The 51,233-nt window shown below is 59.8% G+C and carries 51 protein-coding genes and 1 pseudogene; 39 read left to right on the top strand and 13 right to left on the bottom strand.

Annotation, left to right across the window (positions count from 1 at the left end):
• Nucleotides 1-679: 679 nt before the first annotated feature.
• On the bottom strand, nucleotides 680-3,688 hold the full coding sequence (locus AB4097_RS15745) for a bifunctional diguanylate cyclase/phosphodiesterase (protein WP_442041179.1): 3,009 nt from the start codon (nucleotides 3,686-3,688) through the stop codon (nucleotides 680-682).
• 936 nt (nucleotides 3,689-4,624) lie between these two features.
• Here AB4097_RS15745 and AB4097_RS15740 point away from each other — a divergent pair.
• The 5 genes from AB4097_RS15740 (at nucleotide 4,625) to AB4097_RS15720 (ending at nucleotide 10,306) form a co-directional block, all read left to right on the top strand.
• Nucleotides 4,625-5,311, top strand: a complete 687-nt coding sequence (locus AB4097_RS15740; RefSeq protein ID WP_442041176.1) for a response regulator transcription factor — start codon at nucleotides 4,625-4,627, stop codon at nucleotides 5,309-5,311.
• A 555-nt stretch (nucleotides 5,312-5,866) separates the two neighbouring features.
• Nucleotides 5,867-8,662: a hybrid sensor histidine kinase/response regulator gene (locus AB4097_RS15735; RefSeq protein WP_442041174.1), complete on the top strand. Its 2,796-nt coding sequence runs from the start codon at nucleotides 5,867-5,869 to the stop codon at nucleotides 8,660-8,662.
• A 2-nt stretch (nucleotides 8,663-8,664) separates the two neighbouring features.
• Nucleotides 8,665-9,153, top strand: coding sequence for a chemotaxis protein CheW (locus AB4097_RS15730; RefSeq protein ID WP_442041185.1), 489 nt, complete (start codon nucleotides 8,665-8,667; stop codon nucleotides 9,151-9,153).
• A 49-nt stretch (nucleotides 9,154-9,202) separates the two neighbouring features.
• Nucleotides 9,203-9,586 carry a response regulator gene (locus tag AB4097_RS15725; RefSeq protein WP_442041172.1) on the top strand — a complete coding sequence of 128 codons (384 nt, stop codon included), beginning with the start codon at nucleotides 9,203-9,205 and terminating at the stop codon, nucleotides 9,584-9,586.
• An 18-nt stretch (nucleotides 9,587-9,604) separates the two neighbouring features.
• Nucleotides 9,605-10,306: a protein phosphatase CheZ gene (locus AB4097_RS15720; RefSeq protein ID WP_442041170.1), complete on the top strand. Its 702-nt coding sequence runs from the start codon at nucleotides 9,605-9,607 to the stop codon at nucleotides 10,304-10,306.
• Nucleotides 10,307-10,362: 56 nt separating this feature from the next.
• On the opposite strand, the gene AB4097_RS15715 is transcribed toward AB4097_RS15720, so the two are convergent.
• The 4 genes and pseudogenes from AB4097_RS15715 to AB4097_RS15700 all read right to left on the bottom strand — a co-directional run.
• Nucleotides 10,363-13,155, bottom strand: a complete 2,793-nt coding sequence (locus AB4097_RS15715) for a heparinase II/III domain-containing protein (RefSeq protein ID WP_442041168.1) — start codon at nucleotides 13,153-13,155, stop codon at nucleotides 10,363-10,365.
• A 147-nt stretch (nucleotides 13,156-13,302) separates the two neighbouring features.
• Nucleotides 13,303-13,923: a response regulator FixJ gene (gene fixJ / locus AB4097_RS15710; RefSeq protein WP_442041166.1), complete on the bottom strand. Its 621-nt coding sequence runs from the start codon at nucleotides 13,921-13,923 to the stop codon at nucleotides 13,303-13,305.
• Nucleotides 13,889-15,454, bottom strand: a complete 1,566-nt coding sequence (locus tag AB4097_RS15705) for a PAS domain-containing sensor histidine kinase (RefSeq protein WP_442041183.1) — start codon at nucleotides 15,452-15,454, stop codon at nucleotides 13,889-13,891. Before AB4097_RS15705 ends, fixJ begins: the two co-directional genes overlap by 35 nt.
• 3 nt (nucleotides 15,455-15,457) lie before the next feature.
• Nucleotides 15,458-16,636: pseudogene (locus AB4097_RS15700) on the bottom strand (PAS domain-containing protein); the annotation flags it as partial.
• A 381-nt stretch (nucleotides 16,637-17,017) separates the two neighbouring features.
• Here AB4097_RS15700 and flgB point away from each other — a divergent pair.
• The 16 genes from flgB to AB4097_RS15620 all read left to right on the top strand — a co-directional run bounded on the left by flgB (nucleotide 17,018) and on the right by AB4097_RS15620 (nucleotide 29,952).
• Nucleotides 17,018-17,404 carry a flagellar basal body rod protein FlgB gene (gene flgB, locus AB4097_RS15695; protein ID WP_442041164.1) on the top strand — a complete coding sequence of 129 codons (387 nt, stop codon included), beginning with the start codon at nucleotides 17,018-17,020 and terminating at the stop codon, nucleotides 17,402-17,404.
• Nucleotides 17,404-17,820: a flagellar basal body rod protein FlgC gene (gene flgC / locus AB4097_RS15690; RefSeq protein WP_442041162.1), complete on the top strand. Its 417-nt coding sequence runs from the start codon at nucleotides 17,404-17,406 to the stop codon at nucleotides 17,818-17,820. Before flgB ends, flgC begins: the two co-directional genes overlap by 1 nt.
• A gap of 1 nt (nucleotide 17,821) precedes the next feature.
• Nucleotides 17,822-18,151, top strand: a complete 330-nt coding sequence (locus AB4097_RS15685; protein ID WP_442041160.1) for a flagellar hook-basal body complex protein FliE — start codon at nucleotides 17,822-17,824, stop codon at nucleotides 18,149-18,151.
• An 11-nt stretch (nucleotides 18,152-18,162) separates the two neighbouring features.
• Nucleotides 18,163-18,951 carry a flagellar basal-body rod protein FlgG gene (gene flgG / locus AB4097_RS15680; protein ID WP_442041158.1) on the top strand — a complete coding sequence of 263 codons (789 nt, stop codon included), beginning with the start codon at nucleotides 18,163-18,165 and terminating at the stop codon, nucleotides 18,949-18,951.
• Nucleotides 18,952-18,975: 24 nt separating this feature from the next.
• Nucleotides 18,976-19,437 (top strand): flagellar basal body P-ring formation chaperone FlgA, encoded by a 462-nt coding sequence (gene flgA / locus AB4097_RS15675; protein ID WP_442041156.1) that lies wholly within the window; start codon nucleotides 18,976-18,978, stop codon nucleotides 19,435-19,437.
• Nucleotides 19,437-20,537, top strand: a complete 1,101-nt coding sequence (gene flgI, locus AB4097_RS15670; protein WP_442041154.1) for a flagellar basal body P-ring protein FlgI — start codon at nucleotides 19,437-19,439, stop codon at nucleotides 20,535-20,537. Before flgA ends, flgI begins: the two co-directional genes overlap by 1 nt.
• Nucleotides 20,534-21,049, top strand: a complete 516-nt coding sequence (locus AB4097_RS15665) for a MotE family protein (RefSeq protein WP_442041152.1) — start codon at nucleotides 20,534-20,536, stop codon at nucleotides 21,047-21,049. Before flgI ends, AB4097_RS15665 begins: the two co-directional genes overlap by 4 nt.
• On the top strand, nucleotides 21,046-21,744 hold the full coding sequence (gene flgH, locus AB4097_RS15660; RefSeq protein ID WP_442041150.1) for a flagellar basal body L-ring protein FlgH: 699 nt from the start codon (nucleotides 21,046-21,048) through the stop codon (nucleotides 21,742-21,744). Before AB4097_RS15665 ends, flgH begins: the two co-directional genes overlap by 4 nt.
• A gap of 24 nt (nucleotides 21,745-21,768) precedes the next feature.
• Nucleotides 21,769-22,278, top strand: coding sequence for a flagellar basal body-associated FliL family protein (locus tag AB4097_RS15655; protein WP_442041148.1), 510 nt, complete (start codon nucleotides 21,769-21,771; stop codon nucleotides 22,276-22,278).
• Nucleotides 22,279-22,351: 73 nt separating this feature from the next.
• Nucleotides 22,352-23,089, top strand: coding sequence for a flagellar type III secretion system pore protein FliP (gene fliP, locus AB4097_RS15650; RefSeq protein WP_442041146.1), 738 nt, complete (start codon nucleotides 22,352-22,354; stop codon nucleotides 23,087-23,089).
• A gap of 118 nt (nucleotides 23,090-23,207) precedes the next feature.
• The gene (gene fliF, locus AB4097_RS15645) at nucleotides 23,208-24,845 is read left to right on the top strand and encodes a flagellar basal-body MS-ring/collar protein FliF (RefSeq protein WP_442041144.1); all 1,638 of its coding nucleotides are present in this window, start codon (nucleotides 23,208-23,210) and stop codon (nucleotides 24,843-24,845) included.
• Nucleotides 24,845-25,492: a hypothetical protein gene (locus tag AB4097_RS15640; RefSeq protein WP_442041142.1), complete on the top strand. Its 648-nt coding sequence runs from the start codon at nucleotides 24,845-24,847 to the stop codon at nucleotides 25,490-25,492. The genes fliF and AB4097_RS15640 overlap by 1 nt, the downstream gene beginning before the upstream one ends.
• Nucleotides 25,493-25,498: 6 nt before the next feature.
• On the top strand, nucleotides 25,499-26,710 hold the full coding sequence (locus tag AB4097_RS15635; RefSeq protein WP_442041140.1) for a MotB family protein: 1,212 nt from the start codon (nucleotides 25,499-25,501) through the stop codon (nucleotides 26,708-26,710).
• 5 nt (nucleotides 26,711-26,715) lie between these two features.
• Nucleotides 26,716-27,972 (top strand): chemotaxis protein MotC, encoded by a 1,257-nt coding sequence (locus AB4097_RS15630; RefSeq protein WP_442041138.1) that lies wholly within the window; start codon nucleotides 26,716-26,718, stop codon nucleotides 27,970-27,972.
• Nucleotides 27,973-28,133: 161 nt separating this feature from the next.
• Nucleotides 28,134-29,384, top strand: a complete 1,251-nt coding sequence (gene fliK, locus AB4097_RS15625; RefSeq protein WP_442041136.1) for a flagellar hook-length control protein FliK — start codon at nucleotides 28,134-28,136, stop codon at nucleotides 29,382-29,384.
• Nucleotides 29,329-29,952, top strand: coding sequence for a transglycosylase SLT domain-containing protein (locus tag AB4097_RS15620; RefSeq protein WP_442041134.1), 624 nt, complete (start codon nucleotides 29,329-29,331; stop codon nucleotides 29,950-29,952). The genes fliK and AB4097_RS15620 overlap by 56 nt, the downstream gene beginning before the upstream one ends.
• 37 nt (nucleotides 29,953-29,989) lie before the next feature.
• Here AB4097_RS15620 and AB4097_RS15615 read toward each other — a convergent pair whose 3' ends face one another.
• The 8 genes from AB4097_RS15615 to motA all read right to left on the bottom strand — a co-directional run bounded on the left by AB4097_RS15615 (nucleotide 29,990) and on the right by motA (nucleotide 35,914).
• Entirely contained in the window at nucleotides 29,990-30,679 is a 690-nt protein-coding gene (locus AB4097_RS15615; protein WP_442041132.1) for a hypothetical protein, read from the bottom strand.
• Nucleotides 30,680-30,699: 20 nt separating this feature from the next.
• Nucleotides 30,700-31,203, bottom strand: a complete 504-nt coding sequence (locus tag AB4097_RS15610) for a hypothetical protein (RefSeq protein WP_442041130.1) — start codon at nucleotides 31,201-31,203, stop codon at nucleotides 30,700-30,702.
• Complete coding sequence (flhB, locus tag AB4097_RS15605; protein WP_442041128.1) at nucleotides 31,200-32,264, bottom strand: flagellar biosynthesis protein FlhB; 1,065 nt, start codon at nucleotides 32,262-32,264, stop codon at nucleotides 31,200-31,202. The genes AB4097_RS15610 and flhB overlap by 4 nt, the downstream gene beginning before the upstream one ends.
• A gap of 124 nt (nucleotides 32,265-32,388) precedes the next feature.
• Nucleotides 32,389-33,417 carry a flagellar motor switch protein FliG gene (locus AB4097_RS15600; protein WP_442041126.1) on the bottom strand — a complete coding sequence of 343 codons (1,029 nt, stop codon included), beginning with the start codon at nucleotides 33,415-33,417 and terminating at the stop codon, nucleotides 32,389-32,391.
• A gap of 14 nt (nucleotides 33,418-33,431) precedes the next feature.
• Nucleotides 33,432-33,794 carry a flagellar motor switch protein FliN gene (gene fliN / locus AB4097_RS15595; protein ID WP_442041124.1) on the bottom strand — a complete coding sequence of 121 codons (363 nt, stop codon included), beginning with the start codon at nucleotides 33,792-33,794 and terminating at the stop codon, nucleotides 33,432-33,434.
• Between the two features lie 11 nt (nucleotides 33,795-33,805).
• A complete protein-coding gene (locus AB4097_RS15590) occupies nucleotides 33,806-34,120 on the bottom strand; it encodes a hypothetical protein (protein ID WP_442041122.1) in 315 nt (104 codons plus the stop codon).
• Nucleotides 34,101-35,033 carry a flagellar motor switch protein FliM gene (locus AB4097_RS15585; protein WP_442041181.1) on the bottom strand — a complete coding sequence of 311 codons (933 nt, stop codon included), beginning with the start codon at nucleotides 35,031-35,033 and terminating at the stop codon, nucleotides 34,101-34,103. The genes AB4097_RS15590 and AB4097_RS15585 overlap by 20 nt, the downstream gene beginning before the upstream one ends.
• On the bottom strand, nucleotides 35,033-35,914 hold the full coding sequence (gene motA, locus AB4097_RS15580; protein WP_114943983.1) for a flagellar motor stator protein MotA: 882 nt from the start codon (nucleotides 35,912-35,914) through the stop codon (nucleotides 35,033-35,035). Before motA ends, AB4097_RS15585 begins: the two co-directional genes overlap by 1 nt.
• 203 nt (nucleotides 35,915-36,117) lie before the next feature.
• Between motA and flgF the strand changes: the two genes are divergently transcribed.
• From flgF to AB4097_RS15490, 18 genes are all read left to right on the top strand, one after another.
• Nucleotides 36,118-36,843, top strand: coding sequence for a flagellar basal-body rod protein FlgF (flgF, locus tag AB4097_RS15575; RefSeq protein ID WP_442041119.1), 726 nt, complete (start codon nucleotides 36,118-36,120; stop codon nucleotides 36,841-36,843).
• A gap of 8 nt (nucleotides 36,844-36,851) precedes the next feature.
• A complete protein-coding gene (fliI, locus tag AB4097_RS15570; RefSeq protein ID WP_442041117.1) occupies nucleotides 36,852-38,171 on the top strand; it encodes a flagellar protein export ATPase FliI in 1,320 nt (439 codons plus the stop codon).
• A gap of 96 nt (nucleotides 38,172-38,267) precedes the next feature.
• The gene (locus AB4097_RS15565; protein ID WP_442041115.1) at nucleotides 38,268-39,467 is read left to right on the top strand and encodes a flagellar hook protein FlgE; all 1,200 of its coding nucleotides are present in this window, start codon (nucleotides 38,268-38,270) and stop codon (nucleotides 39,465-39,467) included.
• A gap of 32 nt (nucleotides 39,468-39,499) precedes the next feature.
• Entirely contained in the window at nucleotides 39,500-40,966 is a 1,467-nt protein-coding gene (gene flgK, locus AB4097_RS15560) for a flagellar hook-associated protein FlgK (protein WP_442041113.1), read from the top strand.
• Between the two features lie 3 nt (nucleotides 40,967-40,969).
• A complete protein-coding gene (locus tag AB4097_RS15555) occupies nucleotides 40,970-42,028 on the top strand; it encodes a flagellar hook-associated family protein (RefSeq protein WP_442041111.1) in 1,059 nt (352 codons plus the stop codon).
• 15 nt (nucleotides 42,029-42,043) lie between these two features.
• The gene (gene flaF / locus AB4097_RS15550; RefSeq protein ID WP_442041109.1) at nucleotides 42,044-42,391 is read left to right on the top strand and encodes a flagellar biosynthesis regulator FlaF; all 348 of its coding nucleotides are present in this window, start codon (nucleotides 42,044-42,046) and stop codon (nucleotides 42,389-42,391) included.
• Nucleotides 42,388-42,807, top strand: a complete 420-nt coding sequence (flbT, locus tag AB4097_RS15545) for a flagellar biosynthesis repressor FlbT (RefSeq protein WP_442041107.1) — start codon at nucleotides 42,388-42,390, stop codon at nucleotides 42,805-42,807. The genes flaF and flbT overlap by 4 nt, the downstream gene beginning before the upstream one ends.
• Nucleotides 42,808-42,822: 15 nt before the next feature.
• The gene (flgD, locus tag AB4097_RS15540; RefSeq protein ID WP_442041105.1) at nucleotides 42,823-43,221 is read left to right on the top strand and encodes a flagellar hook assembly protein FlgD; all 399 of its coding nucleotides are present in this window, start codon (nucleotides 42,823-42,825) and stop codon (nucleotides 43,219-43,221) included.
• Between the two features lie 2 nt (nucleotides 43,222-43,223).
• Complete coding sequence (locus AB4097_RS15535; protein WP_009493088.1) at nucleotides 43,224-43,490, top strand: flagellar biosynthetic protein FliQ; 267 nt, start codon at nucleotides 43,224-43,226, stop codon at nucleotides 43,488-43,490.
• A 233-nt stretch (nucleotides 43,491-43,723) separates the two neighbouring features.
• Nucleotides 43,724-45,799: a flagellar biosynthesis protein FlhA gene (gene flhA, locus AB4097_RS15530; protein WP_442041102.1), complete on the top strand. Its 2,076-nt coding sequence runs from the start codon at nucleotides 43,724-43,726 to the stop codon at nucleotides 45,797-45,799.
• Nucleotides 45,796-46,551 carry a flagellar biosynthesis protein FliR gene (gene fliR, locus AB4097_RS15525; RefSeq protein WP_442041100.1) on the top strand — a complete coding sequence of 252 codons (756 nt, stop codon included), beginning with the start codon at nucleotides 45,796-45,798 and terminating at the stop codon, nucleotides 46,549-46,551. The genes flhA and fliR overlap by 4 nt, the downstream gene beginning before the upstream one ends.
• Nucleotides 46,552-46,556: 5 nt before the next feature.
• Nucleotides 46,557-46,955: a hypothetical protein gene (locus tag AB4097_RS15520; RefSeq protein ID WP_442041098.1), complete on the top strand. Its 399-nt coding sequence runs from the start codon at nucleotides 46,557-46,559 to the stop codon at nucleotides 46,953-46,955.
• Between the two features lie 49 nt (nucleotides 46,956-47,004).
• Nucleotides 47,005-47,502 carry a rod-binding protein gene (locus AB4097_RS15515; RefSeq protein WP_442041096.1) on the top strand — a complete coding sequence of 166 codons (498 nt, stop codon included), beginning with the start codon at nucleotides 47,005-47,007 and terminating at the stop codon, nucleotides 47,500-47,502.
• Between the two features lie 59 nt (nucleotides 47,503-47,561).
• Nucleotides 47,562-47,906, top strand: a complete 345-nt coding sequence (locus AB4097_RS15510; RefSeq protein ID WP_442041094.1) for a hypothetical protein — start codon at nucleotides 47,562-47,564, stop codon at nucleotides 47,904-47,906.
• Entirely contained in the window at nucleotides 47,903-48,352 is a 450-nt protein-coding gene (locus AB4097_RS15505) for a hypothetical protein (protein WP_442041092.1), read from the top strand. The genes AB4097_RS15510 and AB4097_RS15505 overlap by 4 nt, the downstream gene beginning before the upstream one ends.
• A 50-nt stretch (nucleotides 48,353-48,402) precedes the next feature.
• A complete protein-coding gene (locus AB4097_RS15500) occupies nucleotides 48,403-48,786 on the top strand; it encodes a response regulator (protein ID WP_442041090.1) in 384 nt (127 codons plus the stop codon).
• Between the two features lie 5 nt (nucleotides 48,787-48,791).
• The gene (locus AB4097_RS15495; RefSeq protein ID WP_442041088.1) at nucleotides 48,792-49,907 is read left to right on the top strand and encodes a protein-glutamate methylesterase/protein-glutamine glutaminase; all 1,116 of its coding nucleotides are present in this window, start codon (nucleotides 48,792-48,794) and stop codon (nucleotides 49,905-49,907) included.
• Nucleotides 49,904-50,758, top strand: coding sequence for a CheR family methyltransferase (locus AB4097_RS15490; protein ID WP_442041086.1), 855 nt, complete (start codon nucleotides 49,904-49,906; stop codon nucleotides 50,756-50,758). The genes AB4097_RS15495 and AB4097_RS15490 overlap by 4 nt, the downstream gene beginning before the upstream one ends.
• The last annotated feature ends 475 nt before the right edge of the window (nucleotides 50,759-51,233 follow it).

The following is a 51,233-nucleotide window of genomic DNA, read 5'->3' as shown; positions in this document are numbered from 1 at the left end:
CGGCGGATCATTTCCGCTCGACCCAGCCGGGTCGTGCGGGCATTCTGGTGCGGGTTGTTCATCTCTCAGGTCCGTCAGGGGTTCGTGTCGCAACGACCACCTTCAGGCCCTCAGACGGGATGAACAACCTCCTCAGATCTCACATCTAGAGCATGAGAGCCTAATCCCGTATCGCGCCAACTCTTGTCCATGGCTCTCCGGGAAATTTAGCCGGTCCTGACGATTTCCAGGAGGGATTGAGCCAAATGGTCATAGTCAAAAGGCTTTTCCCAGCGAGGAATGCCTGCGTAAGCTGAGGGAACTGATGCTGGAGCAAAACCCGTCGTGAATACGAACGGGACACCTTGCTCGAGGAGGGTATCTGCAATCGGGAATGCGGTGGATCCACGCAGATTGATGTCGAGGATCGCAGCATGGATCTTCTCCTCGGCGAGCCCTTTGACGGTATCGCTCCTTTACGAGACTTATACGAATGGCCTCAATGATAACAGAAGTGAAGGGGTGCGCATTCCAAATAGACTCTCCTGGCAAGATGCTCGTTGTGAAGGGTTCTAACATGAGGGGTGCTGGCTTCATTCGCCATGGTAGCATTGTGGCTCATGAGAACGGCCCGTGGCAGAGAAGCATGCCTTGGCTTCACTGCGCCGCCCATCTCAGGCGACGGACAGGAATCGCTTCATTACATAAAGATTTGCTCGCTTGGCGGCTTTTCGTGCCGCGCCAGGCGCGGCTTGATGAGCATCGCGTTCCAGCGTTTCAGAAGGTCCGGGATATTCGAGGCAGCCATCGGCTTCGCATAAAGATAGCCTTGAGCATGGTCGCAGCCCAATTCACGCAATCGTCGCGCTTGACCATGTGTTTCCACGCCTTCAGCCGTTACTTGAAGCTTCAGGCTTCGGCCAAGGCTGATGACGGCCGTGATAATCGCCTCGTCGTCTGAATCCTGCTCCAGGTCTCGCACGAAGCTGCGGTCGATCTTGATGTGATCTACTGGAAACTGCTTCAGATGAGTCAATGAGGCATAGCCGGTGCCGAAATCATCGAGTGCAATCTGGACGCCGTTGTTTCGGAACTGTGCAAGGGCAGAGGAAACGTGATCGGAATTTCTTCCGAGGAGAACAGTTTCCGTCACCTCCACCTCGAAGGAGGTTGGTGGAACCTTAAGCCAGTCGAAGGTTCTCAGCATGTTATCGACGAGATTTGAACGGCCAAACTCGGCCGCAGACAAATTGAGCGCGATGCGGCCGAACGGAAGATCCTGATCGATCCATTGACGCACGTCGGCGGCAACCTTCGAGGTCAGGATCTTGCCAATGGAAACCGCAATCTCATGGTCGTCGAAGACCGCTCCGAAGAAGTTCGGCGTCAGAAGGCCTTTCGTGGGATCCTGCCAGCGCGCCAGTGCCTCGAGGCCCACAATCTCACCTGTCGCGAGACTTACCTTCGGCTGATAGAATGGGATGATCTCGTCATTGGCGATTGCCTCACGCATGCCGCGCCCGAGGGAGACGCGCTGCTCGATGACTCTGCGCATTTCAGGCGAATAGGTAATGACCCGGTTACGTCCCTGGGATTTTGCCTGGTACATCGCAATATCCGCATCCTTGACTAGTTCAGCGGGCGTCCCGTCATGGTCCGGAAAAGCCGCGATGCCGATGCTGACCCGACTGACGAGTGACCGCTTCTGATAGGTGAATGGCTGGCGCAGCATCTCCGCGATCAAGGTGCCTAGACGTGTGGCATTCTCGAGCCTCAGCGGATCGATGACGAGCACGGCAAATTCGTCACCGCCGATCCGGGCTACGGTGTCGCAGCTGCGGACCATCGCAGACAGGCGGCGCGCCGTCTCCTGCAGCAAGGCATCCCCCGCATCGTGGCCCAGGGTGTCGTTGATGTCCTTGAAGTCATCGAGATCGATCAACAGTAGACTTACGCATGTGTCGTTCTGCTTGGCTGCTGTAAGGGCTGCCTCAAGCCGTCGCTGGAAGAGATTCCGGTTGGGAAGGCTTGTCAGCGCATCGTGATTGGCTGAACGCCATATCTCTTCCTCCGCTTCCTTCTGCTCGCTGATGTCGAAGGTCACGCCAAAGATCCGATCAGGCCCCGCCCTTTCTGCACGTGCTCGCAGCCAGCGGATCGCGCCGCTCGGCATGACATAACGACATTCGATGGAGTCTGAGCCGCTAACTTGGATCCTTTGCAGAAAATCTTCTACCTTCTGGCGATCATCGGGATGAAGCCCTGTCAAAAAGGTCTTGTCAGTTCCAGATTGGATTCCGAGAAGTGCGAGCGCATTCTCGGACCGTGTCGTGGTCCCCGTCTGCGGATTGAACTCCCACGCGATCATTTGGGCCGCTTTCAATGCAAGTTGAAGGCGCTCCTCACTCTCGGTCAAGGCCTGTTCAGACTGCTTGCGCTCATGAATGTCCAGGGCAATGCCGAACCATTGTTCGACCTTGCCCTGCTCATTCTTGAGGGGCTCCCCTCTGACGATGAACCAGCGGTGCATCCCATCTGACGCGCGCCGTAGTGGCATCTCCATTTCGAAGGGGACGCCCCTCCTCATGGAGCTCTCCCACAGCTCCAGAGTTCTTTCACGGTGCAGAGGATGGATGACCGAGCGCCACTCCGTACATCCTATGACGGATCCTAACCCTGTATACTCATACCAAACGTCGCTGCAGTAAGTGAATTCGCCATTCGCATCGCTGAACCAAACGATCTGTGGCGACGTGAAAGAGAGCGGCATAGCCTCGACGAGGGTACGGAGACGCCTTTCGCTTTCGCGCAGGTGCTGCTCCACCCTTCGAAACTCAGTCATGTCGCGAGAGACGCATAGGCACCCTTGAGGGAGTCCGTCCCGTCCCATGATGGACGTCACGATGACATCCCACCACTTCTGTAGGCCTGTCGCCGTTGCGCAGGATGCTTGAAAACGTCCGGTTCCTCCGGCTCTGGCCTTCTCCAACGCTTCGGATGCGTCCTTCGCGGCAATGCTGTCCCACAACGATGTCCAGGCGCGGCCTTCCATCGAGCCGAAGTCTGCCACCTCCATTGCGCGCAGGCCAGCCTGGCTTATGAAGCGGAGGCGCCCCTGCAGGTCGAAGGCCATGATACAATCGTGTGAACTTGCCAGCAGGCGTCGCGTGAACTCCTCTCCGTCCGCTGCTGTCCTCGTGGCGAGCTTCAGCTCGAGTTGCGTCATCACGGTCTCAGCGAGAGACGTCAGAGCCTCCTCCTGCTTCTTGCTCAGGCCAGATGGGCGCGCGTTGCGATCCAGCACGCACAGCATTCCAAGTGGCAAGCCGCCTTTCGTCCTTAAAGGCGCTCCGGCATAGAACGCCGGTACCATGCCGCTATCCGCGGCGGTTCTGCGGCCGAACCGGGGATCGGCAGCAATATCGGGAACGATGAATACACCTGGTTCGTGAATGGCATGGTTGCAAATAGAGAATTCGCGAGGCGTCTCGGCGATTTCAATCCCAATCTTGGATTTGAACCATTGCCTATGCTCGTCGAGAAAAGAAATGAATGCAATCGGCGTATCGCAAAGCTGAGCCGCGATCTTGGCGATGTTGTCGAACGCGACCTCCGGCGCCGTGTCCAGGATGTCGTATTTCTGGAGCGCAGCAAGGCGGTCGACCTCCTCCCAGGGAGGCAGATTGCTGGGGCCAGGATAGTCCATCATTTGAAAATCTGTCCGCTCGGAGCGTCTGGGTTGTTTGGGGCATGTCGGAATTTAACCGACGCAACGGAACTGCATCATGCATCGAGAGTCACTCGATCCGTTGTTCACACAACATCCGGGCTCGTAACCGGTAAAATGGCAAAGCGTCATGCCGCCCGATAAACAGGGCGCGCCATAGTGCTGAGCGATCTATTGTCCGCAATCATCTGAACTATAGTCGGCTCAAGGAATAACGTTCTCCTTGGACTAGGGTCAAGAAGCAGCAAAGTCTCTCGGGAATTTACGGTTAACGATCTTTAGCTGTTCAGAGAACATGGATTCATTGAAGCCACTCCCACGGGGGGCTTTTCAAGCCACCGCACGTGAACGTATGCCTCACGCAATCTTCATGCGGCATAAAGCCATGGCTGGTTCATCGGCTGCTCAAGCGTTGTTCTGTAAAACCAGTGCGGCTCATCAGGGGCGTGGAAGTGGGACGAGCGTCGGTAACCCCAGCCCGCTGCCCCGGAAATCACACCCATCCGCCCGCGATTTTGAGGCGCAGGTGCGTGCACGAATAAGTGGTTCTGCGTACGCCAGAACTACGGGAACTACCTAGTTATAAACTTGCAAAATCTCTCCTGGGTATGAATATCTCGCAACCTTGGAACGCAAGCCGCAGAAAAACACCTGCCTTATCAGTTCGTTGCTTCCGTCGCGAGGGTACCATCCAACCGTTCGGCGATAGATGAAGGAGTTTAAGGGTCGCTTAAGGTTGGTTAAGGGGCATTAACCATAACCTAGAGAGCGCTCCCATTATTTACGTATTGTCTGCGCAGGCGCCAAATTATAGCTTCTCGACATGGCCGCAGAACACAAATGAGTTGAGTAAATAATTTCAGGCGGCATGTAAAAATACGTAAGACGCGCTTAATTATTAAGGCGGGGCAGAATAATATGTATATCGTCGTCGATGACCGGCAGATGGTTACGTCCGGATATGTTGCGAGCTTCAAGCGCGAAGGCATATCCTCTCTTGGCTTATATGCCGATGAATTTACCGATTGGCTGGAATCTGCGTCCGATGCGGATCTCGAGGCGGTTCAAGGCTTCGTCCTGGGCAGCTTCGAAGAGCGGGTTCACTCTGCTGAAAGCATCCGCCGCTATTCCAAGGCACCGATCATCGCGTTGAGCGATGTTCGCTCCCTCGAAGAGACGCTGGAACTCTTCACGGCAAAATTCGACGACGTCGTTCGTAAGCCCGTCCACGTTCGGGAAATCCTGGCCCGCTCGGAAGCCATCTGGAGACGGGTCAACGCAAGCGCCGGAAAGAGGGCGCAGAACGATACGGATCGCCTCAAGGTCTTCTTCGATGGCCGCGATCCTGAAATCGATGGGCTGCCGCTGTCACTTCCGCGTCGCGAGCGGCACATTCTCGAGTATCTGGTCCGCAAGCGAGGACATCGCCTGACCAAGAAGCAGATCTTCGACGCGGTTTACGGCATCTACAGCGACGATGTGGAAGACAGCGTAGTCGAAGGGCACATCAGCAAACTTCGTAAGAAGCTTCGGCAGCGCCTTGGTTACGATCCTATCGACGCAAAGCGGTACATCGGGTACTCCTACATTGGCGCGGCCTCCTAAGCTGGCGTTCCAGCGCTCGCCGGATACGGTGCGAGCCTTCAGATCTGAGACAAGCATCGAAACAGCGGCCGCGGTCACTGCTGAAGCATCATCCTTCACGGTGACCGTTCGTCTTTAGCGACCAAAATAAATCCAACTCTCTTCAACCCGTTAACTTTATTGCAGGAAACGGGCCGGTATTCTTCCTCAACGTCATGATTGAAGCTGTCAGGATGGGGTCAGCACTCCGGAACGACGCTCGCGGCCGACAAAGGCAGCCGAGCGAATCCAGGTCGCCTCTTCAGAAAAGATCGGCAAAGAGTCTGGCGTCGTGAAAGGCGTATCGGGGCAGGGCATGACAAGAAGAATAATGCCGATCTCAGTTCGGAAGCATTCGCGTTCGGACGGGATGTTTCTAGGCGGCTGAGTACGGATCAAAGTAGCTCCCCCGCCTTCCCAAGCATGGACATGACGTTCAGTGCTTTGTTGCCGGCGTGAAGGCCGCGCGATTCTCCATCTGATATGGCTTGATGATCAATGCCGATCAGTTCGCGTAGTAAGAGTTGAGACACGGCAATGGACGACCTTCTTCTTGAGTTTCTCACCGAGACCAACGAGCATCTCGAGACGGTCGATGTGGAGATGGTCCGCTTCGAACAGGACCCCAACAACGAAGCGATTCTCAGTAACATCTTCCGCCTGGTTCATACGATCAAGGGGACCTGCGGTTTCCTCGGCTTGCCTCGCCTCGAGGCTCTAGCACACGCGGCCGAGACCCTTATGGGCAAGTTTCGCGACGGCATGCCGGTTACGACACCTGCGGTTTCGCTGATCCTAGCAACTCTCGACCGGATCAAGGAAATCCTGGGTGAGCTGGAGCGCCAGGGTGCTGAGCCGGAAGGATCGGACAACGATCTGATCGAGCAGTTGGAAAGGATGGCCTTACAAGAGGCGTCTCCTGCCGAAGCTGCTCCTCAGCCGGCATCACCACAGGCATCGGGGCAATTGGTCTATCAGGTCCTCGAACGGGAGCTGCGACCAGGAGAAGTCTCGCTGGACGAGCTCGAACGGGCTTTTCAGGAGGCACCCGGCCCCGAAAAGGCATCGACATCTGGAAGCTTGACATATCAAGTGCTCGAACGGGCACTGAAGCCAGGCGAAGTGTCTCTCGACGAACTTGAGCGCGCCTTTCGGGAGGCGCCGGGACCAGCTCCGCTCGTCATCGAGAAGCCAGCCGCGCCTTCCGCGAAGACAGAGGCATCGGCTCCGCCTCCGCCAGCTGCCAAGAAGAATACCGACACGTCGGATTCGAACGAGGGCGGCGAGGGAATTGCCGGGAAGGTGCAAACCATCCGCGTCAATGTCGATACGCTCGAGCACCTGATGACCATGGTGTCGGAACTCGTTCTGACCCGTAATCAACTGCTCGAAATCGCTCGCAGGAGTTCCGAGGATCACGGCTACAAAGTGCCATTGCAGCGCCTCTCCCAAGTCACAGCCGAGCTGCAGGACGGTGTCATGAAGACCCGCATGCAGCCCATCGGCAACGCATGGCAGAAGCTTCCGCGTGTCGTCCGGGATCTCTCCAACGAGTTGTCGAAGAAGATCGAACTCGTGATGCAGGGAGCCGATACCGAGCTCGACCGGCAAGTCCTGGAGGTCATTAAGGATCCCCTGACGCACATGGTCCGCAACTCCGCCGACCATGGCATCGAGAGCCCGGCAGACCGTAAGGCCGCCGGAAAGACCGAGAAGGGAACGATCCGTCTCAATGCGTATCACGAGGGTGGGTCGATCACCATCGAGATCGCCGATGACGGCAAGGGGCTGAACTTTGCGGCAATCCGCAAGAAGGCCGTCGAACGGGGCATTGCAGGCGACGCCGAAGTGGAGCGGATGAGCGACGCCCAAGTGGCCAAGTTCATCTTCCATCCCGGCTTTTCGACCGCCGCGAAGGTCACGTCGGTATCGGGTCGTGGCGTCGGCATGGATGTCGTCAAGACGAATATCGAGCTCATCGGCGGAACTGTCGACATTCGTTCCGAACAGGGGCGGGGAACGACATTCACGATCAAGATCCCGCTGACGCTCGCCATCGTCGCGGCGCTCATCGTGGCCTCCAAGGACCAGCGCTTCGCCATTCCGCAGGTCGCCGTGTCCGAGCTCGTCAGGGTCTCTCCAACGTCGGAGCATTCCATTGAACGCATTAATGGCACTCCCATCCTTCGCCTGCGCGACCGGCTTCTGCCGATCGTCCCGCTTTCGAAAGTCATGAGCCTTTCCGGCGATGAAGATGCGAACCATGGCTTCGTGGTCGTGACGCAGGTTGCCCATCAGCGCTTTGGCATTCTGGTGGACGGCGTCTTCCATACGGAGGAGATCGTCGTGAAGCCGATGTCGTCCAAGCTGAGGCATATTCAGCTCTTCTCCGGCAACACGATTCTCGGTGACGGTGCCGTGGTGCTCATCATCGATCCCAATGGGCTTGCCAGGATGGTCGGTTCCGGTGCCGACACCAACGAGTTCCAGAGTGACGCGGGTCTTGAACAGACAGTCGCGGCGGCGGAGGAATTGACGAGTCTTCTCGTCTTCCGTGGCGGGGGCGAAAGCCTCAAGGCAGTGCCCTTGTCTCTGGTGACGCGCCTTGAGGAAATCGATGCGTCCACGATCGAATGGTCGAGCGGGCGTCCGGTCGTCCAGTATCGCGGACGCCTGATGCCGCTGGTCTCCTGCGACGAGGAACTCGCCATCAAGCGACAGGGCATGCAATCCCTGCTGGTGTTCTCCGACGGCGAAGTCTCGATGGGACTGGCTGTCGCCGAAATCGTGGACATCGTCGAAGACAGGCTCGATGTGGAGCTGCTCGCAGAACGCTCGGATCTGGTCGGATCCGCAGTCGTTCGCGGTCGCACTACGGAGATCGTCAACATTGCCCACTATCTCCCAATGGTGCTCGAGACATGGTCTCGCAAGGATCGGCGCAACGGGCCGGACAGGTCTCTGCTCCTGGTCGACAGTTCGACCTTCTTTCGTGACATGCTCGTCCCTGTCCTCAAGGCCTCGGGCTACCGTGTTCAGACGGCCTCGACGGCTCAGGAGGCCGTCCGCCTCCTATCCAACGGATTGCAGGTCGACGTGGTCGTCACTGATCTGGAACTCACGGGACACTCGGGCTTCGCGCTCGTCGCGTCCTTGAGGGCAGACCCGAATCACAGCGCAACGCCTGTCATCGGCATGACGGTCAAGCCCGACCCGCAGCAAATTGCCCTGGCAAGAAAGCTGCGCATCGCAGAAATCGTTTCGAAGATCGACCGGCGAGGGCTGCTCTCCGCATTGGCCGAGCTCAACGTATCGCTTGAAGAGGCTGCATGACCATGAAACCGATCGAAACGATCACGCCCGCCATGACCAAGGGAGCTTCCAAGCAGATGGAGTTCGTAACGGTCTCGGTTGCGGGGCAGCTGCTTGGCCTGCCGATCAGTCGGGTTCACGATGTTTTCGTCGTCAGCGAGATGACGACCGTGCCACTGGCGCCTGGAGAAATTGCAGGCCTTCTGAATCTGCGTGGCCGGGTGGTCACCGCGGTCTCGCTGCGCCGGCGTTTGGGCCTTGGTGATTCCGGCGGGACAGAACGGCGCATGGCGGTTGGGCTTGAAAACCATGGCGAGGCCTATGGCCTGCTCGTGGACGAGGTCGGAGAGGTTCTCAAGCTCAACCCGGATGAGATGCAGCCCAACCCGGTTCACATGGATCGAGGCTGGGTCGGCCTGTCGCAAGGGGTGCATCAGCTGCACGACAAGCTGCTGATCGTCCTGGACGTGGATGCCGTCCTGTCATTCGAAACCGAGCGGGAAGCTGCGTAAGCTGTTCGAGATTCAAGCCCGCTTCCGGGCTTTCTAAGGACCTAGTATCGTGAGCCTTGATCTTTCCACGCCTGTTCTCGTCGTCGATGATTATCAGACGATGGTTCGCATTCTTCGCAATCTCCTCAAGCAGATCGGCTTCAACGATGTGGACGATGCCTCCGACGGCCAAGCGGCTCTGGATAAGCTGCGCGCCAGAAAATACGGCCTCGTGATCTCAGACTGGAATATGGCCCCGATGACGGGTTATGAGCTGCTGCAGCAGGTACGTGCCGACGCTGAGCTGAACTCCCTGCCGTTCATCATGGTCACAGCCGAGTCAAAGACGGAGAACGTCGTTGCGGCTAAGAAGGCAGGCGTCAACAACTACATCGTCAAGCCGTTCAATGCCGAAACGCTGCGGACGAAGATCAGCGCTGTCTTCAACGGGTAAATGATTGCGAGCAGGGTCATGAATCCACGTAAAAGCTATCGCATCGAAGCCAGCATGGACGCGCTGCCTTACGATGAAGGAGTTCAGGAGCGGCATTCCGAGATCATGAGCATGCTCGGCACGATCAAGGAATCCATCGTGCCCGCGCGCGAGATCTCAGCATCCTTGCTCGAAGAGCACCGGCGCGACATGCAGGAGGCTCTCCGCCTGAAGGTGGAACTCGACTCCATCTATGAGGCCATCGAGCGCACCAAGAGAGAGATCGCGACGCTTCGATATGCGGGCGCTCAAGGTCAAGAGATCACGAGGGTGACCGATGAGCTCGGAGCCATCGTTCTCGGGACCGAAACGGCAACCCACACGATCCTGGCCTCGGCGGAGAAGATCGATGATTTGTCCAGCAACCTGTCATCACGCCTGACCGGAGGGGATCAGGAGATCGCCCGTGAGATCCTGGATCACGTGATCAGCATCTTCGAGGCCTGCAATTTCCAGGACATTACAGGCCAGCGGATCAGCAAGGTCGTCAACGCGATGAAGTTCGTCGAGGAGCGGGTTCATCATATGATCGATATCTGGGGCGGACTTGAAAGCTTCAAGGATATCGAGCCCGTCGACGAAGCGGGCCGAAAGGGAGATGCAGCGCTCCTGAACGGCCCCGCGCTTGCAACCGACAAGGGCGTGACCTCCCAGGATGATATTGACGCACTCTTCGGTTGATGCGTCCGCAATCGTCGCCCTGAGCCCCCGGCCTCTCAGCGGCCGGGGCCAATGTCTCAGGAGGTCGCTGCGTCCTGCTGTGCAAGCTGACTTTCACGTCCCGGCATCCGCAGCACGGCCTTTAGCTCCGGCGTCGCCAAAAGATCCATGATCCGGCGGAAGCCCAGGTCATTGATGGCGAGAATCACTCCCCCGCAGACATCGCCCGAACCGGAGAACCTGTAGGTCAAGACATTGGCCGGCCGCAGGCCCCCCCGCGGATGGGAGACAAAGCCCTGCAATTCCCCACGGCGGCCATTGCAACCGTTCTGGATCGTCATGCCGTTGTATTCGCCTGCCACTGCATGAGGAACAATACGCAACCGGTTCTTGCCGTGGAAGCCGATGGCAAGATTCGAGCTTGTCAAAGCCACCGCGACGTTCTCATCGAAGTGAAGGTGCCCATCGATTGAGATGGGTGAACCATGGCCTCGAAAACAATCGAAAACGGCAATCGCGTTGAGATTGTCAAGGCACAGGAAGACGCGAGCGTGCTCATAGCTCGGGCCATAGGTGTTCGTGCCGATGCGAATAATATTCGCATGGTTCAACGACATTCTTTCCTCGATCAAACCGAGACCGGATGACTGATCGTGTCGGTCCGGACTGGCGATGTTATGTGCCCGAGACGATGTCAGATAATGTCGGATCGAGCCCGTGTCATGGATGATCGATCCCCCGGGATCCGTGACCCATCGGGTGCCGCGGGCGGTATACACGAAGGATGAGCAGTTGTGATGGCCATTCTCACGGCGCTGTTCGCCAAAGGAAGCACACAGGTAGCTCCAGTGCGGTTTACGCTCATAATCCCGGAAGACGACGATGCCGTCGCCTTCAGACACAAACATTCGTGGGCCTGCCGGATAGGACAACTCTTCCGCCAGTTCCGAGTCCGCCAAGAGAGATCGGCCATAACCGGAGATCATCCGGCGCAGCCAGGATGCATGATGATAGCCACGTGGCGCGTCGCCCAAGGGCGGAAGCATTCCACTTGGATCGGTCATTCCAACGAGGACTTTGAGGGCAGCCCTCAGGCGCACGGTCAGGCGCTCTCGAAACTCTTTGGCCTCGGGTTCATCTTCGAGACTGTGTGTTAGAAGCAATCCGATGGAGACAATTTCAAGCCGGTCATGAAGAGATTGCTCGATGGACGAGCCATCCGATCCGATCAATTGATCGAACGCGGATCGAATCTGGGCGAGGGCTATCGACTTCCAGTATGCAGCCAATGGGAAGTGGGGATTCGCGCGGCCAACGGCAAGCAATGCGCATGCGACACGCAACTGAATGAGGGTGGGCGAGAAGATATTCTGGCTGACGATCTCGGACAAGGTGAAGCCGTACCTGATGATCTCGGCAAAGAGCGTCTGCCGGCGTTTGATGTCTTTCCCGTTTTTTGAACCGGAAGTTAGCGCGAGGAGATGCAGTAGCACCTCGGCGCGGGTCGCCATCGACATCGGATATGTGCTCAGAGCGTCTTTGGGCTCGTTCCACGGATTGGACTGTGCCCACGATAGTGCGAGTTCCACGGCTCTCGTAGAGCCGCCGAGCTCCGGTCGCGCGGCGAGGTCAAGAAGCCATGAAAGAGACTGGAATTCCAGGCGCCATGCTGGAGACTTATATGGATCCTCCGTCCATTCAAAGGCTTCGGGAAAAGGCCACGGCTCAAGACCACACAAAGTTAAATGGTTATCGCTGATCGCCGGCGCTTCTCCGCTCTGGATGGCTCTCAGTCGATCATGGAAGGTGAAGAGAGCTCCAAAATTCTTTGGATCGATAAGTTGGTCGACTGGGCTCGCCCGCATCCGCTGAGCTTCGGGATGCAGGTGAAGGCGATCGCAAACCTTCTCCATAAAGACCAACGGATTTGAAACGTCGTCTCCTAGTATGTTCTCAAGCAGAAGCTCGTCGCCGATGGAGACTTCAAGAGGAGTGACCAGACTGATCCGTGAGTCGTCCGCTGGGACCTGAAAGCCGAGCTCGACGGTTGCGGCCTCGGATGGCGGGTGCAGTTCAAGCGTGAAGCGCCTCGCTTGTCGGTGGATCGGAATGTCGAGAAAGGGTCCGAGAACCGGCGATGACGACACAGCCTCATAAGGAGGCGGAAGTTGCTTGCCCTTCGCATCCCGGAAGACGACCAGTGCCAAGGCTTCATCGCTCGCTTTGCCTTCGTTGATCAATTGCCCGCGGATAAGGAGCGGGTGACCGGGAGCGACCCCGTAGTTCAGCCATTGAGGTGCCGTGCTCAGATTCCACCAAGCGCGGCGCGGAGCCGTTACTTGCCTGTCGCTTGGCTGGAGCTTCACTGATTCCACTGAAGCATACGACGGCGTTTGAACACTTTGATGAATTCTCAGATCGCAGATCTTGAACGGATGCGAGTTGCGCCAGCTGCGAATTGTCAGCGTCAGGTGATGTGCCGGTGCCGGGACGAAGAAATTGAACAGCACGCGAGCCGAATGGGAATGATCGCTGCTTCGATCATAATAGCCCGGCCCAGCCATGTGATAGCTATGGGGGTCGATCTGGGTCCTCGCTAATCCTGGGACGTAGGCGAAGTCGATATGCGATCCGTCCTCTGACAGGAAATCGATGCCGACCGCTGCGAAGTCGTGAACACTCCGCGCCTCCTCGTCCGCATGCCAAGAGATCTGAAATTCGACTGCACACCAAGTGTCGCTGGAAACATCCTTGACGTCGAAAACCACCCGAGACCAGCGGTTATGGTTCGAAACGACATAAGTATCGTCGGAAGATCCTTCTGCAGCCTGGTCTCGTGGAACCGAGGAAATTTGTCTGACTTCAGGCATGCGGATATGAAAGCCTTATTGAGGAACTTCATGAGACAAGAGGGTGCGGAATTCGACCGAGCTGGACCTGAGCTGCGGAGGAGCTATGGATGAGCATGAACCAGCTGCTGCCAATCGCCCCGAGAGTGTCCGTCTAGCCGCCCCCGCTTAGTTGCCGGTAGCGACTTCAAGAAACAAAGCCATGCGGATCAGTTCGGAAAGGCTCTTCGCTTCCATCTTCGACATCACATTGGATCGGTGGATTTCCACTGTACGGATGCTGATGTTCAGCTCATGGGCGATCATCTTGTTGGCTTTTCCGGCGACAAGCCCATCGAGCACTTGGCGCTCCCGCTGGGACAGCGACTGCAATCTGGCTTGAGTGCGAAGAAGCTCTTGGTTCTTGCGGACGCTCTTTTCATCGCAGACCAATGCGAAACGCACCACTTCCAAGAAGCGGTCTTCCCGGAAGGGCTTTTCGAGGAAATCGATGGCTCCCACCTTCATGGCCTCGACAGCGAGAGGGATGTCCGCGTGTCCTGTCATGACGACGACCGGGACATTAAGCCCACGAGCATTCAGGCGGCGGATGAATTCCAGGCCATCGACGCCGGGCATGCGCACATCTGTAACGATGCAGCATCTCCCAGGATCCTGAACTTCATCGAGGAATGCTTTCGCGGATTCGTAGAGGCGAACATTCAGGCTGGCCGATACCAGCAGAAACGAAAGAGCTTTTCGCACTCCAATGTCATCATCCACCACATACACGATCGGCGTGTTCGACACTGGCCATGTCCTCCATATCGACAGTTCTAAGAGTGAAGTGGAAAGTTGTTCCCACACTGGGAACGGATTCCGCCCAGATCTTGCCGCCGTGAGATTCCACGATCGTCCGGCTGATCGAGAGACCCACCCCCATGCCACTCTGTTTCGTGGTGGTAAACGGCTTGAATAGGTTCATCAAGACCTCCCGCGGTATACCGGATCCTGTATCCTGCACACTGATCTGAACAAGCGATTCAGTCGGCAAAGTTCTTGCCTTGATCCTCAACTCGCGCAGGCTCACGTCCTGCATGGCTTCGATCGCATTGCGGATGAGATTGAGGAGAACCTGCTGAATCTGGACGCGGTTCACGAGGACCAATGGGTCGTCCGAGGGAAAGTCGAACTCGACTTTGACTTCCTGCTCCTTGGCGCCGACCAATGCCAAAGCGCCGGCCTCCTCGACGAGCCTTTGCAGTCCTTCGATCTGATGCTCGCTGCCTCCACGGGCTACGAACTCGCGCAGTTGCCGAATGACCTCCCCGGCCCGCAGAGCCTCTTCGGCCGCCTCGTTCACCGCATGCCGGACGAGTGAAATCTTGTCACCGTCCAGGCCGTTCAGGATCATCCCGCACCCCTTGAGATAGCTGGTGATCGCCGTCAGGGGCTGATTGATTTCATGGGCCAGTGTGGAGCCCATTTCGCCCAATGCCGTGAAACGCGACATGTAGGCGAGTTCGGATTGCAGTTCCTGCATCCGCGTTTCGGTTCTCTGGCGCTCGGTCAGGTCGCGAATGAAGGCGGTGAAGAACCGTTCTCCGTCGGATTCCATCTCGCCGACCTGAACTTCCATGGGAAAGGTCGAACCGTCCTTGCGTTGTGCAACGACAACGCGACCGCTTCCGATGATGCGGCGCTCACCGGTCTCACGATACCGGCGGATATAGCCGTCATGTTGTTCCCTGTAGGGCAGGGGCATCAGAAACTTGACGTTGGTCCCGATGACTTCATCCGGATGATAGCCGAACATGTGCACGGCGGTGGCACTGAAAGAGCGGATAATGCCATTCTCGTCCGAGACGATCATTGCATCCGGAACGGTTTCGAGAATGGATCGAAGATGGGCCTCCCTCGTGCGCAACCTTTCCTCGCTGGAGCGCAGGGCGTTTTCCGCGAGCTTGCGCTCCGTGATGTCCTGGATCGTTCCGATCTTGCGAATGGGCCGGCCGCTCTCGTCGACCATCGTGCGGCCGATCGCCGTCACCCAGCGCTCGTTGCCGGCGTCTGCGCGAAGCACCCGGAATGTGCCGCTATAGGTCAGGCTTGCGCCAGGCTCATTGGCATAAAATGTCTCTTCCAAATCGTCGCGGTCATCAGGATGGACACATCCAAGGACAATCTCTCGGGTGATATCGGCATGCGGCCCGAGGCCCAGGATCTGGCGGGCTTCCGGTGTCCATTGGCGACGGCCCGTGACAAGGTCCTGATCCCAAATGCCGAGCGCCGTCGTTTCGATGGCAAGCCTCAGGCGCTCTTCGCTGCTGCGAAGTTTCATTTCCGCCAGCCGCTGGTCGTGAATGTCGGTGACCGTGCCGACCCATTCCTGAACCGCGCCGTCTTCGGTGAGGAGCGGTACGGCTCTTGCGAGAATCCAGCGGTAAGCCCCGTCCGAGCGTCGAACGCGATACTCGAACATGCCGGGTTCCTGGGAGCTGCGAACAGCTTGCCATTGCGCGAGCAGTTTGTCTCGATCATCCGGATGAACAGCGTCCAGGAAGCCAAGGCCCATATAGGCTTCCCTGGACTCGCCGCTGAACGCTTCCCAGCCCCAGACTTTGCTGACGGATCCATCCGTTGTGGCGCGCCAAACGATGACCGCGCTCGCTTCGATGAGGGCGCGGTATTGTTCTTCACTTTGACGGAGTCGCTCGGCGGCAGACTTCTGCTCGTGAATATCCGTGATGGTGCCAACCCATTCCTGCACCACGCCACTGGCATCCCGGAGGGGAACCGCTCGCATCAGAACCCACCGATATTCACCGCTGGGCTGGCGGATACGATACTCACTCGTGCCGGGCTGTTCGGACGCGAGTGTTTCCAGCCAGGATGACGTTGCCCGTTCACGATCATCGTGGTGAATATGGCCCAGCCATGCGAAATCCGTGTGATCGTCCGTGGAGGGGCTGTGCGGGGTTCCCCAGCCCAATATGCCGTCGATGATCGAGCCGTTCGGCGAGGCCCGCCAGACCATGGCGGCGCTCGCCTCGATCAAGGCCCGGTATCGCTCCTCCTGCGTTTTGAGGGCGGCTTCCGCGGCCATGAAGCGGCTGACGTCTCGCGATGTCAGAACAAAGTTGCATAGTCTCCCGGATTCACCCTCGATGGCGTCAATCGTGACCCTGCACAGGAGGTGAACGCCTTGTTTGGTTCTGCATCGCGCCTGATCCGCGTAGTGGCCGAGGCTCGCGGCAACTTTCAGATCTCGAGCGGATTTGGCGCCGCTCGAGGCGTCCGACGGATAGAGAAGTGAGAAATGGGAACCGAGAGCTTCATCGGCCTTCCAGCCGTAGATCTGCTCCGCGCCCATGTTCCACGATACAATATATCCGTCTGGGTCGAGCGTGATCAGAGCGAAATCGCGAATGGCATTCAGAGCGCGGCCGGCATCGACGATCCGCCGGGCATCCTGCCCGGATCGCACATCGAAGCTCTTGTTTAACGCAGAAGTATGAGTCATTCCCCCCAACCCACGTGCTGCGTCGCAATCAGGATCCAAACTTAACGACGAAGAATCGCCGTGAGCAACACTATTGATAGGCCCTGACGGCTATCAATGTCACCGTCGCGATTGCATCAGCGGGCCGAAATCAGCAATCGAAAAATCCGGCCGAGATGGCTGCTATATTGTCGCGCCGGATGGTGCGGCAAGCACCATGTGAAACATTGATTCATTCCACCCGGGGCTGATCCATTGCTTCTCCAGGCGCCGTAAGCTCGGCTCTGCGCCCAGCAGAATAGGGAACCGACGCGAGCTTCGGTCGGTGATCGGACCGCAGGTCAGCCTCGTGCAAGGTTGGCGGTTTAAATGCCTCTTTACCATATTCGCCTGGAGACCCCTGTGACGGCACCTGTCTATCTGTTCGACTTGGCATCGCGACAGGCTCAATGGCTTGCCGCCCGCCAAACGACGATTTCCGGAAACGTCGCCAACGCCAACACTCCTGGCTATCGAGCCAGGGACGTCGAGCCGTTCGCGGATGTTCTGGACAAGACCAAACTGGCCATGGCGGCGACGAACGCCAGCCATATCGGGTTCACCCCATCAAAGGCCGAAGCGAGCAAGGTCAAGAAAGCGGATAGCTGGGACACGGTCTATTCCAAGAACTCCGTCAGCCTCGAGCAGGAACTCATCAAGGCTGGTGAGGTCAACCGGCAGCATTCGTTGAACACAAGCATCGTCAAGTCATTCCATCGGATGCTGATGTCAAGCGTGAGGACTTCATGATGATCGACCCCTTGGTTGCATCGAGCAAATTATCGAGTTCGGGCCTCGAGGCCCAGTCGGCTCGTCTCCGGGTCATCTCGGAGAACGTTGCGAACGCTCAGTCGACGGGGCGCACGCCGGGCTCCGATCCCTATACGCGCAAGACGATCACGTTCAAATCAGAGCTCGACCGCACGCTCGGCGCAGCCTCGGTCACTGTCAAGGATATCGGACAGGACGATTCCGCTTTTCCGGTCGAGTATGATCCCGGCAATCCGGCAGCCGATGAGAACGGCATGGTCAAGAAGCCGAATGTGAACATGCTGATCGAGATGGCGGACATGCGCGAGGCCAATCGATCCTATCAGGCGAACCTGCAGATGATGAAGCAGGCCAGAGCCATGATCACTGCAGCAATCGATCTCATGAGAGGCTGATATGGTCAGCGCAGTTTCCTCGATCTCGTCAATGATCGATCGCCCGTCGGCGGTCGCAGCCATTCCCACCTTCGGTGGAACGCCAGCCGCAGGAGCCGTCGCCGGCGTACCTCAGGCGAGCTTCGGCGACACGATGGCGCAAGTGGCCAATTCGGCCATCGATACCATGAAAGCGGGCGAAGCGGCGTCGATCGCCGGTATCCAGGGCAAAGCCTCGGTGCAGCAGGTCGTCGAGGCGGTGATGTCAGCGGAGCAGACGCTCCAGACGGCCATTGCAATCCGTGACAAGGTTGTCGCGGCGTATCAGGAAATCGCCAGGATGACGATTTAAAGGGGATTGAAATGAGAGCGCTCGCGATCGCCGCCACCGGCATGAATGCACAGCAGCTTAACGTCGAAGTCATTGCAAACAACATCTCGAACGTGAACACCACCGCCTTCAAGGGAGCGCGAGCCGAGTTCACGGACCTGCTTTACCAGGCCGAGCGGTCCCAGGCCATTCCCAACCAGGCAGGATCGAGCCCGGTTCCTGAAGGCGCCATGCTGGGCCTCGGCGTCCGCACGGCGGCGATCCGCAACCTGCATCGTCAGGGATCGCTGACGAATACGTCGAACCAGTTCGACCTCGCCTTGAACGGCCGCGGATGGTTCCAGGTCAATGCTCCCAGCGGCGAGATCGTCTACACCCGTGCGGGATCGTTCAACAAGGACGGCAACGGGCAGCTCGTCACCCTCGACGGTTATACCCTCAACCCGCCGATCATCGTCCCGGCGAACACGCTCGACGTGACCATCAATGAATCCGGCGAGGTTTTCGCAAAGATAGATGGGCAGGCCAATCCTCAGAACCTCGGTCAGCTGTCGCTTGCGAACTTCGCCAACGATGCTGGCCTCGAGCCGATCGGCAGCAACTACTACCGCGAGACTCTCGCCTCCGGCGCGCCGGTCGTGGGCATGCCGTCCGATCCAGGGTTCGGGAAGATCCATCAGGGTTATCTCGAGGCCTCCAACGTCGATCCGATCAAGGAAATCACGAACCTGATCTCCGCGCAGCGCGCCTTCGAGATGAATTCGAAGGTCATCCAGGCTGCCGACGATATGGCCGGAACCGTGTCAAAGGGCATCCGCTAAAGGCGAAAGCCGGATGAAAGATTCATGAAGCATTTCGTCCATATAGTTCTTGCGGCGAGCGTCATGGCGCTGGCGGCTTCTCAAGCCGCCGTGGCTGAAGAGCGAATTCTCCCGGTTCCTTCGGTGACCATTTATCCGGGCGACACGATCAATGAGTCGATGCTCAAGGATCGGGCTTTCCCGGAAAATTACCGCTATCGTACGGCTGTTATCGAGTCGCCGCGTGTTCTCGCCGGCAAGATGGCCCGCCGGACTCTCCTGCCAGGCGAGCCGATCCCGATGAACGCCGTCGACGACCCGAAGCTCGTGACGCGTGGCACGCAGACTCAGATTGTGTTCGAGGAAGGTGGGCTGTCGATCATGGGGATCGGCATCCCGCTTCAGTCTGGGACCTTGGGTGAAACCATCCAGGTCAAGAATGTCGACAGTGGTCGGATCATCACAGGCCGGGTTCAGCCCGACGGACGGGTTCGGATCGGATTCTGATGATGCTCCGTGCGATCCTCTTCCTCTTCACCGTTCTTGTCTCATTTCAGAGTCAGGCTGCGACACGCATCAAGGATGTGGCGTCCGTTCAGGGCGTGCGCGACAACCAGCTCATCGGGTATGGCCTTGTCATGGGTCTTCAGGGAACGGGCGATACGCTTCGCAATTCCCAGTTCACCGAGCAGTCCCTGCAATCGATGCTCGACCGCATGGGAGTCAATGTCCGCGACATCAACCTGCGGACCCGCAATGTCGCGGCCGTCATCGTCACGGCGGATCTTCCTCCTTTCGTCGGATCGGGCTCGCGCATCGACGTGACGGTCACGTCCATGGGCGATGCGACCTCACTGAAGGGCGGCACTCTGATGCTCACGGCCCTGCAAGGCGGCGATGGACAAGTTTATGCGGTCGCGCAAGGCGCCATTGCCGTTTCGGGTTTCTCCGCCCAGGGCCAGGCGGAGACATTGACCTCAGGCGTCGCGACTGCAGGACGGATCCCGAACGGCGCTCTGATCGAGCGGGAAGTTCAGGGAGGCTTCAACGCCATGGGGCCGTTGGCCTTCGAACTCAAGAACCCCGATTACAAAACCGCGACGCTGATCACGGATGCGATCAACCTCTATGCCCAGCAGCGTTACGGCGTTCGTGTCGCATCTCCGCGCGACTTCCGCACCGTCCTCCTGCAGAAGCCGAAGAACGTGGCGGCCACGCGCTTCATTGCCGAGCTGGGCGACCTTGAGATCCGGCCGGATACGCCGGCCCGGATCGTCGTGGATCAGCGGACGGGAACGGTGGTGATCGGAAAGAACGTCCAGATCTCCACGGTGGCGATCACCCACGGGGCCTTGACGATTCGCGTGACGGAGACCCCCGAAGTGTCCCAGCCCGATCCGTTCTCCATGGGCCAGACAGTGGTCGTGCCCCGCACCCAGATCACGGCTGCCGAGGAGAGGGTACCGCTCGCCATCGTCCGAGGGGCGGACCTCCAGACCCTCGTCAAGGGGCTCAACCAGATGGGCCTCAAACCCTCCGATGTCATTGCCATTCTCCAGGCCGTGAAAACGGCCGGAGCGCTTCAAGCAGAACTGGTGATCCAATGACCGAATCCACGATCATCACATCACTCAAGCCGATCGTCCTCACTGCGGGATTGCTCATCGGGACAGCCGCACATCACGTTGCCATGGCGCAGGAGGTCAAGGCCGATGCCAAGGCCGGCCAGTACTGTACCAATATTGCCGATGCCGCCTCCGACGCTCGTTTCGCGCTCCAGAAGCAGGCTCTCGCCGACATGGAGAAGGAGATCGAGGGCCGGATCAAGGTGCTCGAAGCCAAGCGCGCCGAATATGAGGAATGGCTGCGCCGTCGAAACGAAGTTCTGACGAAGGCCGACGAGACCATTGTCCTGATCTATTCGCGCATGCGCCCGGATGCAGCGGCATTGCAACTCACGAACATGGATGAGGAGATTGCCGCGGCTGTCATCGCCAGGCTCAATCCTCGCGTGGCCAGTGCCGTGCTGAACGAAATGGAACCGGCCCGCGCCGCGCAACTGGCGAACGTCATCACCGATGCGCCCAAGCGGGACAAGAATACTGTGAGGCAGAATTGAAACACCTCGTTCTGATTGCTGGCCTGTGCTTCCTCGGCGCTTGCGCAACGAGGCCTGAGGAGATTGGGCGGGAGCCGGGAATGACGCCGGTCGGATCCGGTGTTCTCGTCGATCGCGAGCCGCTTCCCCATCTGTTCAGGGCAAACGGCCCGACGGCAGCGAATTCCACCTGGAGCAATGCCAGCGCCGATCTCTTCACGAGCCCGCGGGCCCGGCAGGTCGGCGATATCGTGACCGTCAATATCCAGATCGACGACAAGGCAGAGTTCGACAACGCGAGCGACCGGTCGAGGAAGTCCGCGATCAAGGGAGGCCTTGATTATGCCTTCTCCTTCAAGGGGTGGAATGCGGACGGAACCGGAGATTTCGGCGTCAATTCGTCATCGTCCGCGACCGGCCAGGGAACCATCGATCGGTCGGAGAAGCTGCGCCTGTCCGTTGCTGCCGTCGTCAACGAGGTTCTCCCGAACGGAAATGTCGTCATCAGCGGATCGCAGGAGGTTCGGGTGAACTACGAACTCCGCATCCTGAACATCGCCGGCATCGTGCGGCCGAGGGATATCTCGCCGAAGAACACGATCAGCTACGACAAGATTGCCGAGGCTCGCGTGTCCTATGGTGGTCGCGGACGTCTGATGGAGGTCCAGCAGCCTGCTTATGGACAACAGATCTATGATGTCGTGGCGCCTTTCTAATTAGAACATCAAGACGAGACGAGAATGGCCAAGGCCCTAGAACTTCCTGCGCCCGCCGGCAGCACGCCGAGCAAAGAAGGATCGCTCCGGTGGCTTCTGACGCTCGGGCTGCTGACCCTCCTGTCCGCTGCCATCGGGGGCGGCTTCGGCTTGGTCATGGTCTCGGGGATCGAGCGCCAGGTCGAAGAAAAGTATAAGGCCCAGCCGCAGAAGCCTGAAGTCGCCAGCCCTTACAAAGGCGACATCGCGGTCAAGAAGCTGGCGGCCGTCGTGACCAATCTGGCTGGCTCGGAGAGCGACTGGGTCAGGTTGGAGGCATCCATCGTTTACAGGTCAGGTGAGGAACAGCACCCGGACGTTTTGGCATCCGAGACGAGGCAGGACATCCTGTCCTATATGCGCACCGTGTCGCTGGCTCAGATCCAAGGGCCGAGCGGGCTCCTCCATTTGCGCGAGGATCTCAACGAGCGCGCAAGATTGCGCTCGAAGGGTATCATCCAGGAACTGGTGCTTGAAACCCTGGTCGTCCAATAAGATGAAGCCCTTGCAGCATTCGCAGGCCTTTTACGCGAATGCCTTTCCATATTCTTGAAAGACATACTGGCCGATGCCCACTCGTTTCATATTCACCGGTGCATTCCTCCTAGCGGCAACGAGCGCTCAGGCGCAGATCGCCGGCCTCGAATCGCTCATTCCCGCCGGCGATGGCGCGGTCAGCGGACGGATCATTCAACTCGTCGTTCTTCTGACCGTTCTGTCCCTGGCGCCTGGCCTGCTGATCATGGTGACCAGCTTCACCCGATTCGTCGTTGCCTTCTCGTTTCTGCGTTCGGGACTGGGGCTCCAGAGCACGCCTGCCAATCTCTTCCTGATCAGCCTGTCCCTGTTCATGACCTTCTTCGTCATGGGGCCGACCTTCGACCGGGCCTGGAACGATGGAGTTAGGCCGCTAACGGAGAACCGGATTTCCGAGGCGGAGGCGTTCACCAAAACGACGGAGCCCTTCCGCGAATTCATGATGACCCATGTGCGGCCCAAGGATCTCCAGATGTTCACCGATCTGGCCGCCGTCAACTATCCCCGGCCGAGCGAGGGCGAGAAGATCGACCTCCGCATTCTGATCCCGGCCTTCATGATCTCCGAGCTGCGCCGAGGGTTCGAAATCGGCTTCCTGATCGCCTTGCCTTTCCTCGTCATCGACATGATTGTCGCCACCCTGGTGATGTCCATGGGCATGATGATGATGCCTCCGACCGTTCTGGCCCTGCCGTTCAAGATCCTGTTCTTCGTCCTGATCGACGGCTGGAACATCCTCGTGAGCGGCTTGGTGCGCTCCTATTTCTGACCGACCGCATTCCTTGCAACCTACGAAAACTGACTTCCGACGGAGGCGCAGCAACCTTCGCACAAGGTTAACGACGCACAAGTGATCTCGACACCTCTTACCAGTACCGAGATTCTCTATGCCTGGTCGTCAGCAAGCCGAAAGATTGTGGACTAGTTTGATGCAGCTCGGCGCCCGTCGCCTGGCTGCCTTGGCCGCGATTGGCCTGGCCGTTTTCCTGTCCGTCGGCATCGGCACCTATTATCTCAGCCGACCGGCTCAGGAGATGCTCTACACCGGGCTCGACCGTGAGGATGTCGGCCGGATGGGAGCGGTCCTGAAGGATGCAGGCATTCCCTTCGATGTGAGCACCGACGGAACGGCCCTTCTCGTCAGCTACGGCAATACGGCCCAGGCGCGGATGCTGCTGGCCGAGAAGGGACTGCCGCACAGCACGAAATCAGGCTACGAACTCTTCAATGATCTCGGTTCGCTGGGTCTTACCTCCTTCATGCAGGAAGTCACCAAGGTCCGGGCCCTCGAAGGCGAGCTGGCCCGCACGATCCAGGGCATGAAGGGCATCAAGGCGGCGCGCGTCCACATCGTCCTGCCGGATCGCGGATCGTTCCGTCGTGAGCAGCAGCCGGCCTCAGCCTCCGTAGTGATTCGCACGGTCCCCTCCGATGACGCATCGTCCGCACAGGCCATCCGTCATCTCGTCGCGGCAGCCATTCCCGGCATGGCCGTCGACAAGGTGACCGTCATGAACACGGATGGGACGCTCCTGATGTCCGGCGACGATGCGGCCAATGCCTCGACGGGCAAGATGGCACATCTGGAGAAGACGGTCGGTCTCGAGATTCAGGATAATGTGCGCCGCACGCTCGCGCCTTATCTCGGGACCGGCAACTTCGAAGTCAGCGTGGCCGCTCGCCTGAGCACGGACAAGATCAGCACCAATGAGACGATCTTCAATCCTGAATCGAAGGTCGAGCGCTCGACTCGGACGATCAAGGAAACCGAGGTCTCGCAGAACAAGAGCGGTCAGAAGCCAACAACCGTCCAGCAGAACCTGCCGGACGAGAATGTCCGCAGCGAATCGGGCGACAGTGCGAGCGAGGACAACCAGCGGCGCGAAGAGCTGACGAACTACGAGATTTCGTCGAAGACGGTCCAGACGATCAGCGACGGCTACCAGATCAAGAACCTGTCCGTTGCCGTCCTCGTGAATCGGTCCCGCATCACGTCGCTTCTCGGCGAGAACGCGACGCCTGCCGAGATGGACGCCAAGGTTGCCGAGATCGAGCAGCTCGTGTCCTCGGCCGCGGGCTTCAGCAAGGATCGTGGCGATCAGATCAAGGTCGCGGCCGTCAGCTTCGTCGACGACGGCGGAATGCTTCAGCCAGTCCAGGGCCCGTCTCTGACCGAGATCCTCATGCGTCAGTTCGGGACGGTCGTGAACGCCCTGACGATTCTCGCCCTGTGCGCCATGATGATCTGGTTCGGATTGCGCCCGGCCGTCCGGATGCTCATGGCCCGCCACCAGGCCGAACTCGAGCTCCAGCGCGAGCAGGCGGCTGCGCTGGCCGCGGCGGAAGCTGAAGAGGCTCTCGAATCCAGTCGTGAGACCGCCTTGCAGGTGGCGTCCGAACTGGACGAACAGAACCTGATCGAAATGCCGAGGACGCCGCAGCGCAAGCTGGAGCAGATCATCGAATTGAGTGAGGAGCAGGCTGCTGCCGTTCTGAAGCAATGGCTCGGGCGGGAGGCTGCTTAATGGCCGCGACCCTAGCCAGTCTCCTGGCAGATTTCTCAAACCCAGCCGCTGGAACTCCCTCGGGAATCGGCCTTCTCCGCTCCGTCAAGGCGGCGCCTGAACCGAGCCCTGAGCCACCGCAGCCGCCGGTCATCGACCGTCACGCGGAGATCGCCATATCGGTCGAGACGCGAGTCAGGGCCGAGGAACGGGAGATCGCCCGCAAGGAACTCGAGGACGCCATAGCGGCCGAGAAGGCTCGCCATGTGGAGCACATGAACGAGCAGAGGACGATCTGGGCCGAAGAGCAGGCTCTGCAGCTATCGGCCCAGATTTCGACAGCAGTCGATCGCCTTGGTTCCGACCTCTCGGAGAATGTCGCCAACATTCTCAGGCCGTTCGTCGCGGAAGCTTTTCGCCAGCAGGCGCTCGCCGAGTTCAAGGAGGTCCTTGCAACATTGCTGTCCGGCAGCGACGCATGCCTTCTGAAGGTTTCAGGCCCTGAAGATCTTCTCGTGGCCTTGCAGGCCAGTCTCGGACCCGCAAGCGACCTGATTGAATTTACGCCTGGCGATCATGTCGAGGTGAGCGTCACGGCGCAAGATACGCATGCTCAAACGCAATTGAATGCCTGGTCGGCTCGACTGTTCCAGGCGCTGGAAAGCTGACGATCGATGGCGAGTTCAGATAAGCAGGAGATCGTCATCGTCCGTAGAAGTGACGATGGCGAAGATGTCGTCAAGGGCGGCGCATGGAAGATCGCGCACGCGGATTTCATGACGGCCATGATGGCGTTCTTTCTCGTGATGTGGCTCATCGGCATGACCGACGAGAAAACCCGAAGCGGCGTCGCCAATTATTTCAACCCGGTCCAGCTCGCGGAATCGACCCCGAACAAGAAGGGGCTCGACGACCCTCAGAATGTGCCGCCGGACAACGAGACCGACAATACGAAGGACGGCAAGGAGAAGGGCAGCGGCGAAGGCACAGGCGGAAAGTCCCATCAGCTGCGCAAGCCGCGATTCAAGGAGGGTGCCCTCTTCCAGGATCCTTATGCCGTGTTGGCCCGCATCGCCGATGAGGCCGACGTGACCCCTTATGATACGCTTGGCGCAGACGCGACGCCGGGCGACACGGAGGTGCCCGGCCTCAAGGCGGGCGAAGCCTTCAGGGATCCCTTCGATCCCCTGTACTGGCAGGTCTCCCCAGTCGACGAGCTGAAGACGGATACGCCGCCGAAGCCCGGAACGGCAGCGCCGGCTCCTTCGAAGGCCATCATGGATGTGGTCGCTGCTTTGAGCCAGAAAGGCCGGGCCGGGAGCCGGCCGGAGTCGAAGGATCCTGCGCCTGCATCGGCATCGAGCGGCGCCCCATCAGATGCGGCACGTCGGTCTCCCGACAGCGATCCGAACGCGGCGAGTGCGGCCGATCTGAAGGCCGCGGAGCTCAAGCAGGACATCATGAAAGCCGTTCAACCGACTAAGGATGCGTCGCCGCAGCCGCATATCGAAGTCCGCCGAACCGGTGCCGGAACGTTGATCAGCCTGACGGATGATTTCGACTTCACGATGTTCGCCGTAGGTTCGGCCGAGCCGCATGCGAAAGTCGTGCGAGCCATGGCCGAGATCGCAAAAATTCTGCAGTCGCGTGCGGGTAAGATCGTCATCCGCGGTCATACCGATGCCCGGCCTTTCAAATCGGCCAATTACGACAACTGGCGGCTGTCCCAAGCTCGGGCTCAGATGGCACTGTACATGCTCGTTCGCGGCGGGCTGAGTGAAAGCCGGATCGTGCGGGTCGAGGGACATGCGGATCGCGATCCGAAGATCCCGACTGATCCGAATGCGGATCAGAACCGCCGGGTCGAGATCCTTCTGCAGGAGTGATCACGATGAAAGGTCGTTCATTGCCTCTCATTGCGATGTCCGTGTTCCTCGGTGCCGGGGCGGCTATGGCCGAGAGCGGGCAACATTCGGAGGCCAAGACAGAGCAGAAGATCGAAGCCATCGCAGTCTCCGTCCCGGTGCAGCTCGTGAGAACGCTGCATCTGATGCAGGATCAGATCGCGGTCGGCTCGACGGAAGCTCACATCGCGCAACGCGGCCTGCTGGGAATTCTGGATGACAGGTTCATGAACCTGGAGCCAGAGACCTGGCAGACGAGCAAGAACGTGCAAGCGGCAGTGTCGCTCGTCCTCAGCGGTGGAAATCCCGGTATCCTGAGGAAGCTTCTCGAACTCGGCTCGTCCTTCATTGCAGAGAGCGACCGCCCGCTGGTCGAAGGTGCGCTTGCCTATGTCGAGGGCAGGGAAGAGGCCGCGCAAGGCCTGCTCGCATCCTTGGACCCCCGTTCCCTTCCTCCCATGCTGGGAGCGCAGTTGGCCTTGGCTCAGTCGGCCCTCGTCGTGCGCAAGAATGCGGCGAAATCCGATGAACTGCTGGATTTCGTCCGACTTCAGGCGCCCGGAACCCTCCTCGAAGAGGCAGCTCTGCGCCGGCAGGTCTTCGTCGCAAGCCAGATCGACAAGATGGAGAAGTTCCAGGCACTCGCCACCGACTATCTGCGACGCTACCGTCACTCGGTCTATGCCGGAAATTTCCGACAGCGCCTGGCTTCCGTGCTGACTCGGATCGATTTCGGCAAGGAGACGTCGTGCTTCGACGGCCTCGTGGCGATGATGTCCGAGCTTGAACCCGAGGCGAGGCGCGACCTCTATCTTCTGGCATCGCGTTCGTCGATCGAACAGGGTTTTACCGCATCAGCACAGTTGCTGGCCGACAAGGCGCGGGAACTGGCCGGATCGGACCAGGCGAGCGCGGCAAGGGCAAAGCTTTATCGGGCCGCCTCGCTGATCACGTCGCCGCAAGCCATCGATGGCGCCGTTGGTGATCTCCGCGGCATCGACAGGTCCATTCTCTCGGCGAGCGACGTGAACTTGCTGGATTCCGCGCTCGCGATGGCGGATCAGATCCGCAGGGTGCCCGAACCTCAACCCCGGCTGGCCCCCTCGGCAAAGCCGGAAGTGACGAAAGTAGCCACGGACGGGCCGACGGGTGCTTCCGCCCCTGTGCAAGGGTTGGAACAGCTTCAGGCTTTATCCAAGGCACGTGACGCCCTGAACCGCGTCGACAAGTTGATCAAGAACTAGGCATTAGCAAGCCGATGAGCCGATTAGACCTTCTGTCGCAGACAACGCCGAGGCTTGTGGACACTCCGTCGCGCAACGCGTCTCCAGGTTCGGACAACCAGGGAGGCAATGGAGGCGCTGCGACCTCCGATTTCGGTTCGCTTCTGGATGGGTTCTCCGGAATGCAGTCGAGAGAAGGGGTAGGACCATCCCAGCTTGAGATGACCCTGCTGGGCGCTGAAGCGGAAAAAGCGGTCGTGATGGCGGGAGAGACCGATTCCGATCCATTGCAGGATCTCCTGCCAGAGGTGCCGCCGCGCGAGGACTCTGACGACGGATCGATCCCTGAGGCCGGAAGCTCTACCTTCGCTATTCTTGAAAATCTCCTTCCCAGGATCCTTGCGCGAACCGCCAACGGAAACCATGCGGATTCAGGTTCAGGGCGCTCCGGAGCATCCTTCGCGTCGCCTTCGATGGCCATGATGCAACAGGACCTCGAAGATTTGAGCCCGGCAAGTGCAGGATTGGGATCGAAGCTCGCCGTGTCGGTTCAAAACCAGGAAGCCCATTTCAAGCCCATCATCGAGGGCTTGAGCAGCGCTCCGACGGAAGCGGGAGCACCCCTTCCATCTGAAGAAGCCGGGCAGATATCGGTGAACATGCTTCAGGAGAAGCTCAAGAGGGGTGGTGTGAAAGGCTTGCACCCGGGCACTGCCGATGACGCTTTGCAGGCATCAGCCGAGATGGCTGCCGGTGCAGAAGCCGCAGCGAACAAGGAAGAAGCTGGAACTGTCAGAAGCAACTCCCCGGATCGCATGGTTGATCGCGCTGAGGCTCAAAAGCAGGCGCCGATCAACGCGGCGAAAACCGAATCCGCCTCTCTCCCGTCCTCGACGCTTCAACATCTTGCACGATCCATCGTCGAGGATGCCAAGGGTATATCCGAGCCTCAGCATCCCTCCTTTCAGCATGACAGCTTGAACCGGGTCGCCACGGCAAGAGCTTCAGCCGGAGTTCTCAGGGTCTTGGACCTTCAGTTGAAGCCGGCGGAACTCGGCCTCGTGACGATCAGAATGCGCCTCTCCGGTGACAGCATCGAAATGGAAATTCAGGCTCAACACGAGGACACGGCCGAGCTTTTGCGTAACGACGCGGACAAGCTGTCCAGTCTGCTTCGAGTGTCCGGCTATCGTCCCGACGCGATCACCATCCAATCTGCCGATTCTGCCTCTCATGACCGCTCATCATTCAACCGTCCACAACAGGGAAGCATGGCTCAAGGCCAGTCCTTCGATCAGGGTCCCGCCGCGGGTCAGGGGCACTCGTCCCGTCATCAGGGAGACCGCTATGCCAGCAGCGGACGGGAGATCCATACGGATGGGAGCGACGGTTCGGCGTCTGGCCGCAGCGGCGCTGGCGGCATTTACCTTTAATGCCTGGATAACATTGCCGGCTGTCGCTCAGTCTCCGTCCGGCCTGTGCGAACGGGAGATGATGCGCGCTTCAGAGAAGTACGGCGTTCCGATCGGCATGCTCTATTCGGTCGGACTGACCGAAACAGGACGACGCGGCAGCTTGCAGCCCTATGCGATGAATGTCGAAGGAAAGGCCGTGTTCTCCAACAGCGCGGCGGAGGCGATGCAGCGCTTCGAGGAGGCGATCCGCGGTGGCGCGAGACTCATCGATCTCGGCTGCATGCAGATCAACCATCTCTATCATCGTGAAAACTTTCCGTCCCTGGCGAGCATGCTCGACCCACGCACGAACGTGGAGTATGCGGCCCGTTTTCTCAGGGAACTCAAGACGCGTCACGAGACCTGGACGATGGCCGTCGCGCGGTACCATGCAGGTCCGAACAACGATCCGGCCCAGAAGCGATATGTCTGCCGTGTGATCGCCAACATGGTTGCAACCGGCTTCGGCCAGTGGACGCCGGGAGCCAAGACCTTCTGCGCGGACGCGCCGGGCCTGAGCAGCGGGCAGACAGCATCCGACGGCTAGGGGTCGTTTGGCGAGGTCCACTGGGTCCGCAGATGCGCTATCGCGACAGCCTGATTTCCGAACCGGAGCCGTTCAGCGTTCCGGCAAGGGCCGCTTCCGCTCCCGACAATCGGCCGACCACTTGGCCACGGGAGAAGAGAATGACCTGGTTCTCGCGGAAACTCCATCCATTCACGCTGCGGACCGCTTCGTCCTTGCATCCCTGCGTCGAGGCTTTGTAGAGATCCAGAGAAGGAACGCTGGTGAGTTGCACCTTGCAGGAGGATGCGCCGACGCTGGCATTCCAGGACCCGGCATAGGAGGTGGCGCGCTGAGGCGCGGTGAAAACTCCCGGAGGGCTCGATTGCGGCTCGGTGTGGGCCGGGGGCGCCCCAGGCGCAGGCTGGCTTGGCGCAGCCGACAAGGGCTCAGGAGGAGCCGCAACGATCACGTCCGGCGACGGGAGGAGGGGGCCCATATCCGCTTCGAAGCGAGCCTCGCGCCGCCGTTCGGGCCGCGCGGCGGAGATCTCGACCGGTTCCACCGGAGGAACGGCAGGGTCGGCGATGACATAGCGGGGCGGTTCGGGAAGCTGTCGTCCCCAAGGCCCGGTGTATTGCGGGTATGCGCTGCGGACATATCCCTGTCCCCAAGGCCCCTGAGGATAGGATGCATCGGTCGCGCTACAGGCCGAGAGCGCAGCCGTTACCGCAAGCAGGCTCGCCGCATTGAAGCATTTGTGCAGCATCGGATTGCGCTCTCTGATACTCAATGGCGCATAGAGCTGGCGGGACAATATGGCGATTTGAACCGGGCCGGTAGCGGCCTCAGCCGGGCGGACGAGAGAATCCTTCCGAAGAAGGTGGGATTGAAATCCGCCTTGCGGAGAGCCGCTTCCAGGAGAACTTCGCTGATTCTGACGCCAATGTAATAATTGCCGAAGATGAGCTGGAAGAAGACCGTGACGGAATCGTGGTTGAATTCCATGTCGAGAACGATGCAGGACGCGTCCTCCCGGCTGGAGCTGACATGCGCGACATATCCGTACGACAAGGTCTTGCCCTTGAAATAGAGCTCAGCCGACGAGGTCAGCATCTCGTCCATGTTTCCATGCAGCTGATTGTCGGCATAGAAGCGGATGATCTCAGGGTCTGCGAGACAGAAATCGGCGATGACATCCTTGAGGTTGCAGGCCAGGACCTCCTCGAACGCTTGGATATCCCAATGCTCTCTCGACGGAGCAGCGGCTTCGACGGTGCGAAGGCTTCTCATTTGGACCTCGTGAGGATGTAGAACAGGATCTGGGCGACTGCTTTGTAGAAGTCGGGAGGAATCATCCGGTCGACTTCGACATGATCATACATGGACCTTGCGAGAGGCTTGTCTTCGATGACAGGCACGCCATTCTTTTCGGCGATCTCGCGAATTTTCAGAGCGATGAGGTCCTTGCCCTTGGCGACGACGATGGGAGCATTGGCTTCACTGCGCTCGTAGCGCATGGCGATGGCGAAGTGGGTCGGGTTGGCGATCACGAAGGTCGCCTTGGGCACGGCGGCGAGCATGCGCTTGCGGCTTCGATCCTGAGCCAGGGAACGCATTCGCGCCTTGACCATCGGATCGCCCTCCATCTGCTTGTACTCCTCCTTGACCTCCTGCTTGGTCATCTTCAGGTCGCTGCGCCACTTGAACCGGGCCCAGAGCAGGTCTGCCGCGACAAGGACGATCGTCGCGATGGCGATGGCGGAGACGAGCCGCATGGCCATGGTCAGCATCAACTCCGGAAGGAGGGAAGGATCGGTGAACATGGCATTCAGAACCTTGTATTGCTCCGACTTCAGAAGCAGCATGCTGATGAGCGTCATCGTTGCGAACTTGAACAACGACTTCGCAAACTCCACTAAACCCTGTCGGCCGAAGATCCGCTTCCAGCCGCTCACGGGTGAAATTCTGTTCCATTGCGGCCTGATCCGCTCCGTCACGAGGGACGGAACATTCTGCAGGATCGACGCCGCAAGGCTGCAAGCAGCCAGAATGATGATCGTCGGTATCAGGAACTGGCCGGTTTCAAGAGCGACGGCGTGGATCAGCGCGATGGCGTCCGTGCCGGAATCCAGCCTGAAGTCCTGCGGCCGGTTGACGAAGAGCGACAGCTTCTCCGTCAGGGTCTTGGTGGTGCCGCGCACGGCGAAAGCAAGGACGATCAGGATTCCCAGAATGGAAGCGAACAGGGGCGCTTCTCTCGAGAAAGGGATGTTTCCCTTCTCGATGGCGTCCCTGACCTTCTTGTCGGAAGGCGCTTCTGTTTTACTGTCTTGGTCTTCCGTATCAGACATGATCCGAGGTTCAGCTCGCTAGAGCATCGCGCCCGGAAGCGGCATGCGCTTCCAGGGTACGATCCGATGCTCAATCCCTAAAGCAGCGCATCGCCCGAGCGATCCTGAGGACCCGCACGACGCGCTAGAAGTAAGCTTCATCCTCGTTCTCTGAGTTGATGACGATCTCCCCTCGGCCGGCCATCTCCAGCGCGAGATCCGTGATGGTCCGTCTGGCCTCGGCGATGTCGCGATGAGCCGACGGCTCCTTGCTGTTGAGCTCGTGCTCGATCATGCGTCGAACACGCGAGGAGAGCGCCGACAGAACGACCTTGCGGAATTCGTCGTTCGTGCCCTTCAGGGCAAGGACCACGCGATCCGGCGGCACCTGATCGAAGAGGGTCGTGCGGTCCTTCGGCATCAGCTTCACGATATCGTCGAAGGTGAAGAGCAGCCCTCTGAGGATCTCGGCCGATTTCGGGCGAACGGACGAGAGATTGGTCAGAACATCCTCCATGTGATCCCGTTCCATCTTGTTGATGATGTCGGCGATTTTAGCGTGCGTGTCCGAGCCGGCGTTCTTCGAGAAGTTCGCCATGAAGTCGTCGTGCAGCGTCTTCTCGATGTTCTTCATCGTCTCGTCGACAATGGGCTTCATGCTCAGCATGCGACGCATGAGGTTGTTCCGCAGTGGCTGTGGCAACTGGGTCATCACCTTCGCGGCGCAGGATGGCTTGACCTTCGAGAGGATGAGGGCTGCCGTCTGCGGGTGCTCCTTCATGAGATAGGATGCGATCGCGCCCTCGCTGACGGTCGAAATGCGCTCCCAGATGCTCCGGTTCGCATTGCCGACAACCTCGCTCATGATGCTGGAGATTTGCTCCGGGCTCAGGATTCCGGTCAGCAGTTTCTCGATATGGGCCGCACCGCCGATCAGGTCGGCGCCGTCGGAGAAGTTCGATGCGAACTCGTCGACCAGTTGCTCGATCTGGGTCGGAGAAACGGGACCGAGGTGCGCAGCGGACTTCGTGACGAGACGAATTTCCTCTTCGCTGAAATGCTTGAGGATCCTGCTCGCGGCAGGTTTCCCCATAGCGAAAAGGAGCGTTGCGACGCGCTCGGGTCCTTTGAGGACCTTCGTGCCATTCGCCTTCATGGGAATGTGAGCGACCATGCGGTAAAGCCGATTTAGCCGTTAAGATCGTTGGTGGGAGGGCCGACGATTTCGGTCAGAGAAATGCCGAAACGGGAGTTGTCGTCTTCGACGACCACGACCTCTCCACGGGCGATGATGCGTCCGTTCACGACGACGTCGACCGGCTCGCCGACCCGATGGTCGAGCGGAACGATCGCGCCGCGCCCGAGCTTCATCAGGTTGGCGACGGGCATGGTCGCCGAACCGAGGACGACCTGGATCGTCACGGGAATGCGCAGGATCGAATCGAGGTTTTTTCCGCTTCCAAGCTTGTCGTCCTGCAGGGCTGCGCCTTCGAAGGCGTTTTCCTGCTGCCAGATAGCTTTGTCTTGTTTGGGCTCGAATGGATTCGTCATGGGAGCGGACCTTATGAGTTGATGGTGCCGGAGCGCGGCTGTGATTGTTGGCGAGCGTCTCGAATGAGATTCTCGAGGCGCTCGGAGATGGCCTGCGCCTCTTCGATACGCTGGCTGAGAAGGACGAGAGTCTCCTTGCCCTCCGATCCGAAATTCGTCACCGCGTTCTGGGCGGTCAGAAGGGCGGTTCCGGTCTTGTCGAAGATCTGCTGATACTCGGCATGATACCGATCAAGCTTCCGGAGCTTGCGATACATCACAGCGACCATGACGCTGGTCGTGACGAGCGCAAGAAAGAGAATGGCGTTAGCGAGGGATGACGTCATCGAGAAACTCTTTCTCCTGATCGATGAGTTCATCGACTTTGAGAACATAGGAACCTTCCGACTGCCCGATATGGCACCAGAAGAGGCCTTGCTGATTGCTTTCGAGCTTGACGCGGCTGCGCGGTGTCGCCTGCAGCTCGATGACATCGCCGATCTTGAGGTCCGCAATCTCGCCGAGTGAAAGGAAGCGTTCCTCGAGAACGGCCTTGAGCGTCACTTCGGTTTTCTTCACCTCGGTGGCGATCTGCTTCATCCAGCGCGGGTCGCGGCCCGACGATTCGCCGGTGACCACCTGCGAGAGGGCCTTGCGCATCGGGTTGAGGACCGATTGCGGAATGATGACGAACATTTCGCCGCCGCGATTGAGCGCCTGGAGAAGGAACTTCGCCGCGACGGCCTGATTGTTCCGCCGTCCGATGACCGCGAAATCCATGCGGGTCTCGATGCGTTCGAGCTTGAATTTCGTATCGACCACCAGTGAGAAAGAGGCCTGCAGGGCCTTTGCGACCTGCTCGAAGAGGGTTTGCGCCATCTTGAGCTCGATGTTCGAGAAGCCCCGGGCTTCCTCGACCGGCGGCTCCGAGCCGTCGGAACCGAAGAGAACCTCAACCATCGTGTAGATGAAGTCGCGGTCGAACCCGATCAGGATATGGCTGTCCCATTCCGGAGCATGGAAAATTCCCGCGACCGCGTTCGCCTCGTACATCTCCAGGATCTCGGTGATGCGTCCGCTTTCGAGCCCGCTGAGCGAATAATACATGGGCGAGGCCGCCATGTGACGCAGATGCTCGGCGCAGCTGGTCGTCATGCGGTCGAAAATCACGTGGAGCATCGGCAGGCGGTCGAGAGAAAGGCCCGCCGCGTCCAAAAGCATGTCGCGGATATCGGTGGCGCTATGGGATCCGCTCATCATCATGCGGCCTCTTTCAGGTCTTCGCTGCGGCCGCCCGTGGTCGTGGCAGCCTCAACCTCGTCGATGGTCGGGCGATAATCCACGGAGATGCCTTTGCGGCCGTGCTCCACGGCGATCTGCGGGAGGGCACCGTTCATGTAGGCGATGAGGGCCTGCTTGACGATGACATAGACACGGGTCTGCTTCTCCCGTGTGGCCTTCACTTTGTTCGCAAGCGGCGACAAGAAGGCATAGGAGATGAAGATGCCGCCGAAGGTTCCGACGAGCGCCGAGGCGATCAGGCCACCCAGGATGGCAGGGGACTGGTCGATGGCGCCGAGCGCCTTCACGATGCCGAGGACGGCCGCCACGATTCCGAGGGCAGGGAGGGCTTCGGACACGGTGTTGATCGAGTAATAAGGTTTCGTGCGGTCGCGCTTGAGGGTTGCGATCTCTTCCTCCATGAGGGCTTCGATCTCATGAGGCCGGGCATTGCCGATGATGATGAGGCGCGCATAGTCGCAGATGAAAAGGGTGAGGTCCTTGTCCTTCAGCACACTTGGAAAGGCCTTGAAGATCTCGGATTCTTCCGGCTGGTCGATATGCCCTTCCACCTCGTTGCGAGGCTTGTTCTTGAGTTCCCGCATGAGAGCGTAGAGCAGGCCCAGGATCGAAAGATAATGGTCTCTCTTCGGAACGGTCCCGGAGATCGCCTCACGAGCGGCCCGGCCGGTGTCCTTCACCAGAGGCATAGGGTTCGCGATGATGAACGTGCCGATCGCGATGCCGCAGATGATTACGTATTCCCAAGGCTGCCATATAACAGCCAAGTGACCGCCCATGGCGACATAGCCGCTCACGAGCGAGCCAATGGCGACTGCCAATCCGATCAAAACGCCCAACGTCGTGGTCCCTTTTGTGAAAGTCCAACCTGCTGAGGGTGTCTTAATCCCGGAGGCTTGCGCGAAGCTGGAAACGGAGGGGCAAGCCTCGTGCAAGGCTGTTCGGCTACCTCTCGGGCCAGGTTCATGCGGCTGATGCAAGCCGCGCCATCAGGGCTGGTGTCAGTGTCCGCCCTCATGAGAGAAAAGGCCGGAGCTCCTCGATGCAATCCTCGCTCTATGTCGCATTGTCCGCCCAAGTGGCCATGGAAAAGCGCCTCAACACGATTGCGAACAACGTTGCGAACATGAACACGGGCGGCTTCCGGGCCGACGAGGTGAAGTTCGAGGAAATCCTCTCGCTCGCGGCCAAGGAGAACGTGTCCTTCGCGTCCTCCGGACATAACTACGTGTCCCGGCGGAGCGGTCCCGTCGTAAAGACGGACAATCCGCTCGATGTCGCCATTCAGGGCGAGGCCTGGTTCGCATTCGATGGTCCCAAGGGACCCGTCTATACCCGAGATGGCCGCTTCAAGATGAATGAGAACGGCGATCTTCTCACCGTCGAGGGCCATCGGGTTCTCGACGCCGGCGGCGCTCCTATCGCCCTCGATCCGATGGGGGGCGCTCCGACGATCGGTCATGACGGAACGATCACGCAGGGAACCAATCAGGTCGGAGCGATCGGTCTTTTCAACCTGCGCAACGACAGCCGGCTCAGTCGCTATGGAAATTCCGGCGTGATGTCCAGCATACCGGGCGAAGCCGTCCAGGACTTCAACTCCAATGGCGTTAAGCAGGGTTACAGCGAAGGATCGAACGTCAATCCCGTCCTGGAGATGACGAAGATGATCGCGGTGCAACGGAATTTCGATAGCGCTGCGACGACCATCCAGGAGAGCGAATCGACCTTCATGGATGCCATCCGGTCCCTCGGTCCCAGCACCTGACGGCAGCAATGAACGCGCTCCAAAGGCTTGAAGAATTCGTTCTGGCAGAAGCTGTCGGACGAAAGATCCAGATCAGCGGGACGATCCGCGAGGTCAATCCCGGCTATTATCGCGTTGCGGGCCTGTCGCAGTTCGTGAAGCTCGGGGATCGCGTGGGCTTCGTCTCCGATGGAAAGACGCAGACCGGGGAGGTCGTGCGCATCGACGGCGGCGGCGTCACCGTAAAACCGTTCATCGGACGGATCGAAGCCGGGATCGGGACTCCCGTCTTCATCGTGAGCGGCACGGGCCTGAGGCCGGATCATGCCTGGCGAGGGCGCGTCATCAATGCCCTCGGCGAGCCGCTTGACGATCTCGGGCCTCTCATTCCGGGCCACGACCCGGTCCGGAACGATGCCGAGCCGCCGTCTGCCATGACACGGGCGAGGGTTACCACGCCCCTGCGAACGGGAGTCAAGGCCATCGATCTGTTCACGCCGCTATGCCAAGGACAACGCATCGGCATCTTCGCGGGCTCGGGCGTCGGAAAATCCACTCTCCTGACCATGCTGGCCAAATGCGAAGGCTTCGACACGATCGTTGTTGCCCTGGTGGGAGAACGCGGCCGCGAGGTGAGGGAGTTCCTCGAAGGTCCCATCCAGGCGAATCTGCATAAGTCGGTCATGGTCGTGTCGACCGGTGACGAGAGCCCGATGATGCGGCGTCAGGCACCACGCACGGCGGTTTCCATCGCGGAGTACTTCCGCGATTGCGGCGACTCGGTCCTGCTCATCGTGGATTCCGTGACGCGTTATGCTCATGCCGGCCGCGACGTGGCCCTCGCGGCCGGTGAGCCTGCCGTGGCACGCGGCTACACGCCCAGCGTCTTCAGCGACCTGCCTCGTCTGTTGGAAAGAGCGGGACCCGGAGTGGAAGGTAAGGGTTCCATCACGGGCATCTTCTCCGTTCTCATCGACGGCGACGACCATAACGATCCCGTCGCCGACAACATTCGCGGAACGCTCGACGGCCACATCGTCCTGGATCGGTCGATCGCGGATCAGGGACGCTATCCTGCCATCAACGTCCTGGGGTCGATCTCCCGCCTGGCCGATCACGTATGGTCGCCGGACCAGAAGGAACTGGTGCGCCGCCTCCGCGGAATGATCGCACGCTTCGAAGATACGCGCGATCTCAGACTGATGGGTGGATATCACCCGGGCAACGACCAGGAGCTGGACCAGGCGGTCGTTCTCGTCCCGAAGATCTACGAGGCGCTTCGACAGGATCCGTCCATGCCGGCGAGCCGCGATGCCTTCATGGATCTGGCCCAGGCCCTCAAGCAATAGAGCTGTTCACGTCTCGCATCATCATCACTGGAATGGAACACAGCTTCGCACAAGCGTCATGGTGTTAGGTCCAGTTTGAAACCGTAGGAGCTTCAGATGAGTCTTTATGGCGTTCTTCGTAGTGGCGTTTCCGGCATGAACGCCCAGTCGAACAAGTTGGGTACCGTCGCTGAGAACATCCAGAACTCGAGCACCACTGGATACAAGCGCGCCTCGACCGAATTCTCGTCTCTGATCCTGCCGTCGAGCGAGGGAAACTACAACTCCGGGTCCGTCACGAGTCGCGTTCGCTACACGATCGCCGACCAGGGGCCGATCGCCTACACGACATCTGCGTCGGATCTCGCAATCTCCGGCAACGGCTTCTTCGTGGTGACAGATCCGGGCGGATCTCCCTACCTGACCCGCGCCGGCAACTTCGTCAAGGACGGCCGGACAGGTAATCTCGTGAACGCCTACGGCTTCACACTCATGGGATACAAGCTGGGCGCAGGGGCGGTTAACCCCTCCCTGAACAGCCTTGACGGTGTCGAGCCGGTCAACATGTCGTCATTCGCCATGCAGGCCAGCGGATCCACGAAGGGAACCTTCAAAGGCAATCTGCCGGACGGTGCTGCGGTTGTCGCGCTGCCCGCCGTCAGCAAGCAGTCCTCCCTGCAGGTTTATGACAAGGTAGGCAATCCGATCAAAATCGACATCGAACTGTCGAAGATCAGCGATACGCAATGGAACATCAGTGTTGCGAACGGCTCCAGTGCCGACCCGCTGACTGGAACGACGTCGATGACTCTGACCTTTGACGCCGATGGACAATTGACCGGTCCGTCAGTGCTTAACTTCGGCATTCCCGGGGGGGAGCCCTTCGCCCTCGATATGGCGGGCATGACCCAGCTGGCAGGCGAGTATAATGTCACCGGTCAGGCGAACGGCAATGCGCCGTCTGCTGTCAAGGACGTTGAATTCGCATCCGACGGAACCGTCTACGCGGTTTATGAGGATGGCACTCGCGTCGGCGCCTATCGGATCCCGCTCGCCAATGTTGCGAGCCCGGACAACCTAAGTCCCCGGGCCGGCAACGTCTACGAGACGACGGCTCAATCCGGCGGTTACCAGGTCGGCTTCCCTGAGATGTCGGGCTTCGGATCCATCGCATCTGGCGCCTTGGAGGGATCGAACGTCGATATCGGCACCGAGCTGACGGCGATGATCGAGGCTCAGACCAGTTATACGGCGAACTCGAAAGTCTTCCAGACCGGGTCCGAGCTGCTCGATGTTCTGATGAACCTGAAGCGGTAACGCCTGTCCTTCTGCTCAAGGGTTCATGATCCATGTCTCTGTCCGTAGCCTATAACACGGCGCGTTCCTCGTTGCAGGCATCGCAATCGCAGATGGCGGTTGTCTCGCGCAACACATCGGGGGCCACCGACCCGAGCTATTCGCGCAAGATCGGTGTCCTCACCACCACGGGCGGGTACGCTCGCGTCACTGTCCTTAGGGCCAGCGATCAGGCGCTTCTGACGAAAATGCTGGAAACGACCTCTTCGTCCGCAACGCAGAAGGCGCTGCTCGATGGGTTGCAGAAGCTCAGTCAAACGATAGGTGACACGGAGCTGGATCAATCTGCCGCTGCCCGCGTCGGTGCGCTGAACAGCGCCTTGCAGCAATATGCCAATGCGCCGGACAATCCGACACTGGCGCGGGCCTTCGTCAAGGCTGCTTCGGACCTGGCTGACACCCTGAACCGGGCCACCGCAGCGGTCCAGTCCGTCCGCCTCGAGGCTGACAAGGGGATGGCCGGGTCGGTTGATCGCATCAACGACCTTCTTCTGAAGTTCGAGAAGGCAAACCAGCAGGTCATGAGCGGCTCCGCCCTCGGAGCCGATGTCAGTGATGCCATGGACACGCGCGACAGCCTCATCGCGCAGTTGTCCGAGGAGATCGGGATCACGGTCGTGCCGCGCGCCGGCAATGACATTGCGCTGTACACGGACAGCGGCGTGCCGCTGTTCGAGCGGACGGCGCGGCCCGTGACCTTCAGCCCCACCACGGCCTTTGGACCTGCCACCACGGGAGGAGACGTCTTCATCGACGGCATCCGCGTGACGGGGCCCGGGGCTCTCATGCCCTTGAGTTCCGGTAATCTCGTCGGGCTGGCACAGGTGCGGGACGGCGTTGCCGTCACCTACCAGAAGCAGCTCGACGAGCTCGCCCGAGGTTTGATCCAGGCATTCGCGGAAAGCGATCAGATCGGCGTGCCGAAGGGTGCCGACATGCCAGGTGTCTTCACCTTCGCGGGAGCCGCGGGCATTCCCACCATGCCGGCCTCCGCCGGGCTGGCCGGGCTGATCCGCGTCAACGACGCCATCGACCCGACGAAGGGCGGCACGTTCGATGTCATCCGCGACGGTGGGATCAACGGCGCCGATTACAACTACAATCCGGTCGGCAACGCCAACGCCGCCTTCTCCGGGCGGCTCTCCGCCCTGACAGACGGCATGGTTGCGGAGCGCCCGTTCGACACCGCCTTCGGTTTCGGTCCGACCGCGTCCCTGCAGGGCTTCGCGTCATTGTCCGGCGGCTGGCTGGAAGCCACACGCCAGAGCGCCAGCCAGAGCGTCGACTACCAGACGACGCTTCTCACGCACGCGTCGGAAGCCCTGTCGAATGCAACCGACGTCAACACGGACGACGAGACGGCCTTGATGCTGCAATTGGAGAAGTCCTATTCGGCTTCGGCAAAGCTGCTGTCCGTCATCGACCAGATGCTCAAGACCCTTCTCAGCGTGGTAGGCTAAGTCATGAGAACGACCTTCGTCTCAACATTGTCGCTTTGGAATTCATCCAGGTCGACTCTCGACAAGCTCCAGAGCGGGCTCACGAAAGCCAACACGGAGCTGACGACCGGGCGGTACGCGGATATCGGCCTTGCCCTTGGGCATAAGGTCGGGGAATCGCTCTCCCTGCGCCAGCAGCGAGCGGAAATCGACACTCTGACCGAAAGCAACAGCTTGGTCATTCAGCGTCTCAAGACAACAACGGCCTCCCTTGACAGCATCCGCGAGAACGCGACCAAGTTCAGGGATGCATTAGTGGGCTTGCCAATGAACCCTCCAGTCGAGAACATCAAGAGCCAGGCGGGAGCCTATCTGAGTGGCTTGGGTGGGGACCTCAACACAGCGATCGACGGGCGGTTCGTTTTCGGCGGCATCAACACGACGACGGCACCTGCCAACGGCTATGCGAATGGCACCCCGGCTTCGCTCAAGAACCTGGTCGCGAACGCCTTCTCGGCGCCAACGGGATCCGGCGGATTCGGCTTCCCGCAGAGCGACCCGCTCGTCTCCGGGATCTCCCCGACCGACATGGAGGCTTTTCTGGACGGCCCCTTCAGGCAAATCTTCGAAGGACCGGGTTGGATCGCATTCTCGAATGCATCCGACCAGAACATCCAGAGCCTGATCTCGCCCACGGAAAAGGTTGAGACATCGACGAACGCGAATACAGCCCCCATTCGGCAGATCGCGATGGCTTACACGATGATCTTCGATCTCGGCATCGAGACGCTCGGCGCTGCAACGCGGGACGTCGTGATCAGGAAGGCATCCCAGATCCTTTCGACGGCGATCAGCGGCATCATCGACGTGCAGGCGAGCGTCGGAACGGCGCAGGCGAAGGCCGAGAGTGCCAATGAGAGAATGGATCTGCAGAAGTCGATCTTCGAGGAGCGCATCGGCAAACTCGAGGCTGTCGATCCTGCGGAGGCGAAAGTCCGTGTCGATCAGCTCGCGACCCAGATCCAAACGTCCTATTCCCTCACGGCTCAGCTCAAGCAGCTGAGCCTGATCAATTATCTCTAGTCTCGGATTTCCTCGATGTATCGATTTTCGTATGCAGAAGTCGTCGAAGACGCTCCCAGGGAATGTCGACAGCGCGAGTATGAAGTCTTCGGACAGGCCATCGAGCTCCTCAAGGCTGCAGATGGCCGGCCGTCCAGATCGCCCGAGATGAGCAAAGCCGTGGAGTTCGTCCAGCAGCTATGGACGTCCCTCGTCAAGGATTTGGCGAATCCCGAGAACGAGCTGCCCGATAAGCTAAAGGCGCAACTCATCTCGATAGGCTTTTGGGTGATGCGGGAGACCGGCCGCGTCGCCTTTGGTGAACATAACAATCTGACCGCGCTGATCGATATCAACGCCATGATCCAGGAGGGGCTGAAATGAAAGCCAAAATGCGGTTCTCCCTCAAAGCCGGTGAGCGCATCTTCATCAATGGCGCCGTCCTGACGGTCAGCCAGAAGGTGACGCTGAGCCTTTTGAACGAGGCGCGCTTTCTCCTGGAGAGCCACGTCCTCCAGGTCGCGGAGGCGACGACCCCGATGCGCCAGCTCTATTTCGTCGTGCAGTCTCTCCTCATCAATCCCCAGGAGGCGGGCAAGGTCATGGGAGCCTTCCGCAAGCTGCACGAGGCGCTCATCCAGGTCGCCACGGATGATGGGGTGAAGGACACCCTGGGCAAGGTCGGCGGTCTGGTGGAAGCCGATCGGACGTTCGAGGCCCTCAAGCTCATCCGCACCCTCTTCGAGCCGATCGAGGCTCGCCCATCCGCATCGGCGGAAGCCGCCGTTCAAGCGGCGTAATTCTGGAGCCTCATCATGAACGTCTCCTCCGTTTCCAGCCCCGTCGCCGCTCAGCGGACTACGACGACGAGCGACACATCTTCGACGGCGAGCTACGACAACTTCCTGAAGCTTCTGATGGCGCAGATGAAGAACCAGGATCCGACAGAGCCCATGAAGTCGACCGACTACATGGCTCAGCTCGCGACCTTCTCGCAGGTCGAGCAGACCGTGAAGAGCAATTCCAAGCTGGACGCCCTCCTGGCCTCGTCGGCCCTCTCGCAGGCGGACAGCGTCATCGGCCGCACGATCTCGACGGCCGACGGCAAGATCTCCGGTCAGGTCACGTCCGTCACGATCGTCAGCGAAGGCGCCGTCGCCAAACTGACCAACGGGGATCAGGTTCTTCTGGGCCCAGGCGTCATTGTGAGCTGACGATGAACGAAGTCGATGCCCTCGAACTCGTACGGGCAGCCATCTGGACCGTCATCATCGCCGCGGGGCCTGCCGTCGCGGCCGCGATGATCATCGGCATCGTCATCGCCCTGGTTCAGGCCCTGACGCAGATCCAGGAGGTCACTCTCACGTTCATCCCGAAGATCATCGCCATCCTGGTGGTGGCGCTCGTGACCGGCTCCTTCGTCGGCTCGCAGATCTTCGCCTTCACCGAACTGGTCTACGGCAAGATCGTGACAGGGTTCTAGCGCATCGGACGGAAAAGTGGACCCGGTATTCGCTGACGCGGCCCTGCGGGTCCGCTCCATCCGATGCGCCAGCCAAGGGAAAAAGCATCGGATAGATCCCAAAAGTGCAAATCCACTTTTGGGTCCGATGCTGTAGCCTTCGGCATATTGCGCGGCGCCGGTCCGGCGACCCTCGCGCAAGCTTCATGGTTCATGTGTCAGTCTCATCGTTCATCCGTTGAGCTGGCAGGCACATGGAAGCAACCGAAGTTACAGCCCAGGGACGCGGCAGGGATCTGGCATTCGCCGGCGCCGTGGTCGGCATCCTTGCCATTCTCTTTCTCCCCATTCCGCCGATGGCGATCGACATGGGGCTGGCCTTCTCGGTCGCGCTGTCCGTCCTGATCCTGATGGTGGCGCTCTGGATCCAGAAGCCTCTCGAATTCTCGGCCTTTCCCACCGTCCTCCTCATCGCAACTCTGTTGCGGCTTGCCCTGAGCATCGCGTCGACCCGCCTCATCCTGTCCGACGGTCATAAGGGCGTCGATGCCGCAGGCCATGTGATCAGCGGCTTTTCCCAATTCGTGATGAGCGGCGATTTCGTCATCGGCATCGTCGTCTTCATCATCCTGATCACCGTCAACTTCCTGGTTATCACCAAGGGTGCGACCCGTATCGCCGAGGTCGGCGCCCGATTCACGCTCGACGCCATTCCCGGCAAGCAGATGGCCATCGACGCGGACCTGTCCGCAGGCCTGATCGACGAGAAGGAAGCCCAGAAGAGGCGCCGCGAGCTCGAAGAGGAAAGCGCCTTCTTCGGATCCATGGACGGTGCCTCGAAATTCGTGCGCGGCGAGGCCGTCGCGAGCCTCATCACCATTGCCGTCAACATCTTCGGCGGCATCGTCATCGGCGTCACCCGCCACAACATGCCCCTGTCAAAGGCAGCCGACGTCTTCGTCCAGCTCTCGGTCGGCGACGGACTGGTCAGCCAGATCCCGGCTCTCGTCGTCTCTCTGGCGGCAGGTCTTCTGGTCTCGAAGGGCGGAACGCGGGGACAGGCCCAACAGGCGGTGCTCGGTCAGCTCGGCGCCTATCCGCGGGCTCTCATGGTGGCCGCCGCCCTGATGTTCGTCTTCGCGATCGTGCCTGGCCTGCCGATGATTCCGTTCCTCGTGCTCGGCGGCTGCATGAGCTTCATCGCCTATTCGATCCCGAAGCAGAGAGCCGAACAGGAGGCGAAGGTCCAGGCCAAGCTGGCGCAGGAGCAGCAGAAGAATCTCCTGGAGTCGCGGGAATCGGTCAAGGAAACCCTGAAGCTCGCCGAGATCGAGCTGTGCCTCGGCAAGCACCTGGCATCCTACCTTGCGACCTCACATGGGGATCTGGCGCATCGCGTCGGCAAGATGCGCAAGAAGTTCGCCCAGGATTACGGTTTCGTTCTGCCGGACGTGAAGCTCTCCGACAGCCTGATGATTCCACCCAAGAGTTACCAGATCAAAATCCACGGAACCGTCGTGGCGACCCAGGAAGTCCGTCCCGGCGATCTTCTCGTCGTGCTCGGCGACGGGCCGGTTCCCGATGTTCCCGGAGACGAGGTGCGCGAGCCGGCCTTCGGCATGAAGGCCCTGTGGGTGTCGGACGTCTACATGAGCGAGATCAAGCGGCAGGGCTTCCAGGCGGTCGATGGAGCATCGGTCCTCCTCACGCATCTGAGCGAGGTGATCCGCAACAACCTGCCTCAGCTTTTGTCCTACAAGGACGTGCGCAATCTGCTGGACGGTCTCGATTCCGAATACAAGCGCCTGCTCGATGATATCTGCCCCTCGCAGATTTCCTATTCCGGTCTTCAATCCGTCCTGAAGCTCCTGCTGGCCGAGAGAGTATCCATCCGCAACCTGAGCCTGATCCTGGAGGCCATCGCCGAGATTGCCCCCCATGCGCGCCGCGCCGAGCAGCTGGTGGAGCATGTGCGGGTTCGCATTGCCCAGCAGATCTGCGGCGACCTCGCAGAAGGCGGAGCCCTCAACGTGCTGAGGCTCGGAAACAAATGGGACATCGCGTTCCACCAGAGCCTGAAGCGGGATCAGAAAGGCGATGTCGTCGAGTTCGACATCGATCCCCGTCTCGTGGAGCAGTTCGGCGCCGAGGCGTCGGACGCCATCAAGACGCGCATGGGGCAGGTCCAGACCTTTGCCGTCGTCACGGCGCCGGATGCGCGCCCCTATGTGCGCATGATCATCGAGCGCATGTTCTCGTCCCTGCCTGTCCTGTCGCATCTGGAAATCGCCCGCGGCGTCGAGGTCAACTCGCTCGGGACGATCTCGTGAACCAGGTCACGCCCGAGATCCTGCTGGGGATCTTCCTGATCTTCTGTCGGATCGGCGGATGCCTGATGATTGCACCGGGATTCTCGAGCAATCGCATCCCTATGCACGTGCGGCTCTTCATCGGCCTTGCCACAAGCCTGGCGCTGGCGCCGGTCCTGCTCGAGAAGGTTCAGGCGGGCGTGACGTCGCAGGCTCCCGCGGCCGTCCTGGTCTATATCGTCAAGGAATCGCTGACGGGCCTCCTGATCGGCCTTCTCGGCCGCGTCTATTTTCTCGCCCTGCAGACCATGTTGAACGCCGTGGCGATGGCCCTGAGTCTCGGCGGCATGCCGGGAACGCCCATCGACGAAACGGAGGCTCTCCCACCGATCACGACCTTCATCATGATGGTGGCGACGGCCGTTCTCTTCCTGTCCGACCTGCATTGGGAGTTCTTTCGAGGGCTCGTCGCCTCCTACACGCGGCTGCCTGTGGGAGAAGGGTTGGGCATGAGCCTCTCGCTGACCCAGCTGGTCGATCAGATCGGCATCGCCTTCGTGCTGGCGCTCAGGATCAGCAGCCCCTTCATCCTGTATTCCGTCATCGTCAATCTGGCGGTTGGGCTCACCAACAAGCTCACGCCTCAGATCCCGGTCTACTTCCTCGCGACGCCCTTCATCATGCTCGGCGGCTTGCTGATCGTCTACTTTGCAGCAAGCGACTACGTGCTCCTGTTCATGGAGTCGTTTTCGACCTGGCTCCGAAACGGATAGAGCGGATGAAGCATCGGATTCGCAAGATCGATCGCATCCTGAAAGTGCAGCAGCATCTCCAGAAGGAGGCCGAGCTGAGGCTCGTCAACCTTGAGCGGAAGGCATCCGAGCTCAAGATCGCCCAGGAGACGCTGATCCAGACGATGAACGATCACGAGACGCTTCACGGCCTCTTCGTCGATGTCGCAGCCAAGCGCCTACAGGCGCTCGCGGCCCAGGCCAGCGTCGTGGAAAAAGCCAAGGTGACGCAGAAAGTCGTCACTATCGACAAGGCCATGCAGGCGAAGCGGACGGAAAAGATGCTGTCGGGCCTCAAGGAGCAGGACCGCCGAGAGAGCGAGAAGAAGGATCTCGCTTCCATCATCGAGCTGCTTGCGAGAGGCGAGGGCGCAAGCTTCCCGTAAGCTAGCCGGGTTAGACGTCTTCTCAAGTCTTAAATGTGAGAGATGCGAGATGGCGATCAGCCCGCCCTCAGATATTATCAACGACGTTGCAAGGGCTGCGGACCCCGCACGCTATCAGGCCGCGTCTCAGAAGCTCCTCGATGGCGCGTCCGCCCTGGACGGGGCCAGCTTCGACGATGCCATGAAGTCCATGGCAGGCCAGCCCCTGATGGCATCCGGCGCCGACATCTACACGCTGCGGAATTCGCTTCGCAACGATGCGGAGTCGGCGAGCGCCACCAGGGCGCAGAAGGCTCATCAGGAATTCGAAGCTTATATTCTCCAGACCTTCGTCGAATCCATGCTGCCGAAGGATGCGGAGAACACCTACGGCAAGGGCAATGCAGGCTCCATCTGGAAATCCATGATGGCGGAGCAGGTCGGAGCGCAGATCTCGAAAGCGGGCGGCATCGGCATTGCAAAGCGGCTTCTCGATGCGCAGGACGCCGGACATTCCTCCGACATCAGGGTTCCTCCGACGCCTGCCCCGTTTTCCGGCAAGATCTGATCTCAGAAGACATGACGAGGATGGCGGCCGGCCATCACCCCTAGACAGGAAGCAACATGATGCTCATGAAGTCTCTCGATCGCCTTGAAGAAACCCTTGATCTGGAAACGGCCGCCCTGATGGCACGGGACCTGTCCAATCTCGAGGAGTTCAACCGGCGCAAGAGCCAATGCCTTCTCGAGATCAGCCGGATGGTCCGGACGACCGATGTCCACGCCCTCGATCAGAAGGCGACGAAGCGGCTGCAAGATCTCCAGGCCAAGATCGAAACCAACCAGGACATGCTGCAGCGGCACATGCAGGCCGTGCAGGAGGTTGCGAGCATCATCTCGAATGCGATTCAGAAGGCCGATTCCGACAGCACGTACTCGGCTTACATGAACAAGGCAGGCTTCGGCGCATGATCAAGAACGTCATGGCAGGATTCTGGGTCTGCGCGGTCACGCTGGCTTCCTGCTATGCGGCCGTGACCTGGGCCGTCGGGAAGGCTCCCACGGAGGAGAAGGGGAATTACGAGGGGCTGCAGTACAAGAAGCTGCCCGCGATGAATATCCCGATCGTCGCCGAGGGGGCCGTGAAGGGCTACGTGGTCGCGAACCTGGTCTTCACGGCCGACGCCAAGACCCTGCGCGAGATCTCCGTTCCGCCCGAGGCCTTCATCCAGGACGAGGTCTTCCGCTACGTCTATGCCGACGAGACGCTCGATTTCAAAAGGCTCTCCCGATACAACGTCAACGGCATGATCGCCAGCGTCCGGGAGAAGATCAACAAGCGGCTGGGAGCCGAAATCGTCAAGGAGATTCTGGTCGAGAATTTCAACTTCGTCGACAAGTCCGACATCCGTTCATAGCGCCCACGCCTTTTCGATGTGGCCGGGCGATGAGGCCTGGAAAGATTTTCATGAACTATTGCCTGATCATTGATGACTCCCGCGTGATCCGTAAGGTTTCCCGCGACATCGTCGAAAGCCTCGACTTCCGTGTCTCGGAGGCGGAGAACGGCGAAGCAGGACTTGCAGCCTGCCGAGCCGAGATGCCGGACGTGATTCTCCTCGACTGGAACATGCCCGTCATGGACGGCTACAGCTTCCTGAAAGTCCTGCGCGCCACGCCGGAAGGTCGGGCGCCGAAGGTCGTCTTCTGCACAACTGAGAACGGCCTGGACCATATCACGCGCGCTCTGGAAGCAGGCGCGGACGAGTATGTGATGAAACCCTTCGACAGGGACATTCTCGCGGCGAAATTTCAAGAGCTGGGCGTTCTTCCGGCATCGCATTCGGCTTGAAGCTCATGGCTCTCTCTCCCGTACCCCAGACGATTCCGTCTCCCGGCCGTCTCACCCGCGTGATGATCGTGGATGACAGCGCGGTCATTCGCGGCATGATCGGCCGGTGGCTTGCCGAAGCAGGCAGCTTCGAGATCGTCGCAACCGCGTCGAACGGCCGGATGGCCGTCGATGCGGCGGCCCGCGCGAAGCCCGAGATCGTCCTGCTCGATCTCGAGATGCCCGAGGTCGACGGCCTCGCGGCTCTGCCGCTGATCCTGAAGGCGCATCCAACGAGCAAGGTGATCGTGATCTCGACCCTCACACAGAGGAACGCGGAGATCTCCCTTAAATGCCTCTCGCTCGGCGCCGTCGATTATCTGGCGAAGCCGGAAAGCGCCCGCGCACCGGGCGCTGCGAACGAGTTCCGCCGCGAGCTCGTCGAGAAGATGCGAGCCTTGAGCGAAACGAAGGCCCGGCCACCGCGGCTCGCCGCGACACCCGCAGCGAAGGTCGTCTCGCCGATGCCGCTGCCGTCTTTAAGGTCCAGTACAACTAAGCCGCAATGCCTGCTCATCGGCTCGTCCACCGGCGGTCCGCGCGCCGTCGAGCGCGTTCTCATGGACATGAAGCCGGCTCTGTCGCGGATCCCGGTGCTGATCGTCCAGCACATGCCGGCGATGTTCACGGCCGTCTTCGCGGACCATCTGAAGGCCCTGTTGGCCGTTCCCGCCCGGGAGGCGCAGGACGGCGATGCGGTCGCTCCCGGAACGATCCTCGTTGCTCCCGGCGGGCGGCACATGGGCGTCGTCGCGTCCGCAGGCAAGGTGGCGATTCGCTTGAATGACGGACCGCCCGAGAATTTCTGCCGACCGGCGGTCGACGTGCTGTTCCGCGAGGCCGCCGCCATCTACGGCGCGTCGGCCGTGGCCGTCGTCCTGACGGGCATGGGCTCGGACGGGACGCACGGCGCGCGCCACCTCGCGAAGGCGGGCGCGACCGTGATCGCCCAGGACGAAGCGACGAGCATCGTCTGGGGCATGCCGGGCAGCATCGTGAAGGCGGGCCTCGCCCACGAGGTCCTTCCGCTGGAATCCATCGGCCGATCGTTGAAAGGCCTCATCACCGGAGCTTCGACATGACCGAAGCCGAATTCGAAGCCCTGCGCGTGTTCCTCAAGGCCCGATCGGGCCTGGCGCTCTCGCCGGACAAGCGCTATCTCGTCGAGAGCCGCCTCTCCTCCGTCTGCACGCGCTTCAAGCTCGAGAGCCTTTCGCACCTCATCCGCGAGATCAGGGCCGGGCGTGCGATGGCGCTCGAAAAGGCGACCATCGAGGCGATGACGACGAACGAGACCTTCTTCTTCCGCGACAAGGCGCCCTTCGATCTCTTCCAGGACGTCCTGCTGCCCAAGTACCTGAAGGAGCGGGCATCAACCCGCAGGCTGCGCATCTGGTGTGCGGCGGCATCGAGCGGCCAGGAGCCGTATTCGCTCGCGATGCTCCTGAGGGAGGCGTCCGCCCGGATGCCGGGCTGGCACGTCGATATCGTCGCATCCGACATCTCGACGGACGTGCTGGAGAAGGCCAAGGCCGGCGTCTATAATCAGTTCGAGGTGCAGCGTGGGCTGCCGATACGCCTCCTCGTGAAGTACTTCAAGCAGACCGGCGACCAATGGCAGATCGCGCCCGAGATCCGCGCGATGGTGGATTTCCGCTACCTCAACCTCCTCGACGATTTCAGCCGCCTTGGTTCCTTCGACATCGTCTATTGCCGCAACGTGCTGATCTATTTCGACGCCGCCCTGAAGGCGGACGTGCTGCGCCGGATCGCCAACCTGATGGCCGCCGACGGCTCGCTCCTGCTCGGCGCCTCCGAGACCGTGCTCGGTGTGACCGACGCCCTGACGCTCGATCCGGCTCATCGCGGTCTCTACACGAAGACGGCCTCGATGGCCGCAACGCCGGCACAACGGGCGATCGGCATGCGTTAAGGGGCGATGCACCCTCCGAAAGGGGAGGGGGCGATTCAGCTTGAAAGATGAGAAGGGCGGTTCTGCGGAGCCGCCCTTTTCCATTTCAGGCTCCGCTGTTCCTCAACTGGTCATGGCTCGTTAACTATACAGCCTCCCATGGCTTGTGCGATCAAAGAATCGTTAAGGTAAACACAAGGGTCTACCCCCGATCTCGCTGTTGTTGTTTGACCGGATCGGGAATGTTCTTCTATGAATATGGTCAGACGCACAGAGAAGCCAAAGTTCGACCGCGTTAAGACAGCACTATAGAGAGCCTTTACTTCGGCTCGGCATGACGCCGTTCTATTTTACCGGTTCAAGCCCGGATGCATGTGAACAGCGGATCGAGCTCTCTCGAGGCATGATGCCACTCCGCTGGGTCGGTTAGATTCCGACATTCCCTGAACCATTCTCATCATTCAAGGAACACGCACATGTCCTCCATTCTCACCAA

Source organism: Microvirga sp. 2MCAF35 (assembly GCF_052115545.1).
Classification (GTDB): domain Bacteria; phylum Pseudomonadota; class Alphaproteobacteria; order Rhizobiales; family Beijerinckiaceae; genus Microvirga.
This window is presented reverse-complemented; position numbering and strand designations above follow the sequence as displayed.

Coding starts and splice junctions, on each gene's coding strand:
- AB4097_RS15745 (WP_442041179.1), bottom strand. CDS start 3,688: ATGATGGACTATCCTGGCCCCAGCAATCTGCCTCCCTGGGAGGAGGTC.
- AB4097_RS15740 (WP_442041176.1), top strand. CDS start 4,625: ATGTATATCGTCGTCGATGACCGGCAGATGGTTACGTCCGGATATGTT.
- AB4097_RS15735 (WP_442041174.1), top strand. CDS start 5,867: ATGGACGACCTTCTTCTTGAGTTTCTCACCGAGACCAACGAGCATCTC.
- AB4097_RS15730 (WP_442041185.1), top strand. CDS start 8,665: ATGAAACCGATCGAAACGATCACGCCCGCCATGACCAAGGGAGCTTCC.
- AB4097_RS15720 (WP_442041170.1), top strand. CDS start 9,605: ATGAATCCACGTAAAAGCTATCGCATCGAAGCCAGCATGGACGCGCTG.
- AB4097_RS15715 (WP_442041168.1), bottom strand. CDS start 13,155: ATGCCTGAAGTCAGACAAATTTCCTCGGTTCCACGAGACCAGGCTGCA.
- AB4097_RS15705 (WP_442041183.1), bottom strand. CDS start 15,454: ATGAAACTTCGCAGCAGCGAAGAGCGCCTGAGGCTTGCCATCGAAACG.
- flgC (WP_442041162.1), top strand. CDS start 17,404: ATGATCGACCCCTTGGTTGCATCGAGCAAATTATCGAGTTCGGGCCTC.
- AB4097_RS15685 (WP_442041160.1), top strand. CDS start 17,822: ATGGTCAGCGCAGTTTCCTCGATCTCGTCAATGATCGATCGCCCGTCG.
- flgG (WP_442041158.1), top strand. CDS start 18,163: ATGAGAGCGCTCGCGATCGCCGCCACCGGCATGAATGCACAGCAGCTT.
- flgA (WP_442041156.1), top strand. CDS start 18,976: ATGAAGCATTTCGTCCATATAGTTCTTGCGGCGAGCGTCATGGCGCTG.
- flgI (WP_442041154.1), top strand. CDS start 19,437: ATGATGCTCCGTGCGATCCTCTTCCTCTTCACCGTTCTTGTCTCATTT.
- AB4097_RS15665 (WP_442041152.1), top strand. CDS start 20,534: ATGACCGAATCCACGATCATCACATCACTCAAGCCGATCGTCCTCACT.
- AB4097_RS15655 (WP_442041148.1), top strand. CDS start 21,769: ATGGCCAAGGCCCTAGAACTTCCTGCGCCCGCCGGCAGCACGCCGAGC.
- fliP (WP_442041146.1), top strand. CDS start 22,352: ATGCCCACTCGTTTCATATTCACCGGTGCATTCCTCCTAGCGGCAACG.
- fliF (WP_442041144.1), top strand. CDS start 23,208: ATGCCTGGTCGTCAGCAAGCCGAAAGATTGTGGACTAGTTTGATGCAG.
- AB4097_RS15640 (WP_442041142.1), top strand. CDS start 24,845: ATGGCCGCGACCCTAGCCAGTCTCCTGGCAGATTTCTCAAACCCAGCC.
- AB4097_RS15635 (WP_442041140.1), top strand. CDS start 25,499: ATGGCGAGTTCAGATAAGCAGGAGATCGTCATCGTCCGTAGAAGTGAC.
- AB4097_RS15630 (WP_442041138.1), top strand. CDS start 26,716: ATGAAAGGTCGTTCATTGCCTCTCATTGCGATGTCCGTGTTCCTCGGT.
- fliK (WP_442041136.1), top strand. CDS start 28,134: ATGCAGTCGAGAGAAGGGGTAGGACCATCCCAGCTTGAGATGACCCTG.
- AB4097_RS15620 (WP_442041134.1), top strand. CDS start 29,329: ATGGGAGCGACGGTTCGGCGTCTGGCCGCAGCGGCGCTGGCGGCATTT.
- AB4097_RS15615 (WP_442041132.1), bottom strand. CDS start 30,679: ATGCTGCACAAATGCTTCAATGCGGCGAGCCTGCTTGCGGTAACGGCT.
- AB4097_RS15610 (WP_442041130.1), bottom strand. CDS start 31,203: ATGAGAAGCCTTCGCACCGTCGAAGCCGCTGCTCCGTCGAGAGAGCAT.
- flhB (WP_442041128.1), bottom strand. CDS start 32,264: ATGTCTGATACGGAAGACCAAGACAGTAAAACAGAAGCGCCTTCCGAC.
- AB4097_RS15600 (WP_442041126.1), bottom strand. CDS start 33,417: ATGGTCGCTCACATTCCCATGAAGGCGAATGGCACGAAGGTCCTCAAA.
- fliN (WP_442041124.1), bottom strand. CDS start 33,794: ATGACGAATCCATTCGAGCCCAAACAAGACAAAGCTATCTGGCAGCAG.
- AB4097_RS15590 (WP_442041122.1), bottom strand. CDS start 34,120: ATGACGTCATCCCTCGCTAACGCCATTCTCTTTCTTGCGCTCGTCACG.
- AB4097_RS15585 (WP_442041181.1), bottom strand. CDS start 35,033: ATGATGAGCGGATCCCATAGCGCCACCGATATCCGCGACATGCTTTTG.
- flgF (WP_442041119.1), top strand. CDS start 36,118: ATGCAATCCTCGCTCTATGTCGCATTGTCCGCCCAAGTGGCCATGGAA.
- fliI (WP_442041117.1), top strand. CDS start 36,852: ATGAACGCGCTCCAAAGGCTTGAAGAATTCGTTCTGGCAGAAGCTGTC.
- AB4097_RS15565 (WP_442041115.1), top strand. CDS start 38,268: ATGAGTCTTTATGGCGTTCTTCGTAGTGGCGTTTCCGGCATGAACGCC.
- flgK (WP_442041113.1), top strand. CDS start 39,500: ATGTCTCTGTCCGTAGCCTATAACACGGCGCGTTCCTCGTTGCAGGCA.
- AB4097_RS15555 (WP_442041111.1), top strand. CDS start 40,970: ATGAGAACGACCTTCGTCTCAACATTGTCGCTTTGGAATTCATCCAGG.
- flaF (WP_442041109.1), top strand. CDS start 42,044: ATGTATCGATTTTCGTATGCAGAAGTCGTCGAAGACGCTCCCAGGGAA.
- flbT (WP_442041107.1), top strand. CDS start 42,388: ATGAAAGCCAAAATGCGGTTCTCCCTCAAAGCCGGTGAGCGCATCTTC.
- flgD (WP_442041105.1), top strand. CDS start 42,823: ATGAACGTCTCCTCCGTTTCCAGCCCCGTCGCCGCTCAGCGGACTACG.
- AB4097_RS15535 (WP_009493088.1), top strand. CDS start 43,224: ATGAACGAAGTCGATGCCCTCGAACTCGTACGGGCAGCCATCTGGACC.
- flhA (WP_442041102.1), top strand. CDS start 43,724: ATGGAAGCAACCGAAGTTACAGCCCAGGGACGCGGCAGGGATCTGGCA.
- AB4097_RS15520 (WP_442041098.1), top strand. CDS start 46,557: ATGAAGCATCGGATTCGCAAGATCGATCGCATCCTGAAAGTGCAGCAG.
- AB4097_RS15515 (WP_442041096.1), top strand. CDS start 47,005: ATGGCGATCAGCCCGCCCTCAGATATTATCAACGACGTTGCAAGGGCT.
- AB4097_RS15510 (WP_442041094.1), top strand. CDS start 47,562: ATGCTCATGAAGTCTCTCGATCGCCTTGAAGAAACCCTTGATCTGGAA.
- AB4097_RS15505 (WP_442041092.1), top strand. CDS start 47,903: ATGATCAAGAACGTCATGGCAGGATTCTGGGTCTGCGCGGTCACGCTG.
- AB4097_RS15500 (WP_442041090.1), top strand. CDS start 48,403: ATGAACTATTGCCTGATCATTGATGACTCCCGCGTGATCCGTAAGGTT.
- AB4097_RS15495 (WP_442041088.1), top strand. CDS start 48,792: ATGGCTCTCTCTCCCGTACCCCAGACGATTCCGTCTCCCGGCCGTCTC.
- AB4097_RS15490 (WP_442041086.1), top strand. CDS start 49,904: ATGACCGAAGCCGAATTCGAAGCCCTGCGCGTGTTCCTCAAGGCCCGA.